The sequence below is a fragment of the Xanthomonas euvesicatoria pv. euvesicatoria genome (assembly GCF_020880415.1).
Lineage (GTDB): Bacteria > Pseudomonadota > Gammaproteobacteria > Xanthomonadales > Xanthomonadaceae > Xanthomonas > Xanthomonas euvesicatoria.
Genome location: NZ_JAJIUJ010000080.1, coordinates 1 through 56,375, shown reverse-complemented (window position 1 = coordinate 56,375; position 56,375 = coordinate 1). Strand labels below are relative to the sequence as shown.

At 65.4% G+C, this 56,375-nt stretch carries 56 protein-coding genes, 1 tRNA gene, 1 other RNA gene and 1 pseudogene; 31 read left to right on the top strand and 28 right to left on the bottom strand.

Going from position 1 to position 56,375, the window contains the following annotated elements:
* Positions 1-45: 45 nt before the first annotated feature.
* The 8 genes from sctT to LN450_RS13800 are packed head-to-tail and all read right to left on the bottom strand — an operon-like array spanning position 46 to position 5,660.
* Positions 46-876, bottom strand: coding sequence for a type III secretion system export apparatus subunit SctT (gene sctT / locus LN450_RS13835; RefSeq protein ID WP_011346106.1), 831 nt, complete (start codon positions 874-876; stop codon positions 46-48).
* Complete coding sequence (locus LN450_RS13830) at positions 873-1,382, bottom strand: type III secretion protein HrpB7 (protein ID WP_008575461.1); 510 nt, start codon at positions 1,380-1,382, stop codon at positions 873-875. Before LN450_RS13830 ends, sctT begins: the two co-directional genes overlap by 4 nt.
* The gene (sctN, locus tag LN450_RS13825; protein ID WP_008575459.1) at positions 1,375-2,703 is read right to left on the bottom strand and encodes a type III secretion system ATPase SctN; all 1,329 of its coding nucleotides are present in this window, start codon (positions 2,701-2,703) and stop codon (positions 1,375-1,377) included. The genes LN450_RS13830 and sctN overlap by 8 nt, the downstream gene beginning before the upstream one ends.
* On the bottom strand, positions 2,693-3,394 hold the full coding sequence (sctL, locus tag LN450_RS13820) for a type III secretion system stator protein SctL (RefSeq protein ID WP_008575457.1): 702 nt from the start codon (positions 3,392-3,394) through the stop codon (positions 2,693-2,695). The genes sctN and sctL overlap by 11 nt, the downstream gene beginning before the upstream one ends.
* Complete coding sequence (locus LN450_RS13815) at positions 3,379-4,008, bottom strand: type III secretion protein HrpB4 (protein ID WP_011346105.1); 630 nt, start codon at positions 4,006-4,008, stop codon at positions 3,379-3,381. The genes sctL and LN450_RS13815 overlap by 16 nt, the downstream gene beginning before the upstream one ends.
* Before the next feature lie 7 nt (positions 4,009-4,015).
* Positions 4,016-4,777, bottom strand: a complete 762-nt coding sequence (gene sctJ, locus LN450_RS13810; RefSeq protein ID WP_008575454.1) for a type III secretion system inner membrane ring lipoprotein SctJ — start codon at positions 4,775-4,777, stop codon at positions 4,016-4,018.
* Position 4,778: 1 nt separating this feature from the next.
* A complete protein-coding gene (locus LN450_RS13805) occupies positions 4,779-5,171 on the bottom strand; it encodes a type III secretion protein HrpB2 (RefSeq protein WP_008575450.1) in 393 nt (130 codons plus the stop codon).
* 33 nt (positions 5,172-5,204) lie between these two features.
* Positions 5,205-5,660, bottom strand: a complete 456-nt coding sequence (locus LN450_RS13800; protein WP_011346104.1) for an HrpB1 family type III secretion system apparatus protein — start codon at positions 5,658-5,660, stop codon at positions 5,205-5,207.
* A gap of 214 nt (positions 5,661-5,874) precedes the next feature.
* Here LN450_RS13800 and sctU point away from each other — a divergent pair, with 214 nt between their 5' ends.
* The 12 genes from sctU (at position 5,875) to LN450_RS13740 (ending at position 14,681) form a co-directional block, all read left to right on the top strand.
* Complete coding sequence (gene sctU, locus LN450_RS13795) at positions 5,875-6,948, top strand: type III secretion system export apparatus subunit SctU (RefSeq protein ID WP_228892815.1); 1,074 nt, start codon at positions 5,875-5,877, stop codon at positions 6,946-6,948.
* A complete protein-coding gene (locus LN450_RS13790; protein ID WP_046934829.1) occupies positions 6,942-8,879 on the top strand; it encodes an FHIPEP family type III secretion protein in 1,938 nt (645 codons plus the stop codon). The genes sctU and LN450_RS13790 overlap by 7 nt, the downstream gene beginning before the upstream one ends.
* Positions 8,879-9,517, top strand: a complete 639-nt coding sequence (gene sctP / locus LN450_RS13785) for a type III secretion system protein SctP (RefSeq protein ID WP_011346102.1) — start codon at positions 8,879-8,881, stop codon at positions 9,515-9,517. The genes LN450_RS13790 and sctP overlap by 1 nt, the downstream gene beginning before the upstream one ends.
* Positions 9,518-9,609: 92 nt before the next feature.
* Positions 9,610-10,563, top strand: a complete 954-nt coding sequence (gene sctQ, locus LN450_RS13780) for a type III secretion system cytoplasmic ring protein SctQ (protein WP_039417188.1) — start codon at positions 9,610-9,612, stop codon at positions 10,561-10,563.
* Positions 10,550-11,194, top strand: a complete 645-nt coding sequence (gene sctR / locus LN450_RS13775; RefSeq protein ID WP_003485742.1) for a type III secretion system export apparatus subunit SctR — start codon at positions 10,550-10,552, stop codon at positions 11,192-11,194. Before sctQ ends, sctR begins: the two co-directional genes overlap by 14 nt.
* 4 nt (positions 11,195-11,198) lie before the next feature.
* On the top strand, positions 11,199-11,459 hold the full coding sequence (gene sctS / locus LN450_RS13770; protein ID WP_008575435.1) for a type III secretion system export apparatus subunit SctS: 261 nt from the start codon (positions 11,199-11,201) through the stop codon (positions 11,457-11,459).
* Positions 11,456-12,283 carry a hypothetical protein gene (locus LN450_RS13765; RefSeq protein WP_011346100.1) on the top strand — a complete coding sequence of 276 codons (828 nt, stop codon included), beginning with the start codon at positions 11,456-11,458 and terminating at the stop codon, positions 12,281-12,283. Before sctS ends, LN450_RS13765 begins: the two co-directional genes overlap by 4 nt.
* The gene (gene hrpD5 / locus LN450_RS13760; RefSeq protein ID WP_011346099.1) at positions 12,280-13,218 is read left to right on the top strand and encodes an HrpD5 family protein; all 939 of its coding nucleotides are present in this window, start codon (positions 12,280-12,282) and stop codon (positions 13,216-13,218) included. The genes LN450_RS13765 and hrpD5 overlap by 4 nt, the downstream gene beginning before the upstream one ends.
* Positions 13,219-13,229: 11 nt before the next feature.
* Positions 13,230-13,472, top strand: coding sequence for an Hrp regulator HrpD6 (gene hrpD6 / locus LN450_RS13755; RefSeq protein WP_033478968.1), 243 nt, complete (start codon positions 13,230-13,232; stop codon positions 13,470-13,472).
* Between the two features lie 81 nt (positions 13,473-13,553).
* Positions 13,554-13,835: an HrpE family protein gene (gene hrpE / locus LN450_RS13750; RefSeq protein ID WP_011346098.1), complete on the top strand. Its 282-nt coding sequence runs from the start codon at positions 13,554-13,556 to the stop codon at positions 13,833-13,835.
* Between the two features lie 54 nt (positions 13,836-13,889).
* Positions 13,890-14,360 (top strand): CesT family type III secretion system chaperone, encoded by a 471-nt coding sequence (locus LN450_RS13745; protein ID WP_011346097.1) that lies wholly within the window; start codon positions 13,890-13,892, stop codon positions 14,358-14,360.
* 60 nt (positions 14,361-14,420) lie between these two features.
* Positions 14,421-14,681, top strand: coding sequence for a hypothetical protein (locus LN450_RS13740; protein WP_039417178.1), 261 nt, complete (start codon positions 14,421-14,423; stop codon positions 14,679-14,681).
* Positions 14,682-14,981: 300 nt separating this feature from the next.
* On the opposite strand, the gene xopF1 is transcribed toward LN450_RS13740, so the two are convergent.
* Genes xopF1 through LN450_RS13725 form a run of 3 tightly spaced genes read right to left on the bottom strand, consistent with a single transcriptional unit; the run spans position 14,982 to position 17,437 of the window.
* Positions 14,982-16,994, bottom strand: a complete 2,013-nt coding sequence (gene xopF1, locus LN450_RS13735; RefSeq protein ID WP_011346095.1) for a type III secretion system effector XopF1 — start codon at positions 16,992-16,994, stop codon at positions 14,982-14,984.
* A complete protein-coding gene (locus LN450_RS13730; RefSeq protein WP_046934830.1) occupies positions 16,991-17,263 on the bottom strand; it encodes a hypothetical protein in 273 nt (90 codons plus the stop codon). Before LN450_RS13730 ends, xopF1 begins: the two co-directional genes overlap by 4 nt.
* 12 nt (positions 17,264-17,275) lie before the next feature.
* Positions 17,276-17,437, bottom strand: a complete 162-nt coding sequence (locus tag LN450_RS13725) for a hypothetical protein (RefSeq protein ID WP_011346093.1) — start codon at positions 17,435-17,437, stop codon at positions 17,276-17,278.
* An 886-nt stretch (positions 17,438-18,323) separates the two neighbouring features.
* Between LN450_RS13725 and LN450_RS13720 the strand changes: the two genes are divergently transcribed.
* Positions 18,324-20,744, top strand: a complete 2,421-nt coding sequence (locus tag LN450_RS13720; RefSeq protein ID WP_011346092.1) for an HrpF/NolX family T3SS translocon protein — start codon at positions 18,324-18,326, stop codon at positions 20,742-20,744.
* Positions 20,745-21,601: 857 nt separating this feature from the next.
* Positions 21,602-23,238 (top strand): annotated as a pseudogene (gene xopAE / locus LN450_RS13710) (type III secretion system effector XopAE).
* Between the two features lie 399 nt (positions 23,239-23,637).
* Here xopAE and LN450_RS13705 read toward each other — a convergent pair.
* A tRNA-Arg gene (locus tag LN450_RS13705) sits at positions 23,638-23,714 on the bottom strand.
* 477 nt (positions 23,715-24,191) lie between these two features.
* Between LN450_RS13705 and ubiA the strand changes: the two genes are divergently transcribed.
* The gene (ubiA, locus tag LN450_RS13700; protein WP_011346086.1) at positions 24,192-25,097 is read left to right on the top strand and encodes a 4-hydroxybenzoate octaprenyltransferase; all 906 of its coding nucleotides are present in this window, start codon (positions 24,192-24,194) and stop codon (positions 25,095-25,097) included.
* Positions 25,098-25,428: 331 nt separating this feature from the next.
* On the opposite strand, the gene LN450_RS13695 is transcribed toward ubiA, so the two are convergent.
* The gene (locus LN450_RS13695; RefSeq protein ID WP_011346085.1) at positions 25,429-26,154 is read right to left on the bottom strand and encodes a ComF family protein; all 726 of its coding nucleotides are present in this window, start codon (positions 26,152-26,154) and stop codon (positions 25,429-25,431) included.
* A gap of 49 nt (positions 26,155-26,203) precedes the next feature.
* Here LN450_RS13695 and bioB point away from each other — a divergent pair, with 49 nt between their 5' ends.
* The 7 genes from bioB to lpxO all read left to right on the top strand — a co-directional run bounded on the left by bioB (position 26,204) and on the right by lpxO (position 32,894).
* Positions 26,204-27,238 carry a biotin synthase BioB gene (bioB, locus tag LN450_RS13690; protein ID WP_005912728.1) on the top strand — a complete coding sequence of 345 codons (1,035 nt, stop codon included), beginning with the start codon at positions 26,204-26,206 and terminating at the stop codon, positions 27,236-27,238.
* A complete protein-coding gene (gene bioF, locus LN450_RS13685) occupies positions 27,162-28,535 on the top strand; it encodes an 8-amino-7-oxononanoate synthase (RefSeq protein ID WP_170808619.1) in 1,374 nt (457 codons plus the stop codon). Before bioB ends, bioF begins: the two co-directional genes overlap by 77 nt.
* A gap of 191 nt (positions 28,536-28,726) precedes the next feature.
* Entirely contained in the window at positions 28,727-29,101 is a 375-nt protein-coding gene (locus tag LN450_RS13680; protein ID WP_008578119.1) for a DUF7079 family protein, read from the top strand.
* Between the two features lie 100 nt (positions 29,102-29,201).
* Positions 29,202-29,963, top strand: coding sequence for a pimeloyl-ACP methyl ester esterase BioH (bioH, locus tag LN450_RS13675; protein ID WP_041855102.1), 762 nt, complete (start codon positions 29,202-29,204; stop codon positions 29,961-29,963).
* 45 nt (positions 29,964-30,008) lie between these two features.
* A complete protein-coding gene (locus LN450_RS13670; RefSeq protein WP_005912735.1) occupies positions 30,009-30,791 on the top strand; it encodes an SDR family oxidoreductase in 783 nt (260 codons plus the stop codon).
* Positions 30,792-30,854: 63 nt separating this feature from the next.
* Entirely contained in the window at positions 30,855-31,739 is an 885-nt protein-coding gene (gene bioC, locus LN450_RS13665) for a malonyl-ACP O-methyltransferase BioC (protein WP_011346083.1), read from the top strand.
* Positions 31,740-31,988: 249 nt separating this feature from the next.
* On the top strand, positions 31,989-32,894 hold the full coding sequence (lpxO, locus tag LN450_RS13660; protein WP_008578114.1) for a lipid A hydroxylase LpxO: 906 nt from the start codon (positions 31,989-31,991) through the stop codon (positions 32,892-32,894).
* A gap of 101 nt (positions 32,895-32,995) precedes the next feature.
* Here lpxO and LN450_RS13655 read toward each other — a convergent pair whose 3' ends face one another.
* Genes LN450_RS13655 through LN450_RS13645 form a run of 3 tightly spaced genes read right to left on the bottom strand, consistent with a single transcriptional unit; the run spans position 32,996 to position 35,020 of the window.
* Entirely contained in the window at positions 32,996-33,415 is a 420-nt protein-coding gene (locus LN450_RS13655) for a ketosteroid isomerase-related protein (RefSeq protein WP_005912741.1), read from the bottom strand.
* 43 nt (positions 33,416-33,458) lie between these two features.
* Positions 33,459-34,076: a YdcF family protein gene (locus LN450_RS13650; protein ID WP_005912742.1), complete on the bottom strand. Its 618-nt coding sequence runs from the start codon at positions 34,074-34,076 to the stop codon at positions 33,459-33,461.
* Entirely contained in the window at positions 34,061-35,020 is a 960-nt protein-coding gene (locus LN450_RS13645; RefSeq protein ID WP_011346082.1) for a pyridoxal-phosphate dependent enzyme, read from the bottom strand. The genes LN450_RS13650 and LN450_RS13645 overlap by 16 nt, the downstream gene beginning before the upstream one ends.
* A gap of 157 nt (positions 35,021-35,177) precedes the next feature.
* On the opposite strand from LN450_RS13645, the gene LN450_RS13640 reads away from it, so the two are divergent.
* The 4 genes from LN450_RS13640 (at position 35,178) to LN450_RS13625 (ending at position 39,054) form a co-directional block, all read left to right on the top strand.
* Positions 35,178-35,660: a hypothetical protein gene (locus tag LN450_RS13640; RefSeq protein WP_011346081.1), complete on the top strand. Its 483-nt coding sequence runs from the start codon at positions 35,178-35,180 to the stop codon at positions 35,658-35,660.
* A 138-nt stretch (positions 35,661-35,798) separates the two neighbouring features.
* The gene (locus tag LN450_RS13635) at positions 35,799-35,969 is read left to right on the top strand and encodes a hypothetical protein (protein ID WP_014089120.1); all 171 of its coding nucleotides are present in this window, start codon (positions 35,799-35,801) and stop codon (positions 35,967-35,969) included.
* Positions 35,970-36,230: 261 nt separating this feature from the next.
* Positions 36,231-38,135, top strand: a complete 1,905-nt coding sequence (gene mnmG / locus LN450_RS13630) for a tRNA uridine-5-carboxymethylaminomethyl(34) synthesis enzyme MnmG (RefSeq protein WP_011346079.1) — start codon at positions 36,231-36,233, stop codon at positions 38,133-38,135.
* A 238-nt stretch (positions 38,136-38,373) separates the two neighbouring features.
* The gene (locus LN450_RS13625; protein ID WP_008578109.1) at positions 38,374-39,054 is read left to right on the top strand and encodes a DUF2490 domain-containing protein; all 681 of its coding nucleotides are present in this window, start codon (positions 38,374-38,376) and stop codon (positions 39,052-39,054) included.
* A gap of 298 nt (positions 39,055-39,352) precedes the next feature.
* Here the strand turns inward: LN450_RS13625 and LN450_RS13620 are convergent, their stop codons facing one another.
* Both LN450_RS13620 and LN450_RS13615 read right to left on the bottom strand, forming a co-directional pair.
* Positions 39,353-40,321: an alpha/beta hydrolase gene (locus LN450_RS13620; protein WP_011346078.1), complete on the bottom strand. Its 969-nt coding sequence runs from the start codon at positions 40,319-40,321 to the stop codon at positions 39,353-39,355.
* A 254-nt stretch (positions 40,322-40,575) separates the two neighbouring features.
* Positions 40,576-41,436: a PA4780 family RIO1-like protein kinase gene (locus LN450_RS13615; protein ID WP_008578107.1), complete on the bottom strand. Its 861-nt coding sequence runs from the start codon at positions 41,434-41,436 to the stop codon at positions 40,576-40,578.
* Between the two features lie 148 nt (positions 41,437-41,584).
* Between LN450_RS13615 and LN450_RS13610 the strand changes: the two genes are divergently transcribed.
* Positions 41,585-42,445: an IclR family transcriptional regulator domain-containing protein gene (locus LN450_RS13610; protein ID WP_014089115.1), complete on the top strand. Its 861-nt coding sequence runs from the start codon at positions 41,585-41,587 to the stop codon at positions 42,443-42,445.
* A gap of 225 nt (positions 42,446-42,670) precedes the next feature.
* On the opposite strand, the gene LN450_RS13605 is transcribed toward LN450_RS13610, so the two are convergent.
* From LN450_RS13605 to LN450_RS13560, 10 genes are all read right to left on the bottom strand, one after another.
* Positions 42,671-42,746: non-coding RNA, sX9 sRNA (locus LN450_RS13605), on the bottom strand.
* Between the two features lie 59 nt (positions 42,747-42,805).
* Positions 42,806-43,732, bottom strand: coding sequence for an alpha/beta hydrolase (locus tag LN450_RS13600; protein ID WP_011346076.1), 927 nt, complete (start codon positions 43,730-43,732; stop codon positions 42,806-42,808).
* A 180-nt stretch (positions 43,733-43,912) separates the two neighbouring features.
* Complete coding sequence (pcaC, locus tag LN450_RS13595) at positions 43,913-44,326, bottom strand: 4-carboxymuconolactone decarboxylase (RefSeq protein WP_011346075.1); 414 nt, start codon at positions 44,324-44,326, stop codon at positions 43,913-43,915.
* Positions 44,327-44,352: 26 nt separating this feature from the next.
* Complete coding sequence (pcaD, locus tag LN450_RS13590) at positions 44,353-45,135, bottom strand: 3-oxoadipate enol-lactonase (RefSeq protein WP_011346074.1); 783 nt, start codon at positions 45,133-45,135, stop codon at positions 44,353-44,355.
* Positions 45,136-45,145: 10 nt separating this feature from the next.
* Positions 45,146-46,498, bottom strand: a complete 1,353-nt coding sequence (locus tag LN450_RS13585; protein ID WP_041855015.1) for a 3-carboxy-cis,cis-muconate cycloisomerase — start codon at positions 46,496-46,498, stop codon at positions 45,146-45,148.
* A 357-nt stretch (positions 46,499-46,855) separates the two neighbouring features.
* On the bottom strand, positions 46,856-47,419 hold the full coding sequence (pcaG, locus tag LN450_RS13580; RefSeq protein ID WP_011346072.1) for a protocatechuate 3,4-dioxygenase subunit alpha: 564 nt from the start codon (positions 47,417-47,419) through the stop codon (positions 46,856-46,858).
* 4 nt (positions 47,420-47,423) lie between these two features.
* On the bottom strand, positions 47,424-48,158 hold the full coding sequence (pcaH, locus tag LN450_RS13575) for a protocatechuate 3,4-dioxygenase subunit beta (RefSeq protein ID WP_008577958.1): 735 nt from the start codon (positions 48,156-48,158) through the stop codon (positions 47,424-47,426).
* 78 nt (positions 48,159-48,236) lie between these two features.
* Entirely contained in the window at positions 48,237-49,445 is a 1,209-nt protein-coding gene (gene pcaF / locus LN450_RS13570; RefSeq protein ID WP_011346071.1) for a 3-oxoadipyl-CoA thiolase, read from the bottom strand.
* Positions 49,442-50,230 (bottom strand): CoA-transferase subunit beta, encoded by a 789-nt coding sequence (locus LN450_RS13565; RefSeq protein WP_011346070.1) that lies wholly within the window; start codon positions 50,228-50,230, stop codon positions 49,442-49,444. The genes pcaF and LN450_RS13565 overlap by 4 nt, the downstream gene beginning before the upstream one ends.
* Positions 50,227-51,090 (bottom strand): CoA transferase subunit A, encoded by an 864-nt coding sequence (locus LN450_RS13560; protein ID WP_011346069.1) that lies wholly within the window; start codon positions 51,088-51,090, stop codon positions 50,227-50,229. Before LN450_RS13560 ends, LN450_RS13565 begins: the two co-directional genes overlap by 4 nt.
* Positions 51,091-51,341: 251 nt before the next feature.
* On the opposite strand from LN450_RS13560, the gene LN450_RS13555 reads away from it, so the two are divergent.
* The 4 genes from LN450_RS13555 to glpD form a co-directional block, all read left to right on the top strand.
* A complete protein-coding gene (locus tag LN450_RS13555; RefSeq protein ID WP_011346068.1) occupies positions 51,342-52,418 on the top strand; it encodes an aromatic ring-hydroxylating dioxygenase subunit alpha in 1,077 nt (358 codons plus the stop codon).
* A gap of 100 nt (positions 52,419-52,518) precedes the next feature.
* Positions 52,519-53,502 (top strand): PDR/VanB family oxidoreductase, encoded by a 984-nt coding sequence (locus tag LN450_RS13550; RefSeq protein WP_011346067.1) that lies wholly within the window; start codon positions 52,519-52,521, stop codon positions 53,500-53,502.
* A 342-nt stretch (positions 53,503-53,844) separates the two neighbouring features.
* Complete coding sequence (locus LN450_RS13545; protein WP_008577964.1) at positions 53,845-54,672, top strand: DeoR/GlpR family DNA-binding transcription regulator; 828 nt, start codon at positions 53,845-53,847, stop codon at positions 54,670-54,672.
* A 223-nt stretch (positions 54,673-54,895) separates the two neighbouring features.
* Positions 54,896-56,375, top strand: a 1,480-nt coding sequence (gene glpD, locus LN450_RS13540; protein WP_228892810.1) for a glycerol-3-phosphate dehydrogenase, incomplete at its 3' end; no start/stop codon positions are given.

Sequence of the window (56,375 nt, the reverse complement as noted above, 5' to 3'; positions counted from 1 at the left end):
GCGACCAGTGTAGGAAGTGCAAAGCCGGGAATGTCTCAATAAAGATCAGTGCGTCGCGCCTCCCTTGCCAGACAGGTTGGCAGCATCGTGCAATTGCTGCTGGAAATGCAGGAAACCGAGTGCTTCGCCGAATTGCGCGATGAAGACGCTGGTCAGCAAGGCGAGCAGCAACAACGCCAGCACCCCACGGATTGGCTGACTCAAGTTCGACGGTTCGAGTTTATCGGCCGCTCGCGCCACCAGGCCGATCGCAAGATCCACCAGCACAAGCACCAGCATCACCGGTGCGGACAGTTTGACGACGGCGGCCATCATGCTGTCGGATTGCTGGATCACGAACGATTCGGCAACCGCCCCCATGTTCGGCCCAAGCTGGGTCAGCGGCCACCAGCGAAACGATTCGAACAACGCGCCGAGCAACATCAGCATGCCGCCCAATGCGTAGAACGAAACGATGGCCAGTTGCAGCAGCACCGTGGACACCGGCGTGCTTTGCTGGCCGCTGAGCGGGTTGGTCATCTGCACATTGTTGTAACCGGCAAGGTCGTCGATCAGCAGGCCAACGCTCTCGGCGATCCAGAACACCGTCGATGCGGCAAACCCGATCAGCAGACCGACGAACGCCTCCTTGAACACCACCCCGACCAGGCCGGCCGTCTGGATCTTCGCCAGCGCATCGGCCGGCTGCCCATAGGCGATGAACGAGCTCAGGACGTAGATGACGCCATTGCGCGCAATTCCGGGAAGACTGTCCTGCGCCGTTGCCGGTAGCACGATGAACATCACGAACACGCGCACCCCGCACAGTGCCAGCAGGGTCAACAACGACACGCCCTGCGAGGAAATGGCCAGCAAGGCTTCGGTGGCGTCGTTCATCGGGCGCCCCCATGTGCGGCGCGGTGCGAACGCAGCCCGACCAGTGCCTCGATCGCGTCTTCTTCCTCCGCTGCGTCGCGTTGCGCCTGTCTGGCGCGGCGCGCACTGGCGGCCTTGTCTGCGTATACCTGCGCCTGTGCCTGCAGCTTGCTCAGTGCCTGCTGCACGGACGCGAGCTCATCGCGGGCACTATGCAATGACTGATCCGCCGCTGCCCGCGCCTGCTCGGCAGCACGACAGGTCTCGACCAGCACGGTGCGGAAGCGTTCGTGCTGCAGGATCGTATCGATATCGATCGAACCCCCCACGCCGGTTTTGTCCATCAGTGCTGCATCGCAGTTGGCCAAGCGCGTGGTGCAGGCCTCTGCTTCCTGTCTGCACCTGGCAAGTTCGCGGTCGCAGTGTTCCAACGCACGCCTGCAGTCACTCAGGCGTTCCTGCATGCGCTCGCAGCGGCGTGCCTTGAGCTGGTGCAGCACCGACCAGGTGTAGGCAGGCTCACGCATCGTCGGTCACGCTGGTCAGCAGTTCCAGCGTATTTTCGTAGGCACTGAGCTGGTCGGTCGGTTGGCTGAGAAAGTCGCGGATCGCATCGATCCTGTCGATCGCTTCGTCGGCAACGGCATCGCTTCCCTGACGGTATTCGCCCACCTGCACCAGGGTTTCCACCTCGTTGTACTTGGCGAGCAGGCGCCGCAACCGGCCAGCGGCCTGGGAGTGGTCGTACGGGACGATCTGGCTCATCACCCGGCTCAGGCTGGCCAGCACGTCGATTGCCGGGTACTGGTTCTTGGCCGCGATCTCGCGAGAGAGAATCAGGTGCCCATCGAGGATGCCGCGCACTTCCTCGGCAATCGGATCGCTGCCGGTATCGTCCTCGGCCAGCACGGTGTAGAACGCGGTGATCGACCCGCTCTCGCCCATGCCCGCGCGTTCGAGCAGGCGCGGCAACTCGGCGAACACCGATGGCGGAAAGCCGCGGCGTGTGGGCGGCTCGCCGGCGGCCAGACCGATCTCGCGTTGCGCGCGGGCAAAGCGCGTCAGCGAGTCCATCATCAGCAGCACGCGCAGGCCCCGATCCCGGAAATACTCGGCGATGGCGGTGCCGACGTAGGCGGCCTTCGCGCGCTCGATCGATGAGCGATCGGAGGTTGCGCAGACCACGACGCTGCGTGCCAGACCATCGGCGCCGAGAATCAGCTCGATGAACTCCCGCACCTCGCGCCCTCGCTCGCCGATCAGCACGATCACATTGACATCGCACTGCGTACCGCGCGCGAACATTCCCATCAAGGTGCTCTTGCCGACGCCTGCTGCAGCGAAGATGCCCATGCGCTGGCCCTCGCCCAGCGTCATCAGGCCATCCACGATCCGCACGCCGGTCGGCATGGGGTGTTCGATCAGCCGCCGACGCATCGGGTCCGGTGCCTGCGCCTGGATCGGCACCCAGGTGTCACAGGCGATTGCGCCTTGCCCGTCCGATGGCTCGCCCAGGCCGTCGAGCACGCGGCCCAGCAAGGCCGGTCCAACGGGCACCGCCAACGGGCGCCCCAATCCGATCACGCGCGTCTCGCGCGACAACCCGATCAGCTCCCCGAACGGCGCCAGCAACGCCAGATCGCGACTGAAGCCCACCACTTCGGCCCGCTGCAACAAGGTGCCATCGCGTTGGCGCAACTCGCACACCTCGCCCAGGCTGACCTGCACGCCGGCCACCTTGAGCATGGTGCCGACGACTTCGACCACCTTGCCGTAACGACGACCGACCGCGAGCGTGGCCAGTTCGCGTTCGAGCGTTGTCTCCAGCAGGGGCGTCTCAGCCAGCATCCGCCGGCTCCTGGGGTGCGGCCAACACGCGGCGAATGACGCGCCGCAGACTGCTCAGCTGATCGCGCAGATCGGTCTCGAACACGCCCGTATCCCATTCGCACACGCAGGCGCCCACGGCCAGGTCGGCATCGCCGCATAGCTCGACCTGCAGGGTCCAGCCCGCCTCGGTGGCGGCCGCATCGAAGGCGCGCCGCGCAGCGTCCACCGCGTCGGGGTACACGCTCACCCGCAGGGCCTTGGCCTCGTCCAGGGCACCTTCCAGGGCCTGCGCCGCACGCGCATACAGCGCCGCGGGATCGTGTCCGAGGATGATGTGCTCGCAGGTGCGCGCCACAATCTCGGCCAGACGCTCGCGTGACCGCTGCGCGGCCGCTTCGGCGGCAAAGGCATGGCGCAGGCCCGATTCGTTCCACTCATCGAGCTGACGTCGCAGGCCGGCTGCATATCCCAGGCGTGCGCTGCGCTCGGCCTTCTGGCGCGCATCGTGCAGGATCGCCTCGGCCTGCTGCTGGGCCTCGTCGACCAGCGTCTGTGCACGTGTCTGCGCCTGGCTCAGGGCCTGTTCGCAGCGTGCGTGCACCTCGGCAGTGGCAGCGTCCAGCGCCAACACCGAGGCCAGCGCCTCGCGCGGAATGACATCGCAATCCAGGCCGATCGCATCGGGCGTTGACCTCAACCACAGACGCATGACGCCTCCGGTATCAGGGTGGGAAGCGCGGTCAGGAAGGCATCGCTCGCACCGTCTGCTGCGACGGTGGCCACCTGTGCGGCGCCCAACGGCAAGGACAGCGCCAGCAGCTTGGCAACAACCGGGTTGGACCAGACGCCATCGGCCTGCATCCGACGCCAACCGTCGCCGACCCACGCCGCCTGATCGGCATCGCGAGGCAACAGGGGCACGGGGAGGCCGGCGGACGCGTTCTGGCGCACATGCTCAAGCACGGCCGGCCCCACACACTGTTCGAGCCAGTCCAGACGTTCGCGCTCGATACAACGACGCACCGCCAACCCGCGCGAGAACAACGCCCGCGCGATCAGGACCTTGGCCAATCGCGCGGGCATCAGCAGGGCAAGTTGGTTCGCATGCAGGCCGAGTGCAGACGGCGACAATTCCGACCATCCAGACCACGCCTGGATTACCCGCATACGACGGTGGACGGGCGCCGCTGCCCAGCCCGACGCTGCCACCGGGCCAAGCCAATGCGCCACCCGTGCGGCGTCCAAGGATTCTGCCAGTTGCGCCAACGCGTCCGTCCAGCGCTGAACACAGCGTGCCGCATTGTCGATCCGCGTGTTGTCCATTCGGCGCTCACCCGGCTTTGCCTTTCTTCAACTCGCGCAGGCGCTGCCAGCCGCCCCAACGGCCCGCCTGCGGGTTTGGCCACCAATACAGCGCCGCCGCGCCCGCCAGGCACAACGCCAACGCACACCCGGCCAGCCACGGCCATGGCGAAGGTCTCGGCGGTGCCGATGCGGTGAACTGCGCATCGCTCTCCGCTCCGCCCGGCACCAGCGTGACACTGACGTTTTCGTAGGTGAGTCCCTCCACGCTGTGCATGACCAACGTCTTGATGTTGGGCACCAGGCTGGTCAGATCGCTACCGACGCGGAACTTGATGAACACCGCAGCGCTGGACGGCTTTACCGAGGTGGACAGCGGGTCGTTGTTGGGCAGCACGATTTCCACATCGGCCGAGATCACCCCATCGATATTCGACAAGGTCTGCGATAGCTGCTGCGACACACCATAGATGAAACGTACGCGCTCTTCGGTGGGTGTCGAGATCAGCCCGTCCTTCTTGAACATCTCGCCGAGATTGGCGTGCCGCTCATGCGGCAAACCATGCGCGCGCAGCACCTCCAGCGAATAGGACACCTGATCGTGCGGTGCGTTCACCGCCCAGGTCTTGCCGTCGTCTGGCGTGACCTTGGACGCATCCACGCCCGCATGCAGCAGCACCTCGAGCATGTCGTTGGCATCATTTTCGGTGAGCCCGGAGTACAGCTGCTGACTGCACGCAGACAGCAGCAGCGCCACCAGCAGCACCACCAGGCATCTCGGCGCGCGCATGCTACTGGTTCTTCACCAGCGTCTGCACGGCGTTCTTTCCCGATTGCGCCACGCCCACGCTGACATTGAGGTTGAAGCCGACCATGGTCAGCTCGTGCATCAACTTGATCTGCTGCGCTGCCATTTCCTGCAGCCCCATGGTCGGTGCCTGCATGCTGAAGGCATCGATATGCTCGGCGATGGTGCGCACGCCATCGTTCTGCACATCGACCACCCGGCTCATCATGCTCGGGTTGCCTACGCGCTGCATGGCGGGCGGCAAGGGGCTGGAGGATTGCATCAGCGCTTGAAAGCGATTCACCAGCGCTTGGTTGGGCGTTGCCACCGGCGACAGCGCTTGGGTCGCGGCAGCACTGGTGCCGGCAATCGCTTGGACAGGAGGAATGAGCGTCATCGCATACTCCTATGGGGTCGGGACTGGCGTCACTCAGGCGCGCAGGTACTGCGAATTCGGAACTTCCATCGGTGCTGAAGATTCGACCGGTACTTCCGCCGGCGCGGACGTTGGGGTGCTTCGCCCGGACAGCGCCTTGACCAGGGCCACCGCATCGGCATCGGCGTCTTCTTCGATCAGCCCGTCTGCAACGCCATGCCACGACGGGTCCCCCATCGCGAACAGGCAGCAGGCGTACAAGGCCCTGCACAGCGGCTTGGAGCCGGCGTCGCTCTCCAGTTCGCGCAACAGGCGCGCACCTTCCACGTAATTGCCGCGCTTGATCGAAATCCATGCATCGAAGGTGTCCAGCGCTTTCAGCTCTGGCCGCAGGACGCGGACTGCGGCCAGCACAGCGGCAGCGTCCTGAATCTTTTCATGGGTGAGTCCGACCGTGATCAGTTCGATGAGCCCACTCACGACCGACCCGGGACATTGAGTCTTCTCCACACTGCACCTCGTTTTTAATGGCATGCGGACCGTACACGTGGGGAACGCTACGCTCGCCACGCCGGCCGGATCCTTTCGGAAGCGAATATCGGAATTCGCTGGCGAACAAATCATTCCAGCTTCGCCAGGCCATCCACACATTCGCCTGGAAAACGGATCGCTCCACCACAGCTGCCCACAATCGGGGGCGCAGCGATCGCGGAAGGAGAAGGCAATGTCGGAAGAAAAAACCGAGAAGCCGACCGAGAAGAAACTGCGGGATGCGCGCAAGGACGGGGAAGTTCCGGTCAGCCCGGACGTCACTGCAGCGGCGGTGCTCTTCGGCGCGTTATTGGTGATGAAATCGGCCGGCGATTACTTCTCCGATCACATGCGCGCATTGATGACGATCGGCTTCGATTTTTCCGAACATACACGCGATGCAGCGGCCATCAACCGCGCACTCGGCCATATCGGCATCCAGGGATTGCTGTTGATGCTGCCGTTCCTGGCTGCCTGCCTGGTGGCCGGTATGGCGGGCGGTGCGTTCCAGACTGGCCTGAATGCCTCGCTCAAGCCGGTGGCGCCCAAGTTCGATTCCCTCAATCCCGCAACCGGGGTCAAGAAACTCTTTTCGTTGCGAAGCCTCATCAACTTGCTGAAGTTGATCATCAAGGCCATCTTGATTGGCGTGGTGCTGTGGGTCGGTATCCGCGCCCTCATGCCGATGATCATTGGGCTTGCCTACGAGACACCGCTTGACGTTGCGCAAATTGCCTGGCGCACCCTGGGCATGCTCTTCGCACTGGGCGTGCTGCTGTTCGTCCTGGTCGGCGCTGCAGACTGGAGCGTGCAGCGCTGGCTGTTCATCCGCGACAAGCGAATGAGCAAGGACGAGCAGAAGCGCGAAGTCAAGGAAAGCGGGGGCGACCCCGAAATCAAGGACAAGCGCAAGGAATTCGCCAAGGAGCTGGTCTTCGGCGACCCGCGCGAGCGCGTGGCCAAGGCCAAGGTGATGGTGGTCAACCCGACCCATTACGCAGTGGCGCTGGCCTACGAGCCCGACGACTTCGGCTTGCCGCAGGTCGTTGCCAAGGGCGTGGACGACGGCGCACTGGAACTGCGCGCCTTCGCGCATAACCAGGGCATTCCGATCGTTGCCAATCCGCCACTGGCGCGTGCGCTGTATCAGGTTGAATTGGGCGATGCAATCCCCGAGCCACTGTTCGAAACGGTTGCGGTGGTGTTGCGCTGGGTCGATGAACTCGGTCGCGACCACGGCGACGGCGATGGAGCCCTGCCATGCTAGGAGACCGCGTGCGAGCGACAAGGTATTTCGCTTATAGCGGCGAAGTAGCCATCGCCGCCCTGGTAGTGGCGGTCATCGGGCTGATGATCCTGCCGCTGCCAACGCCCATGATCGATACGTTGCTGGGCATCAACATCACCCTGAGCGTGGTGCTGTTGATGGTCACGATGTATGTGCCCGACTCGATCTCGCTCTCGTCGTTTCCTTCCCTGCTGCTGTTCACCACGCTACTGCGGTTGTCATTGAATATCGCCTCGACGAAGTCGATCCTGCTGCATGCCGAGGCGGGCCATATCATCGAGAGCTTCGGCGAGCTGGTGGTCGGTGGCAATCTGGTGGTGGGCCTGGTGGTTTTCTTGATCATCACCACCGTGCAGTTCATCGTGATCGCAAAGGGTTCCGAACGCGTTGCCGAGGTCGGTGCGCGCTTCACGTTGGACGCAATGCCCGGCAAGCAGATGAGTATCGATGCCGACCTGCGTGGCGGCAACCTGACCGCAGATGAGGCACGCCGCAAACGCGCGCGGCTGGCCATGGAAAGCCAACTGCACGGCGGCATGGATGGCGCCATGAAATTCGTCAAGGGTGATGCGATCGCCGGCCTGGTGATTACCATGGTCAACATCCTGGCCGGTATCGTGGTCGGCGTGACCTACCACGGCATGACGGCCGGCGATGCCGCCAACCGCTTTGCGATCCTGTCGGTGGGCGATGCGATGGTGTCGCAGATCGCCTCACTGCTGATATCGGTGGCCGCCGGCGTCATGATCACCCGCGTGGCCAACGAGAACGAGACCAGGCTCAGCTCGCTCGGGCTCGATATCGGCCGTCAGCTCACCAGCAATGCGCGGGCCCTGATGGCAGCGAGCGTGCTGCTGGCCTGCTTTGCGTTCGTCCCCGGCTTTCCCGCCGTGCTGTTCCTGCTGCTGGCAGCGGCCGTCGGCGCCGGTGGCTATACGATCTGGCGCAAGCAACGCGACATCAGCGGCACCGATCAGCGCAAGTTGCCTTCGGCGAGCCGTAAAGGTGCCAAAGGCGAGGCGCCACATATTCGCAAAAACGCCCCGGATTTCGCCTCACCCTTATCGATGCGGCTGTCGCCGCAGCTGGCCGCTCTGCTCGACCCCGCGCGGCTGGATCAGGCGATCGAAAGCGAGCGGCGGCAATTGGTCGAATTGCTGGGCTTGCCGTTTCCCGGGATCGCGATATGGCAGACCGAGTCGCTGCAAGGCATGCAATACGAAGTGTTGATTCATGATGTCCCCGAGACACGCGCCGAACTGGAGAACACCGACGACATGCAGGCCGCACTGGCCCGGCAGGCCATCTCACCCCTGCATGCACGAGCGCACTTGTTCGTCGGCATCCAGGAGACGCAGTGGATGCTGGAGCAGGTGGCCGTGGACTACCCCGGGCTGGTTGCGGAGGTCAACAAGGCGATGCCCGCCCAGCGCATAGCCGATGTGTTGCGGCGCCTTCTGGAAGAAAGGATTCCGGTGCGCAATATCAAGAGCATTCTGGAAAGTCTGGTGGTCTGGGGGCCGAAGGAAAAGGATCTTCTGATGTTGACCGAGTATGTGCGCTGCGATCTGGGCCGTTATCTGGCGCATACCGCAACCGCAGGCACCGGGCAGCTGCCCGCAGTGATGCTCGACCATGCTGTCGAACAACTGATCAGGCAATCGATTCGCGCGACCGCGGCCGGCAATTTCCTGGCACTTCCGCCCGAGCAGGCGAACCAGCTTGTCGAACAGGTGGAACGCATCGTCGGCGACCATGCGCAGCATCCGCTGGCGGTGGTCGCGTCGATGGACGTGCGCAGGTATGTGCGCCGCATGATCGAAGCACGGCTGACCTGGCTGCAGGTCTATTCGTTCCAGGAGCTGGGTTCGGAGGTGCAGCTGCAGCCGATCGGTAGAGTGGTGGTGTGATGCGCAAGCCGCCCCTCCGCCATGTGCGCATCCTGCCGGTCAGCGGCGCACTGCAGCGGCCGGCGGCTCCAGCCACGCCGGCCCGGTCGGCGCTGCGCTCCAGCTTCCTGCAACTGCGCCAGCGCTTGCGCAGCGCACAGCTCGCGCTTCCCTGCATGGTGTTGCCACCGCAGTGCGACGAGGATCGGCCGGGGCCTGATGCCGAGGAGGGCTTCACCGAGGCGCATGACAGCGTGCCCGTGCAAACCGACCCACCCTTACGTATCGAGGGGACGAAACACCAAGAGCCGTCCCAAGGCAACGACGATGGCGCAGTGGGGCGACAGATTGCGACCGAGTGGATACGCACGCAACGCGCCCACATGGCGATCGACCACATCGCGCTGCGGGTGGCCGAGTTCTGCAATGCCCAACCGGTGCGCAGCGCAGGGAGCTGGGAAGCGTGGCTGGCTATCGACCAAGAGGTCGTCGCACAGACGACGTTGTTTTTGCGGCTTTCGCCGGACCAGCTATCGCTTCGCTTCAATACCAGTTCGCCAGATGCGCGCGAGGTACTTTGGTGCGGAAAGCAGCGCCTGGAGGCTGCACTGACGTCCACGCTGAGTAGCACGCTCCAGATCAGCATCGAGGTTGTCTAACGCGGCACTGGCGACAGAAAGCCATTTGGAGGAACTCCATCTTGCTAACCGAGCAGAGCCAGACTCCGCCGGCATGTGCACTCTCTCAGGCGTTGACGCGCGTTGCGGCCGAGCGCGCCCAGCTTGGCAGAGTGTTCGGCGACCCACGCGCAGCACGCCAATGCGGCTTTGCCACGCATTGCCGTCGCATCTCGCCCAATGATGCGGCCCGCCTGCGCCTGCAGCTGGATGCCGGCCAGATGGAGTTGCGGATTGCCGCGCGCGACGGCTTGGCGCTGCTATTGAACGAGGACGATGACTCACTACGCGTTTCGATCGCGGGAATGCTACTGGCTGATCGCCTGGGCGCATTTGCGCCGCTCGGCCTGGGCGCTGCCGAGGTGATCGCCTTCGAGCGCGATGCAGAGCCAGACGACTGCCACGGCATCGGCATGACACTGGGCGATCTCGATGCCATTGCGCTGACGGCGAGCGCGCCGCTGCTGGCCACGTTGCAGGCCGCAGTCGGCGGACTTGCGCCGCCCGCGCAGCAGCCAGCCTGGCTGGCTGCACTGCGCGTCAACACGCGCCTGCGCATCGGCGGGCGCACCGCATCGGCGGCATTGCTGCAGTCGCTGCGGCCTGGCGATGTCTTGCTGCATTGCACGGCCTCGGCTGCGGTGACCAGCGGCGATGTGCTCTGGGGTATCGCCGGAGGCGTGGTATTGCGCGCGCCAGTGCGCTTGAACCTGCAACAGATGATCCTGGAGGCCAGCCCCACCATGCAGCACGATACGTTTGAGCCGGAAGTCGCGCCGTCCACCAGCAACGTGGCAGAACTGGAACTGCCGGTGCAGCTGGAAGTGGATCAACTTGCGCTGTCTCTATCGACCTTGTCGGGTTTACAGCCCGGGCAGATCCTGGAGTTGTCGGTGCCGGTCGATCAAGCCGACATCCGCCTGGTCGTTTACGGCCAGACCATCGGCACCGGCAGGCTGCTGGCAGTGGGCGAACATCTGGGTGTGCAGATCCTCAGCATGTCGGAGAGCACGCATGCAGATGCCTGACGTCGGCTCGCTGCTGCTGGTGGTCATCATGCTGGGCTTGCTGCCCTTCGCAGCGATGGTGGTCACCTCCTACACCAAGATCGTGGTCGTGCTCGGCCTGCTGCGCAATGCGATCGGGGTACAGCAGGTGCCGCCCAACATGGTCCTCAATGGCGTTGCATTGCTGGTGTCGTGCTTTGTGATGGCCCCGGTGGGCATGGAGGCGTTCAAGGCCGCACAGAACTACGGCGCCGGGTCGGATAACAGCCGCGTGGTGGTGCTGCTCGACGCCTGCCGGGAGCCGTTTCGGCAATTCCTCCTCAAACATACACGCGAGCGCGAAAAGGCGTTTTTCATGCGTTCTGCACAGCAGATCTGGCCCAAGGACAAGGCCGCCACGCTCAAGTCGGACGACTTGCTGGTCTTGGCACCGGCATTCACGCTCAGCGAATTGACCGAAGCCTTCCGTATCGGGTTTCTGTTGTATCTGGTGTTTATCGTCATCGATCTGGTGGTGGCCAACGCGCTGATGGCGATGGGCCTTTCACAGGTCACTCCGACCAATGTGGCGATCCCGTTCAAGCTGCTGTTGTTTGTCGCCATGGACGGCTGGTCGATGCTGATTCACGGCCTGGTTCTGAGCTATCGGTGACGCCATGGACCATGACGATCTAGTGCGATTCACTTCCGAAGCCTTGCTGCTCTGCCTCAAGGTGTCCTTGCCGGTGGTCGGTGTCGCTGCGTTGGCCGGGCTGCTGATCGCCTTCGTCCAGGCGGTGATGTCGCTGCAGGATGCATCGATCTCGTTCGCGCTCAAGCTGGTGGTGGTGGTGGCCGCCATTGCCGTGACGGCGCCGTGGGGCGCCTCGGCCATCATGCAGTTCGGCCAGGCATTGATGCAGGCGGCGTTCCCATGATCCGTCGCATCTCGCCCGGCACCTTGCGGCCCTCGGTTTCCATCGAGCATGGCGGCTCGCATCACCATGGCGATCATCATGCCGATGCGTCAGGCACCAGCGCGGGGTCGCCTACCGACATTGCGGCACGAGCACCGCGTCTGCGCCCTGCTCCACCGCGCAGGCGACGCCGCGGGATCCGGTCGCTGGACGGCCAGGAGGATGAATTCGACGCCAACGAGCAGGAAGAGATCGAAGCCAAACGCGAGTGCGCACTGCGCGGACGGGTGAGCGTGGCGATCACGCCGGCCCAGAGCCGGGAGCATGGCCAGGGCGACCAGCACGGCGGTGACCGCAGCACGCATACCGACGATCCGCAGGCCGGTCCATGGCACAGCGCCGCTCCAGCGCAATTGAGCGACAGCATCCGCACGTGCATCGACGCGATTGTCGATCGCTACGTGACCAGGCGCGACGCCGATCCAGTGGCCAAGCGCCACGCGCTGGCTGCTGCGCTTGTCGAGCTGCGCGCCGTCGGCGTTTCGCATCCAGCCGTCGCCCCCTTGACCGCAACGATCTGGAGATTGATGCGCGAGCATCTACGCGCGTACGACAAGGCCACTGCGGCGGAAAACCTGCTGGCCTTGCGGACCCGATTGCTGGAGTTGATGCCATCGGAGTTGGAGCCGGTGCCAGCGCTACGCAATTTTCATCTCCTGCTTCCACTGATCCTGCTGAATGCGGAAAAACCGCGCAGACGGGTCGACCGTACACATGCCATCACACGTCTGAACACACTGCTGATTGAGCAACCACAACAGGCGGCTCAGGAGGTTCGCCCATGACCATGCAGCTTCGCGTAATGACAGGAACCCACGCAGGCGCACGATTAGATTTGGCGCAAGGTCGCTACACCCTGGGGAGCGATCCACAAACCGATATCCGAATAGACGATTGGCCTGGTTGCTCACTCATTATCGAGGTAGACCAAGATGGTCAGATCCGCTATGGCAGCGACACGGTGCAAGAAACGTTCTTTGTTGCATTTCAGCCGGTCCGCTTCGGCCCGCTGGTGCTATGCGTTGGCGATGCTGCTGCCGATTGGCCGGACGATGTGGCGCTGCTGGAGCGGCTGCTTTCCCCAGCACCGCCGCCGGCGCCGCGCACGTCCAGGCGCAAAGTCTTGCGTACTGCGGTGGGCGCCGTGCTAGCGCTTGCCGCCGCAGCGTTGCTCCCCTCGTTGCAGCCGGCGTTTCTGTCCGATGCGGCCACCCGGCAACATCCGGAAAATACCCTCAATCAGGCCAAAGCCTTATTGAAGCAGCTGGGCTTCCGCGAAGCGCACGCAGAACAGGTCGGCACGCGCGTGCTGATCGAAGGCCTGGTCCCCAGCAGCGCCGATGCCGCACGCTTGCGTGCACAGGTGCATCGCTATCACCCAGGCGTTGCCGTCAACGTGGCGGTGGTGGACGAGGTCGTGGCGACGCTGCGCGACACCCTGGCCGACCCCGCCCTCACCGTCCGTTACGAGGGCAATGGCGTTTTCTCGGTTTCCGGCAGCAGCGACTACGCAGAACGCGCAAGCCGCCGGATTGCCGACGTCCGCAGCGACCTGGGCCCAGAGGTCCGCGCGCTGCACGTAGAGATCAGCCAGCAAGACCCGTCCATCAAACCACCGGACAATTACGACGCGGCATTGCTCGCCGATGGCCTGCACTATGTCGAAACGCCGGATGGCACCAAGCACATGACATCCCTGCCGCAGCAAGCGGCGCAATGAGAGATCACACCATGTTCGATGCAATGACCGATGCGGTCACTCAGGATATGAGCAAGATTCTGCAGGCCAAGGCGATGGATCTGTCCGGCGAGCGGCTGCGCAACGTGGAGACAGCGCTGGATGCCACTGCGCAACAGATTCGCGTGCACTGGTCTGCAGCGAGCGACCAGGTCGCGCGCAACGACTTCAACGTCTTGTATGACGGCATCACGGCCGCGCGCAACATCGTCGCGCACATCGCAAGCATGCCGTAAATCGATTTCTTGGTCGCTCGGACCAAGTAAAACGCGCCGATAGGCGCACCATTACATGCTCACTACGAAAGGAGTACTGGTATGCAAATTTTTCCTGAAGTAAGCTCGTGGAGGTCCCGTGTTGGCCAAGGCATGGATTGCTTCACCGGTGGTTTGTCCAATGGAATTTCCGGCGCTGCTGCACTCTCTGGTGCAAACGGCCAGATGGATTCGCTACTCGGCGACATGTCAGCCTCGGACGAGGCTCAGAAGTCCATGAACAACAAGATCACGATGCTCAAAAACGATCTGGACTTCAACGTGGCACTCAACAAGTTCATCGGCAAGGCGGGCGACAACGCTAAGCAGCTCGTTGGCCAGTAATGGGCTCGGGCATGCGCAGGGCTTGTAGGGGGTCCTGTGCATGTCTCACCACAGATGAGCAGCGCGCGATTCGAAACCATCGTTCGACAGATGTGCGAGGCACTGGACTTGCCGGATGTGGAGTCGGTGCTGGATCGGCGTGTGCTTTGGGTCGAGGGCTTTGAGGTCTATCTGCACCTGCCGACCCCACAGCCCGAAGACGACGTAAAGGAAGAAGCACTGTATCTGCGCATCGCCTACGGGTTACCACCTGCCGGGCGGACATTGACCGTTTTCAGGCTTCTGCTCGAAGCCAATCTCTCGGTGTATGCGCAGGACCAGGCCCAGCTTGGACTGAACGATGACGGCGTTATCGTGCTGATTGTGCGGGTACCGCTGGACGACGACGTGGATGGAGCGTGGATCTGCGATCTGCTTGCCCACTACGCCGAGCATGGCCGCTACTGGAACAACAATATCTTCGTGGCGCACGACGAGATGTTCGAAGGAATCGCGACGGGCAACTATCTGTGGTTACGCGCCTGATACAGGCTTGTTGGCAGCTTGCCGAAGTCTCAATCACGGCCGCAGCGGCGCCCATCCGCCATGGCACAGCAACTTGGCTTGCCGGCCAACTCCGCCGGCCTGGCACTCCTCTGCCCGATGGCGCCGGTGGCGCTGAGTGAAACCCACTTGGCGATGTCGAAGCCTGACACGCGTGCATCTGCGCTGGCTTGCTCCCCGATACAGGTTTGGCGGGAGATCGCAGGTCTGTCGTGCCGGCTCACCGCGATGGCCGACACTGCACAGAACAAGGGCAGGCGCAGACTCATGGTCTACACCGTGCACACCCGCGACGGCAGCTGATGCACCGGTGCTGTTGGCGCTGACGAGGGACACGACCGCCTTGCTGGCGAGTTCTTTCCCGGTGTTTGACGTGCGCGTCAAGGTCGACGCGTTCCGGAGCGACGGCGCCATCGAGTCGCGGATGCAATGCCTGCCTCGTGCAGTGAGCGACCTGCGCAGGTCGAGGCATGAGGCCGTGGTGTTCCATGATTGCTGGTAATGGCTAAGCTGCCAGACACCACCAAGCCACAGACGCGACGACAGCGACGTCTGTGGCGGCGGTGTACAACACTCCTGAGTATCAACGCGGCAGCTGAGCGCTCATGCTCGCCCGCTCTGCCACTGGCGAAGTGCTTCGCTGTCATGCAGTGCACGCTTGAGCGTTTGCAGCTGGCCATCCAATGCCTGCGTGGCCGCGTCGCGGGGGACGCCGCTAAAGGTTTGACTCCACCCCTCGCGTAGTGCAGTGCGTACCGCATCGATGGTCGCGATCGAAACGGACTGCGTGCCGATCTCCGTACGCAATGTCTGCAGCGCAGTACGCAGTGTCTGGCCAAGCGGCCCAGGGCCAGGCGCGGCGCGCATCCCCTCCTCCATGGCACGTTCTGCCTCGGCAGGTGTCGGCCCCGAGAGCCTGGCGATCGCCTGGTCCACAGGCTCGGCCAGGGCCTCGAGGGTTCGTTCGATGGTGCGTTGATGCTCGGCTGCAAGCGCGGCACGTTCGTTGTCCAGGCGCGCCGCCTGGGAGGTATTGGCGCCGTTTTTGGCCTTGAGCGCATTCCAGAACGTATCGTTGAACAGGGTTTGCACGGCCTGCTGCACGACCACAGCCGTGGAATTGACGGCTTCGCCAGCAACACGGATGTGGCTCCCCCGACGCAACGGCGCTGTGATGATGCGCCCGGCCCCCATCGGGCCGAAGCTGGCCATGACGTTGCTCAGCATGTGGCGGGTCAACAGGTCGCGTGCCGTGGTGGCGACGGCGTTTGCGCTGTTGAAGCCCTGCCTTGCCAACGCCAACGCTTCCTTTCCGGTGTCCAGCAAATAGGTAGGCGGGAAATGCACGGCGTCGGACCATTGTGCAGGCCGGCGCGCTTTGTCGGGCAACGCCAACGCAAACAGGTTCAGCCGTTGCTCTCCGCCAACCAGATCCGGGACACGCATTTGGCCGGTCCGTGCCACGGCTTTGCCTGTTTCCAGCAGTGCCTTTTGCACGACCCCGGCACCGCCAATGGCCAGCGCGCTCAACCCCCACTGGCCGACAGGCGTCAGTAAGCCCGGTTCACCACCAGTCCGGCGCGCGGCGTTGAACCCTGCGTTGATCACTGGCTTGAGCAACAAGGTATCCAGTGACTTGTCGTCCAGGGTCGATTGGCGCTGCGTGATGCCCAGGCGGCGGTCGTAGGTCTGCGCCTTGAGGTCGGCAAGCGTCGGCGCATTGTTCTCGCCCGGACGCGTGAAGCGCTTGCCCTCGGCAGTGATTTCCAGAATGACCGGTGGTGGATCGGGCACCAGGATCTTGGGGTCGATGGCCTGAAACCTCGGCAGGTTGGAAACGGGCGCGCGCCGGTCCATTGCCGGGATCAACAACGTATCGCTGGTATAGGACGCAGACCCCGCCGCGACACCTGCAACCATCGCCGTACTCAGCTCCTCCGCGTCGGCCGGGCGCCGGGACGCATAGGCCGCACCCGTGGCAAGACCGACCGGAATACGCATCGCACCGATAATGAACGACCGTAGGCATTCGTAGGCAATCGGCAATGCCGCTTTCGTGCCCGCTGTCTTCATGTCACCGACAGCCTGGTACCCGGCATCCGGCCCAAAGGCATTGATGCGTTCCTGCACGCGCGCGTCAGCCCATTCCAGATAGCTGGCCTGCAGGGCCGTCTGCTCTTCCGAGGGCGCAGCAAATGGCAGAGCGTCCAGACGGGCACGTAGCTGCGCTTTCACCTCGGCGGCCGCCGCCGTGCTGCGTTCGGCATAGGTCGCCGCGGCGGCAGGCACATCCGGTGTGTCGATTTCCCGGGCAGGGGACACGACCTGCGCGGTGTAAAACGTTGCGTCCGACGCTTGCGACGACTGCGACGAGTCGGACCGATGCGAGCCGCCGAGCATGGCCCCTTCTTCATCTGCATGAGGACTGGCGCGACCGGCCAATGATGCGCGGCGACCACGCAGCGCCGCGCTGGAAGAGGCCAGGCCCGCAAGCGGGCCAGTGGGTGCGCGTTCTTCCCGCGGGGCAGCAACGTCTTCGGCCTGCGTTGGTTGGACGGGAGGATGCGAGGCTGCGCCGCGACTGGCAGCGGTGCCGATATCGCTGGAGAGTTTCACGAGGCCACCTCCTTGGCCGTATCGACCTGCGTCGCCAGCGCGTCCAGCACGACGCGGGCAACCACCTGCCCACGGTCCAGTGCAGCGGCCACCTCTTCAGGCGTGCGCACCAGCAACAGCGGGCAAACGCAGAGCAAGCCGAGATCCGACAGCGTGAGCCGCCAGCCATACTCGGTCAGCAGTTGCTCCTGCAGCGACAGCAGCATCACCACCTCCTCGCCTCCAAGCTCGCGTGCCGCCAGGGGCAAGATCACTTCCGGGAAGGCCATCAATGCGTCTGGCTACCCCTGCGTGTGGACGCGGCACAGCATGCCGGCAGGGCCCAGAATGGTCTCGCCTTCGCCGAGCCGCTGCGCAAGCTCACCAGGTAGCCCAAGGCATGCGCTCAGGCCGATAAAAAAAGCGGTATTCGCTGTTTGTTGATTGTGCGATTCCAACGTCATCTGAAGTACTCCGTGAGGAAATTCGATGGGTTGCTACGCGCCAGCAGCGCGCGGCACATTGTCTTGCCCACAAATGCGCGCCCAAGCGAAGTGGGGCGAACCACCTGCGCCATACACGAAGTGGGGTGCCGGTAAATTGCCCAACCAAAACCTGCGCCACACCTTAATAAAACGGACACAATCGGATGACAGCGCCCCTGACCTGGCGAAGGAACCAAGACTGATAAGTGCGCCTGCAGGCACCGCCGGCAATTTCGCGTCCAGGCGGGTCTACTGACGCAAGCGAATTACCGAGATATTAACTAACTGCGCACTTCATCCTGCGCACTTCATCCGTGTCAGCTCCAGCGTTGGCCAGCGCGTTGATTCGGTGCAAGCCCCATCTGGCGACCCAGATGATCCCAACACGTTTCATGGCCGTGATTCATGGCTCCGGCCGGGCAATAAAAGAAATGTCATGCAACCAGGCTCCATGAAATCCCCTGGTTTCTCAGCAAATCCAGGGCTGCAGTCAGAACAGCCCTCACAATTCCAATACTGAGGGGTTCGGCCGCCGCGTGACGGAACGCTGGTGATCGCTGCACACGCCGCCGGAACACCGCGATGATCTGCATCTCCAAGCACGTATCGTATCGATGTACATGAGTGCGCCGGCCCACAGCAGGAACAATCGCCGCTCAACTATCGGCGCCAAGCAGCACCGGCAGGCAACGCATCGACGGGCCGATTTTTGCGCTTTTTTCGCCAAAATAGTTCGTCGGCCAGGGTGCACCTTGCGCAGATTGGCAACATACGTCTACACCGCATGGGCGCATCCGTGCGGCCGTATAAGAATCAACTTATACGAAGGTGCTCTGCCAATTCTGTCATTCGCGAGGCCGCCTCTATGTCGCTCAACACGCTTTCTACCGGGAGCAACCCCAGCCAACTGCTGGGCACCTCTTTCAACGAGTCGTCTTCATCGGAGCTGCTCGGGTCGGATTCGTCCAAGGATGGCTCCGACTTGCCATCGACGATGGATAACATCTTTCAGCGAATCTACCTGCTGCTGGAGGCCCTCCAGGCCAACACGCCAAACAGCGCGTCGGGTAATGCGCCGGCCAATACGGCAAGCGGCGATGCCGATACCCAGCTGTCCGCATCGGACTGGCAGGCCACCCAGCCGATCGAAAAGCGCACCTCCTGGCCATCGCTGGGCTACGACTTCGATCCCAAGCACATCAAGGGGAAGGATGCGCCGCCGGCGCTGGAAGGTTCGACGGTGACTTGGAACGATGGCACGCTGACCAAGTCGGAGCTTCAGATCGTTTCGACGCTGAATGCGCACAAGGACCAGATGCCGCTCGAGTACAAGAATCTCGACGACAAGATCAACGACCCTTCCACGCCCGCCGACCTGAAGGCTGCATTGCAGGGGCTGAAACAGGACCCGCGCTTGTTCTTTGCGATCGGTTCCCAGGGAGACGGCAAGTGCGGCGGCAAGATCAGCGCGCAGGATCTTTGGGATTTCTCTGATTCACATCCGCAGGTCAAGGAACTGGGCGGGAAGAACGACGAGTTCAACCCCAAGAACATCAAGGGGTCCAACCCGCCGCCGGCGGCGGAGGGCTCGACGGTCACCTGGAACGAGGGCCAGCTCAATCAATCCGAACTGGAGATTGTTTCGGTTCTGGATCGGCACAAGGACCAGGTCGACTCGCTGTCCTTCGATCAGCTGGACGCCAAGATCAACGACCCGTCGACGCAGCCTGACTTGAAGAAAGCGCTGCAAGGATTGCAGAAGGATCCGCGGTTGTTCTTTGCCATCGGCTCGCAGAAGGACGGCAAGTGCGGCGGCAAGATCAAGGCGCAGGACCTCACAGACTTCTCGTACTACCATCCGCAGATTGCCGAATACAACGACAAGCAGGCAAAGAGCTACACGCAGAACTACATCGCATCCGATAGCCCCGACAAAACCAAGGCGTCGGTCATGACCAAAAGCGATGCCCTGCGCGAGCTGTATCGCTATTCCGACTATCTGCCCGGCAACCTGAGCGAGGACGAATTCGCCAAGATCGTCGATGGCGACAGCAAGACCGGCAAGTGCCCGCCGCAGGTGATCGCGGCTGCTCAATATTTTCGCGATCATCCGGACGAGTGGAAGGAATTTGCAGGGGACTCGGGCTCGATGAGCACGCCGGACTTCCTGCAGAAATCCACCTCCGAGATGCACCTGACCGCGGACGAGCAGAAGACGCTGGACACCATCAACAGTCATCAGGACGCGTTCTACGGCGACGGCAAGGAAATCACGCGCGACAAGCTCGACGCGATCTCCAAGGACGACAAGGCCGACCCGGCCGTCAAGCAGGCCGCGACGCAGTTGTTGGCCGACCCGCTGCTGTTCGGCTTGTTGAACAACTCCATCACCGGCTACAAGAAGCCCCATCACTTCTTCGGCGGCGGCCATGTCGTCGATTCGGGCAAGATCAGCCAGGACGATTTCCGGCAGTTCTATGACCACATGAGTGCAGCCAACAAGACCGTGGACACGCCGGCCACGCACGAGGCGAGCTCGCCCGATCAGCAAAAGGCTGTCGCGGACATGCTGGTGGGCAAGGACGATCCGCCGGCGATTAAGAAGCCCAAAAAGGATGTCGGCACGTTCCAACAGGGCCTGCACGAGTTCCTCAAGTGGGACAGCAAGATCCTGGACTGGATGTCCGTGGGGCTCAGCGCATTGAACGGGATCCCCATCATCGGCGAAATTGCCGATGCGGCGTCGATTGCATTGGAGAGCGAGGCGCAGGCGGCGCAGGTGGTCGACACCGCGATTCAAGGTGGCGACATGTCGCTGGCCTTGAAGCTGGCCGGCATCAATATGGCCGGGGCGGTGGTTGGAGCGGTCGGCGGCCCTACGGCCAGAATCGGGGCCAAGGGCGTGGCCAAGGGCGTGGCCGAAGCCGCGGCCAAGGAAGCAGCCGAGGGCGCGGCCAAGGGAGCTGCAAAGGGAACTGCCAAGAGCGTGGCCAAAGGTGGCGGTAAAACCGCGGCCGAACGGCCGAGCGCCGCTGAGTTCGCAAAAGGCTACGTGGGTGGCACCGCCATCAGTAAATCGACTGAAATTCTCAAGACGCCCGTCTTGGCGGGCTTGCATTACGAAGAATATCAACTGGACAAGCAGAAGGACGGAGAAATCCACCAGAAGATGGAAAATGCCGGCGGCGTCCCAGTGGGCAAGCAGATTATCCCCAAAGGCATCGCCGACAACTTCGAGGGCGACCTGCGGCAGAATCTGCGCAATGTCCGGATCCGTCGCAGATAACGCGCATGCCACAGCGAAGTTTCGTTTCGGCGCCTTGCCGCTGGCGTTGGTGCTCGAAGGCAGGCGTTGAGGCAACGCCGGTCGATGGGCCACGACGTGCGGCAGCATCGCGCTGATGCGTTGCGGTATCGCTCGGCGACCTTCGTATGAACGTGCCTCCAGATGCTTGGAGGCACGTTCCGGCGCCGCTGCAGCCATGTGCCTTGGCGAACAGGCGACGGGATACCGGAAGCTCTCCCGCGAGCATCGACATCCTGACAATGAAGACCGGCGATACGCGTGGAGACTGCGTCGCGAACGATGCGGCGCGTCACCTGATCGATCGCCCGTTGCCATCTTGTACATCGCGCCGACAGCCGATGACATCGAACGCCGAACAATCACCGCTGTCGGTGAGCAGGGATGCTGCACAGGCGCGCGCTTCTACAAAAAACTGATTCGCCAGGCGATGCAGCCTCTTCGCGTTGATGCGGCGATGGCAGTCGCACCGCAGTAGCCTGCACGCTTGAACGCTGCAGCCAGCCGACCAAGCAGGGTGTATCTCCATGTTCAATGTCAATCGCCTACTCCGCTCTCGCCCGCGAACGGACAACGCCGATCAAGCGCCCGCGCAAGACAGTCCTTCACGGCAACCTTCGAACGCAGAGGGCTTGTTGAGCCCCCTGCTCGCGCGGCCGCGACGGCGCGAAGCCACGTCATCGGCACACACGTCGACGCCCAGAAATGCGGCGCAAGGGCGCCTTTTCCGATCGCCTTTGCATCCGTCGAGTCAGCCGGCGGAACTCGCGGGCGCCTCTTCTGCACCACCGCGCAGCATCGAGCACGACATCGACGATTGGCTTGCGCAAAGCCTACCGATGGCAGAGCGGGTCCAAACCGGCTACAACCTGCACGACGGGCAGAGAGATACGTCGCGGGAGGTGCTGCAAAGCGTCGCAGACGCAATCCGCCGTGCAGCGACCCACCACGGCACCGCGCTTGTTTTCGACTACGGCCTGCCTGCCACGACGCTACCTGACGCGATCGGCCGGCTCGAGGAGCTACAGAAATTGACGCTGATTCATACCAGTCGCTGCCAGACAGCCTGGGGCAGCTGCGCCAGCTCCGCCATTTACAGATCACTGGTGCACCGGGCCTGAAAACGCTGCCGCCCTCGTTGACGCGCCTATCCAATCTGACAACCCTTCAATTGACGATGGTCCCGTTGGACGAATTGCCCGCAGACTTGGGGCGCATGCAGGGTCTTCGCAACCTCTCGCTGGGTGGTGGGCACTATGCGCGTCTGCCGGCCCGCATCGTTGAGCTGAGCAGGTTGAGCGAGTTGCGCATGTCGCACTCGTCGCATTTTCGCCAGTTGCCTGAAAACATCGGCCTCATGCAGGGGCTCAGGTCACTGGAGGTGGCATCGAATTCCAAGCTGGAGCAGCTTCCAGGCAGCCTCACGCAGCTGCATCGGCTGGAAAAACTCGACCTCTCATCCAACCGCCGGCTGGCACACTTGCCTGAGGACATCGGGCAACTGCGCGGCTTGACGGAACTGTCGCTGAGAAGTTGCACTGCGCTGCAGCAGCTGCCCGACAGCGTGGGGGATCTGGCCCAGCTGCAACTGCTGGACCTGCGCGACACGGGCCTGCAGACTCTTCCACAGTCGCTGGCACGACTGCCCGCTCAATGCGATATCAAGGTGCCGGATCATCTGGCAGACCGATTGCTGCAGATCCGCGACCCGGAGCGGGCGCAGCGCCAGGCACAGCGCGCGGCACAGCGGCTGGCCGAGCGGAGACGACGCGCGCCCGTGCCGGCGGCGCAACAGGCCGGGTCGTCGTGGAACCGCGTCCCCGAGTTCACGCGCGTGTTGCGCAGTGTCGATGCCGACCTGGGCGAGCGTTTTGAGAAATGGACGCAAGGCCTGATGCAAAATGCCAGGATGTTTGGCGCATCCATCACATCGGCCGACATGCCCCTGCTGGACCAGGTGGTAGCCGAGGCCATTCGGTCACCCGAATTCCGCAGCAGCTTCGGCCAATTCTTGAGCGACCACACCATCAAGACGCTCAACCTGGATGGCATGACGCAAGTGGGTGGGCGCGGGCCCGCCGTGCGAGGAGACGCCAAAACCGCGTTTGCCGAGATGCTCAAGCACAAGCTCATGCACACGCAGGACCACGAGACCGCACTGGGCCTGCTGCTGGAAGCCCTGAGGAATTCCGACCTGGGGCTGTCCAGGCAGACGCTGCTGCGCAGCAGGAATGAACTCACCGGGCGTGTGGAAATGTGGCCGCCACTGAAGGCCTACATCTCCATGCACGATGTGGAAGGAAAAGCGGCGCAGGATGCGGCGATCACGTGGGCGATGGCCCAGCTTGACGAAGCGCATGAGGGTGTCATCGGGGAAGCGGAGGCCAAGCAGGAGTCCGAGCAGGCGCAGGCCAACGCGAACCGCTTCATCGAGCGGCGGGCGCCTGTACTGCTCCAGGAATGGGGCATCCATTAGACCCTGGCGCCCGGCGATGCCACTCCCGCAGTTGAATGGACAGGCATGCTGATGATGTTGATCGCAGAACCCGGCGGGTGTTTGCCCGCCGCGTCCATGCAGTCGTTATCGGCTGTGTGCAACCAGCCAAGCGGCAGCGGTCTGTTTGCTCGCGTCGCTCAAACTGCGGAAGCCACGCATATCCAGGACGCCGCGTTGGTCGCTGCCGTTGCAGCGTTCCATGAAGCCGCTTGACTGCATGGGGCATCCATCTTCTGCGTTGAGGGCAGGTGCGCCCATCTATGCCCGATCAGTGTGGATGCCAATGGCTCCGGGTGGACCGTTCGCTGTACAGGCAACAAAAAACCCCCGATCTCTCGAGGGTTTTTTTAAATCCCAGCACAAGCTCTGGAACTGAACTGGTGCGCCCGGAGGGATTCGAACCCCCGACCAATGGCTTCGGAAGCCACTACTCTATCCGGCTGAGCTACGAGCGCCTGGCCGCGCATTATGCCAGAACAGCCGGCGTGCGCGTGATGGGGCCGGGCGACACGCGACCTGGCCAGCCACGGCGTCACTCCAGATGCAACGACACCGGCCTCTCGGCCCGGGCAGTCGTCGGGCGACACCGGACGCCCAGGTTCAAGCGCACAGGGTCCAGACGTGCAGCGGTGTGGCCATCTCAAGCGGCCGTCGCCAGAGGCAGCCTGCTCAACGTCCCCACCTGACCGTCAGCTTGGGCACGCGCCTGAGCGCGGTCACTGCCGAGCCTGCGTGGCAACCGCACCACCTGCCGCAGCCCACCCGCGCCAACGCCCGGCCCTGGCCGCTCGCAACCTTGATCGCTGCGGCCAGCCGCACCCCATGACAGCCGGCCATCATGGATGGCAGGGCATTGCCAGGATTGCCGCCCGCACAGCGCCCACCCCGCGCCCACATGACCACGGCCGAGCCGCGCTGCTACCCTTTGCCGCATGAGCAAGCATGGTGTCGAACAACTGCCCGCAGCGCGCGCGCTGACGTGGCCGCAGCGATTGGGCCAGTACTGGAAGCTGGTCCGTGGCGACCGCCCGATCGGGAGCCTGCTGCTGCTCTGGCCCACCTGGTGGGCGTTGTGGCTGGCTGCCGATGGCCTGCCGCCGCTGTGGACGCTGTTGGTGTTCACCGCCGGGGTGTGGCTGACCCGCTCGGCCGGCTGCGTGATCAACGATTACGCAGACCGCTGGCTAGATCCGCACGTGGAGCGCACCAAATCGCGTCCGCTGGCCACCGGCGCGGTCTCCGGGCGCGAGGCGCTGTGGGTCTTCGTGGTGCTGATGCTGGTGGCCTTCGCGCTGGTGCTCACGCTCAACTGGCTCACCGTGGCGCTGAGCGTGCCCGGCGTGTTCCTGGCCGCCAGCTACCCCTATCTCAAGCGCCATACCCACCTGCCGCAGGTCTATCTGGGCATGGCGTTCGGCTGGGGCATCCCGATGGCCTTCGCCGCCGTGCAAGGCCGCGTGCCGTTGCTGGGCTGGCTGCTGTATGCCGCCAACATCCTGTGGGCCACCGCCTACGACACCTGGTACGCCATGGTCGACCGCGACGACGATATCCGCATGGGCAGCAAATCCACCGCCATCCTGTTCGGCAGATTCGATCTGATCGCACAAGGCATCTTGTATGCGCTGATGGCCGCGACGCTGGTGCTGGTCGGCCTGCGCGCCGATCTCGGTGTGGCGTACTGGGCCGGTCTGGCCGTTGCGGCGCTGCTGGTCGCCTACGAATTCCGCATCGCCCGCCACCGCGAGCGTGGCCCCTGCTTCCGCGCCTTCCTGCACAACAACTGGGTCGGCCTGGCGATCTTCGTCGGCATCGCCGTGGCGGTGGCGGGGCGTTAGATTCGGGAATCGGGAATCGGGAATCGGGAATCCGTCGATTACAGACCAGATGTTGGGATGACGGGTGAGGGTTCGAAGCATGCGCGCATCTTTGACGGCTCTACTCCTCGTCTCGTCCTCCGCCGTCCACCCACCGAAGCCGCATCGCCATCCACCGCGCTGTCCTGTCAGGCAGCGAGCCCCTCTCCTGCGGGGCGAAAAGACACGGCTTGCGCGCCACTGGCGCGCGTGTCTTGGAGCGCCCGCGCCGCAAGCGTGGGCCGGGGCGCAGAGCGGGGGTTGGGGTGAGGGTAAGGGCGAAGCCTCGCGCACCTGACGCCGGCAGGCCAGATCACGGCACCCGCGCGCAGACCCACGCATCCACCCGTTGAACACCCGCCTTGCGCAAGGCCTTCGCCGCGGCGTGGAGTGTCGCGCCGGTCGTCATCACGTCGTCCACCAAGGCCACATGCGCCGGCAAGGCGCCGCGGGCCTCGAAGGCATCGCGCAGATTGCGCTGCCGCTCGACCGCGTCCAGTTCGGATTGCGGTGCGGTTGCGCGAACGCGTCGCAGCAACGGCAGGCACGGCAGCTGCAGCGCGCGGCCCAGCGGTCGGGCCAGCTCCAGCGCCTGGTCGTAACCGCGCTGGCGCAGACGCTGCCGGTGCAGGCTTACCGGCACCAACGCCTGCGGGCGCGGCAGCCCCACGCAGCGCCGGGCCATCAGTTCGCTGAGCAGGCGGCCTGCCGCCAGGTCCTGATGAAACTTGAACCGCCGCAGCAGCCCATCCACCGGCCAGCGATAGGTAAAACAGGCATGCACCCGCTGCAGCGGTGATGGGTGCTGCAGGCACTGCCCGCATAGCGCCACCGCGTCGGAGACGAACAGTTGCGTGGCGCAGCACAGGCAGGCATGGCCGTGATCGGGCAAGGCGGCGCGGCATGCGGGGCATAGATCGCCATCGGGCGTGCCGGCCTCCGCGCAGACCAGGCACAGGCTCGGCAGCAACAGCCGCAGCACCCGCTGCGGCCATCTGTAAACCGATCGAACCTGATTGAAGTTGACAGCCTCTTCCATGCTCACCAGACTGCCTGGCTTCCAAGCCGCTGACTGTCAGGAAACTCCGATGTCTGTTGTCGTCCGCCATGACTGGGATCGCAAAGAGCTGCAGGCGCTGTTCGATTTGCCGTTCCCGGAGCTGCTGCACCGCGCGGCCAGCGTGCATCGCGCGCACTTCGACCCGGCGCAAGTGCAGGTGTCCACCCTGCTCTCGGTCAAGACCGGCGGTTGCCCGGAAGACTGTGCGTACTGCCCGCAGGCGCAGCGTTACGACACCGGCGTGAGCGCGCAGAAGCTCATGGAGACCGAAGAGGTCGTGGCCAAGGCGCGCCAGGCCAAGGCCGCCGGCGCCTCGCGCTTCTGCATGGGCGCGGCCTGGCGCTCGCCCAAGGAGCGCGACATCCCCAAGGTCGCGGCGATGATCCGCGAGGTCAAGGCCATGGGCCTGGAAACCTGCGCCACGCTCGGCATGCTCGACGCCGGCCAGGCGCGTGCGCTCAAGGATGCCGGGCTGGACTACTACAACCACAATCTGGACACCGCGCCGGATTATTACGACTCGATCATCCACACCCGCCAGTACCAGGACCGCCTGAACACGCTGGAGCATGTGCGCGATGTCGGCCTGAAGACCTGCTGCGGCGGCATCGTCGGCATGGGCGAAACCCGCGAACACCGCGTCGGCCTGCTGCTGGCGCTGGCCACGCTGCCGGCGCATCCGGATTCGGTGCCGATCAACCAACTGGTGCAGGTACCCGGTACGCCGCTGCACGGCACCCAGCAGCTGGATCCGTTCGAGTTCGTGCGCATGATCGCCGTCGCCCGGATCGCCATGCCGAAATCGATGGTGCGCCTGTCCGCCGGCCGCGAGGCGATGAGCGACGAACTGCAGGCACTGTGCTTCCTGGCCGGTGCCAACTCGATTTTCTACGGCGAAAAACTGCTCACCACCGGCAACCCGGACACCGAGCGCGACCAGGCACTGTTCCAGCGCCTGGGCCTGCGCCCGATGCAGATCACCGTGGATGCGGCCGAGCACGATCATCCCGGCACCGTCCATGCGGAGATCACCCGCAGCGCGGCCTGCGAGCACGCCGCCTGACCCGGCGCCGGGCACCGGTCGTCGGTGGCGGCTGGGCGCCCCGAGCCCGGCACGCTACGCTAGCGGGCCTTCCCTGCCGTTGAACGCCCCCATGGCTCGCCCCGATCTGCACGAACGGATTTCGTCGCTGCGTAAATTGCGTGTGGCCCAGGAACGGGTGCGGGTGCGGCGACAGGTGGGGCGGCGCGATGGCGTGCGGCTGGAGATCGATGGCCGTTGGCTGACCGGTTTCTGTTCCAACGACTACCTGGGTCTGTCGCAACAGTTCGAAGTGGTCGCCGCGCTGCAGGATGCCGCTGCCCGCGATGGTGCCGGCGCCACTGCCTCGCATCTGATCTGCGGCCACCACACCGCGCACGAAACGCTCGAACGCGAAATCGCCGACTGGTTGGGCTATCCGTCGGCGTTGCTGTTCGGCAGCGGCTTCATCGCCAATCTTGCCGTGCAGCAAGCGTTACTCAGCGAAGAAGACGACGTCTGCGTGCAGGACCGGCTCAATCACGCCAGCCTGCTCGATGCCACGCGGCTGGCCGGTTGCCGGCTGCGGCGCTATCCGCACCTGGACGTGGAAGGCGCGATGCGCCAGCTCAAGGGCGCGCCCGAAGGCGCGGCGATGCTGGCCACCGACGGCGTTTTCAGCATGGATGGCGATGTCGCGCCGCTGCGCGCCTTGAGCCTGGTGGCACGCATGCAGCACGCGCTGTTCTATGTAGACGACGCGCACGGTGTCGGCGTGCTCGGTCCGCAGGGGCGCGGTTGCGTGGCCGATGCCGGGTTGGGCGTGGCCGAAGTGCCGTTGCAGTTGGTCACGCTGGGCAAGGCGCTCGGTGGTTACGGCGCGGTGGTGGTGGGCGAAGAGGCGTTGGTGCGCCATCTGGCCGAAACTGCGCGCCCCTACATCTACACCACTGCACTGCCGCCGGCGCAAGTCGCGGCCACCCTGGCGGCCGTGCGCCTGGCGCGTCGCGACGATTGGCGGCGTACGCGCCTGGTCGAATTGATCGGTGCCTTCCGCGATGGCGCGCGCAAGCACGGCTTCGAACTGATGGCCTCCGACACGCCGATCCAGCCGCTGCTATGCGGCGAGGAAGCAACCGTGATGGCGATGTCGGCTGCGCTCGAACACGCAGGTTTCATGGTTGGCGCCATTCGTCCGCCCACCGTGCCCGAAGGCAAGGCGCGCTTGCGCGTCACCTTGTCTGCGCTGCATACGCCGCAGCAGGTGCAGGCATTGATCGAGGCCATCGTGCAGGCGCGCGACGTGGTCAGTCGGCAGCCGCTGCGTGCCTCTGCCTGAGACACGCGGCAGTGCGTGGCTGGCCTGCATGCGAGCACGCGTGGGCCACTCAGCCAATGCAGCGATTGCACGACGCAGCTGCATGGCAGGCGACAACGGCGCGCTGACCGTGCATTGCGGGATGGATCGCCTGCATTGGACCCGCCGTGCAACCGGTGCGCGCCTGCATCCAATCGCACCCGGCCACTGACATGCCACTGGCGACACCTGGCACGGATACGGTGGCGCAACGTCGCGTGTGGGAAGCGTTGTCGCGGCTGTACCTGGACAGCGACAGTTGCGACGACGACGGCATCGCGCGCGTCCTGGCTGCCTCGCCCTTCACCCTGGACCAGTTGCGCACGATGTTGTTGTACGAAGTGCACCCGGTGCTGATCGGCAATCTGCGCAGCGTGGCCGGCGTCTGGGACGGCTTCGATCCCGACTGGCTGGCTGCAGCGATCCAGGCGCGGCGCGCACGGCGCCGACACTGGCCGGCGCGCTGGCACTGGTGCGGCCATGCGCGCGCGCAATGGGCACTGCTGGCTCCAAAGATCGTCGCACTGCGTGCAGCCGCCACGCATTGACTCCCAGGCGCTGCACCCAACATCGGATCTGCGTGCCTCCAATGACCAGCGCGCATCCCACGATGCGTGCCGGCACGCCACAATCGGCGACAATGCGCGCATGCATATCGATGTCATCGGCCACGGGCCTGCGCTGGTTCTCCTGCACGGTTGGGCACTGCACGGCGGCGTGTTCGCACCGCTGGTGGATCGCCTGGCGCCGCACTATCAATTGCATCTGGTCGACCTGCCCGGGCACGGCTTCAGTCGCGACGACAGCACGCCGCTGGCATTGCCCTATGTGGTTGCAGAAATTGCGGCCGCCACACCGCCGGCGGTCTGGCTCGGCTGGTCGCTGGGCGGGCTGTTTGCGCTGCATGCGGCCGCCACCCTGCGGCAGGTGCGTGGGTTGGCGATGATTGCCGCCACGCCGCGTTTCGTGCGTGGCAACGATTGGCCGAGTGCCGTCCAGCGCGAGGTGTTCGTGCAATTCGGGATCGAGTTGTCGCGCGACTACCGCGGCACGCTGGAGCGTTTTCTTGCGCTGGACACACTGGGCTCGGCGCATGCACGCAGCGAACTGCGCAGCCTGCGCGAGACGCTCACCGCGCGTGGCGAACCGGCACCGGAGGCGTTGCAGCAAGGGCTCGCCCTGCTCGAACGCACCGATCTGCGCCGCGCCGTGCCGCAACTCGCACGCCCCAGCCTGTGGATCGCCGGGCAACGCGATCGCCTGGTGCCTGCCGCCGGCATGCATGCCACCGCCGCGCTCAGCCCACACGCGCAGGCGCTCACCATTGCCGGCGGTGGTCACGCGCCGTTTCTGGGTCATGCAGATCAGGTGAGCGAGGCGCTGCAACGCTTCGTTGCGTCCGTGCCATGAGCCGATCGTCGATCATGCGACATCGCTGATCGAGGGACATCTCGCATGGATCTGGGAATCGCTGGCCGCTGGGCGTTGGTCTGCGCCGCAAGCAAAGGGCTGGGTTTGGGCTGCGCACGTGCATTGGCCGGCGAAGGCGCCAATGTGGTGATCGCCGCGCGCGGCCGTGAGGCACTGGAGCACGCCGCCGACGCCTTGCGCGCACTGCCCGGCGCTGGCCAGGTGCGCAGCGTGGTTGCCGATATCGCCACGCCGGAAGGACGCAGCGCCGCACTTGCGGCCTGTCCGCAGGTCGACATCCTGATCAACAACGCGGGCGGCCCGCCGCCGGGCGATTTCCGCCAGTGGGAACGCGCCGACTGGTTGCGCGCGCTGGACGCCAACATGCTGGCGCCGATCGAACTGATCCGCGCCACCGTCGATGGCATGCGCGCCCGCCGCTTCGGCCGCATCGTCAACATCACCTCCAGCGCGGTGAAGGCGCCGATCGACATCCTCGGCCTGTCCAATGGCGCGCGCGCCGGCCTGACCGGTTTCGTCGCCGGGCTCGCGCGCAGCACCGTGGCCGACAACGTCACCATCAACAACCTGCTGCCTGGGCAGTTCGTCACCGACCGCTTGCGCGGCAACTTCGCCGCCATCGCGCAGCAACAGGGCAGCAGCGCCGACGAGGTCGCCGAACGCAAGCGCGCGGGCATTCCGGCGGCGCGTTTTGGCGAGCCGGACGAGTTCGGCGCGGCCTGCGCCTTTCTGTGCAGCGCGCAGGCCGGCTATATCACCGGACAGAATCTGTTGATCGATGGCGGCAGCTATCCCGGCACGTTCTAGCGCGGCGCCTTGCACGCCCGATCGATTCCCTCCGCCCCTGCCAGGGGCGACAATAGCCTTGCCATGACCAGTACTTTCGATCCCCGCCACGTCCGGCGCGCGTTTGCGCGTGCCGCCAGCACCTATACCGCCGCCGCCGCGCTTCAACGCGAAGCGGAAGCCCGCCTGCTCGAATCGCTCGACTACCTGGGCGAGCATGTGCCCAAGGTGGTGCTGGATGTCGGCGCCGGCCCCGGCCATGCCAGCGCTGCAATCAAGAAGCGCTGGCCCAAGGCACAGGTGATCGCGCTGGATCAGGCCATGCCGATGCTTCGCCAGGCGCGCAAGGCCGCAGGCTGGTGGAAGCCGTTCACGCAGGTGTGTGCCGATGCGCGCGCGCTACCGGTCGCCGACGGCAGCGTGGATGTGATCTTCAGCAATCTGTGCCTGCAGTGGGTGGAAGACCTGCCGGCCGTGTTCGCCGGTTTCCGTCGCGCGCTGCGCCCGGGCGGGTTGCTGCTGTGCTCCACCTTCGGCCCGGAAACGCTGATCGAATTGCGCGAGGCCTTTGCGCAGACCGACCCGGCCCCGCACGTCAGCCGCTTTCCGCCGATCGCCCAATTCGGCGATGCCCTGCTGATGTCCGGGTTCCGCGACCCGGTGCTGGACCGCGACCTGTTCACCCTGACCTACAACGACCTGCCCGCACTGATGCGCGAGCTGCGTGCGATGGGGGCAACCAATGCGCTCAGCAACCGCCGGGCCACCCTGACCGGACGCGGTCGCTTCGCGGCCGCCAGCGCGGCCTACGAACCGCTGCGGCGACCGGACGGCACCCTGCCCAGCTCCTGGGAAGTGATCTACGCCCATGCCTGGGCACCGGCGCCGGGCGCGCCCATCCGCGAACACGGGCATGAGGTCGCCAGCGTGCCGGTCAGCGCCATCCCGATCCGCCGCCGCATCGACTGAACGGCGGTACAGAACGCCGGTCCGCGCGCATCCACTGCCGGTGAGACACAGCGTATTGCGCCCATGCCACTGCTCAGCGGTCAGGCTCGGCGGTGACAGTTGCTAGAATTCTGAAGTGACCGGCCGCACTTCCTTCGTTGCGGCTTACCTTGTTCGATGGTGGCTACCGACACGACGCAGCAGTGCTGCGTGCGTTTATTGGCAGCCACTCTCACGTTTGCGGCCCCCCGCCCCCAATCGGCCTCCCTCATGTTGAAGTGGCTCCTCATCGCGCTGTTCATCGCATCGGCGCTCTACATCCATTATCGCGGTCGCGTGCGGCACCGGCTCAGCCGGCAGTTGCTGGACCATTCCACCTTCATGGCCCCCATCAACACACTGATGTACCTGTGTTCGCGGGTGCCGACCACCCCGTTCATCGACCCGGGCAAGGAATTTCCCGAGCTGGCGCCGCTGCGCGCGAGCTGGCCACTGATCCGCGACGAAGCGGTGGCGTTGCAACAAATGCAGAAGATCCGCGCTGCCGAAGGCTATACCGACATCGGCTTCAATTCGTTCTTCCGGCGTGGCTGGAAGCGCTTCTATCTGAAGTGGTACGGCACCGCGCATCCGTCTGCCGCCGAATTGTGTCCGCAGACCACCGCCCTGCTGAAATCCATTCCCACGGTCAAGGCCGCGATGTTCGCCGAGCTGCCGCCGGGCAGCGAACTTCGCCCGCACCGCGACCCGTTCGCCGGCTCCATGCGCCTGCACCTGGGCCTGGCCACACCGAACGACGACCGTTGCTTCATCGACGTCGACGGCCAGCGCCACAGCTGGCGCGATGGCGAGTGGACCATGTTCGACGAGACCTATATCCATTACGCGCGCAACGACACCGACCAGGACCGCATCATCCTGTTCTGCGATATCGAACGCCCGATGCGTTGGCGCTGGGCGGCGGCGGTGAACCGCTTCGTCGGCCGCAGCCTGCTCTCGGCCGGCGCCTCGCCCAATCAGGAAGGCGACAAGACCGGCGGCATCAATCGCGTGTTCCGCTATTTCTACGCCGCCCGCCTCAAGGCCAAGGCGCTGAAGGAACGCAACAACCCGCTGTACCAGGTGCTCAAGTGGAGCATCTTCATCCTGGTGGTGGTCGGGATCGTGTTGCTGTAATCCCCGCCTACCCGCGTAGAAGCGCACCCGGGCGCGAGCGTCGTCGTCGATAACGCCTCATCGCGCCCAGGTGCGCTGCTACGCAGCGTTGGTCGATGCGCTCAGCGCGATACCTGCGCAATCCATTCCTGCAGGTTGTAGTAGTTGGTCACGCGGGTGATCGTGTCGCCGCGCACGTCGAAGAACGCACCGCCCACCAGCACATAGGTCTGCCCGTTGGCCTCCGGCAGGCCTTCGTCGGTGGTGTGATAGACGCCATGCACCACGTACTCGGCACCGACCCGGGTGCCATCGTCGTTGGCGATGACGACCACATCGCGCAATTGCTCGCGGTAGCTGTCGTTCATGCGCTGCAGGAACGCGGCAAATGCGTTGCGGCCGATTTCGCGCGGACCTTGATTGAGGTCGTGGGCGACGTCCTCGGCCAGAAACGCCAACATGCCGTCCCAATCGCCACGGTTGAAGGCTGCGTAGTAGGCCTGCACCAGGCCAATGGCGTGTTGCCGATGGGTCTCGCTCATGCTCGAACCTGCCCGCTGGGAAAGCCGCATCATAGGCCTGCGGTCACGGCCCTTGCACCACCAGATCGCGGTGGAAGTAATACACCTCCTGCAACAGGAAGCGCCAGCTGGTGTGGAAGCTGCGAAACCGCGTGCTCGGCGTGGACGAAGCCAGCGCGTCGATACCCAGTTCCTGGCTCAGCCGCAGCGCGCGCGCCATGTGCAGTGGGTCGCTGACGATGATCGCCCGATGCAGGCCGTGCCGCTCCATCAGCGTGCGCGCCTGTTCCAGGTTCTGCCGGGTGGTGCGCGAGGTGGTTTCGATCACGATGGCTTCCGGCGGAATGCCGTGGCGCAGCGCGTAGCGTCGGGCCACCTGCGATTCGGCAAAGCGTGCGCCGTTGCCGAAGCCGCCGGTGAACAGCAGCCGCGGCGCATAGCCCTGCGCGTACAGGTCCAATGCGTGCCGGATGCGTTCTTCGAACACCGGCGAAGGGCGCGCATCGTAGGCGGCCGCACCCAGCACGATGATCACATCGGCCGGTGCGGCCTGATCGCGGTCGCCGATCCACACGATCCAGCCTGCCACGGCCACCAGCCAGATCAGCGCCAGCATGCACAACCGCCAGCCCCAGCCCCACAGGCCGAGCCCGCGTGAGCGCCTGCTCACGCCGCGGCCCAAGGCAAGGCATCCAGATCGACATTGCCGCCGGACAGGATCAGCCCCACCCGCCGCCCGGCAAACCGTGCCGGCTGGGCCAGGACCGCGGCCAGGGCGATCGCCGAAGACGGCTCGACCACTTGCTTGAGCAACTGCCAGACCAGCCGCATCGCCTGGACGACCGCCGCATCGTCCACCGTGATCACCTGTGCCCCGGCGCGCTGCAGCACTGCAAAGTTGGGCGCGCCCAAGGTGCCGCGCAGGCCATCGCAAATGGTGTCCGGCACGAAATCGACCAGCCGCTGCCCGGCCGCCAGCGAACGCGCGGTGTCGGCTGCGCCGGCCGGCTCGGCCAGTACCAGCTCGCAGTCCGGCGAGGATTGCAGCGCCAGTGCGGCGCCGGCCGCCAGCCCACCACCGCCGACCGGCGCCACCAGCACATCCAGCCCGCCGCTTTGGTGCAACAGCTCCAGCGTGGCGGTGCCCTGCCCGGCGATCACTGCACGATCGGTATACGGGTGCACCAGTTTGGCGCCGCTGCCGGCCTGCACCTCGGCGCACATCTGTTCCCGCGCCGCGATGGTCGGCGCGCAACGCCACAACGTGGCGCCGTTCCGGGAGATATTGGCCAGCTTGGCCGCCACCGCGCCCTCGGGCACCACCACATGGCAGCCGATGCCGCGCGTGCGTGCGGCAAGCGCCAGCGCCGCGCCGTGGTTGCCGGAGGAATGCGTGACCACACCATGCGCAGCCAGCTCATCCGGCAGCGACCACACGGCATTGCAGGCACCGCGGAACTTGAATGCGCCGCTGCGCTGCAAATGCTCGGCCTTGAAGAACAACTGCGCACTGCTGAGCGCGTCCAGACTGTGCGATGTCAGCAACGGTGTCGGCGCGCAGTGCGGCGCAATCCGCGCAGCGGCCTGCAGGACGTCGGAATGGGCAAGGGGGACCGTCTCGATCATGCCTGCAAGATTAACGTATCGCCTCCTCTTCACGGGTCGCACGCAGTGCCGCCGCGCATGCTGGATCGATGACAAAGCGTCGCAATGCCGCACAATTAAGGACCGATTCAATGCATCGGTTCGACAGTGGCACCATGGTTGCAGGAGGGCACCATCCATGAAATTCCGTCTGATCTTCGCCGCCGGGCTCTTGGCCCTGGGCGGCTGCGCAACCTACGACTACACCGGCGGGGGGTCGGGCGGCTATTACCGTGGTGCGCCTGCCGTGCAGTATCGCTATCCGCCCGGCTACTCCCCGTACTTCTACGGCAATCCGTATGGTTTGCCATATGGATATGGCGCCGGGTCGATCGGCCTGTACGACTACCCGGTGTATCCGGTGTATCCGGTCTATCGCGGTGGTGGCGGCTACTACTACCGGCAGTACGATCGCCGTCCGCAGTACCGTCCGCCGCGGCCGAACGGCTCGTTCAACAACGGGCAGCGCCCCGGCGGTTCGCGGCCGCAGCAACCCAATCGCCCGCCGGCAAACGGCGCGCCGCCGTCGCGGCCGCCACCGCGTATCGGCGCGCCGCCGCGCGTCATTCGCGAGATCCAGCGGCAAACCGCGCCGCGCAACACACGCGAACAGATTCCGTAAGAGGCTGACTGCGACCTGGCCCACACTTGGCGATATTGGGGGCTTGCGTTCAGCTGACGATTGGCCGCAAGCTAGGTGCTCTGTGTGACCCGCCACGTCATTTTTTGACCGGGCCAGCCCCACTGACGACTTATGTCGATGTCCGACAGGGAAATCTGGATCCCCCCTGTTCCGGCCCTGTCGGATATCGGCGCCTACAACACAGAAAGCCCCGGCATGCCGGGGCTTTCTGTTTTTGTTTCGATGGTTGCCAAGCAGGCTGCAGCGGAACGGGCGCGTGCGCCATTTCGCAGAAACCTTAAAAAATAAGGGTCGGCAGTCCCCCGACTACCGACCCTTACGCTACCCCATCGCACGCGCGGCTGGCCCCTGTTCCAATTCCAGCCTTTGCGCCCATGTCGCAATGCCACGACGGGTGCAGTAGGGATATCCGCACGAAACATGCCAACTTGAGGGTCACTTACGTAAATTGTGATTTTCATCACAATTTATAGCGAACGAGTGACCTCGCCCGCCCTTCAGCCGATACTTTCGCGGCCGTTTTCCTTTTCCCGCTCCTGGTCCACGCCCATGTCCGACTCCTTCTATCGCTACGACGTCATCGTGATCGGTGGCGGTCATGCCGGCACCGAGGCCGCCCTGGCGTCTGCACGCACAGGGGCGCGCACCTTGTTGCTCACCCACAACATCGAGACAGTGGGCGCGATGAGCTGTAACCCGGCCATCGGCGGAATCGGCAAGGGCCACCTGGTCAAGGAGATCGACGGACTCGGCGGGGCGATGGCACGCGCCGCGGATCTGGCCGGCATCCAGTGGCGCACGCTCAACGCCTCCAAGGGGCCGGCAGTGCGTGCCACGCGCTGCCAGGCCGATCGCAACCTGTACCGCACTGCGATCCGCTGCATCGTCGAGGCCCAGCCCAACCTGACCGTCTTCCAGGCGGCAGTGGACGACCTGATCATCCACAACGGCACGTCCGAAGCCGACAGCGTGCGCGGCGTCATCACCCAGACCGGGCTGCGTTTCCAAGCGCCTTCGGTGGTGCTGACCGCCGGGACGTTCCTGGCCGGCAAGATCCATGTCGGCGAAACCCAGTACGCGGCCGGGCGCATGGGCGACCCGCCGGCCACCACGCTGGCCGCGCGCCTGCGCGAGCGCCCGTTCGCGATCGACCGGCTCAAGACCGGCACCCCGCCGCGGATCGACGGGCGCACCCTCGATTACGGCGTGATGGCCGAACAACCCGGCGACGACCCATTGCCGGTGATGTCGTTCATGGGCCAGGTCAGCGACCATCCGCGCCAGGTCAGCTGCTGGATCACCCAGACCACCGAACAGACCCACGAGATCATTCGCAACGCGCTGCACCGCTCGCCGCTGTATTCGGGGCAGATCGAAGGCATCGGCCCGCGCTACTGCCCGTCGATCGAAGACAAGGTGGTGCGTTTTGCCGAGAAGACCAGCCACCAGATCTTCGTCGAACCCGAAGGGCTGGAGGTGGCCGAGATCTATCCCAACGGTATTTCCACCTCGCTGCCGTTCGATGTGCAGCTGGCGCTGGTGCGCTCGATCCACGGCTTTGCGAACGCGCACATCACCCGCCCCGGCTACGCCATCGAATACGACTTCTTCGACCCGCGCGGGCTCAAGGCCTCGCTGGAGACCAAGGCGGTGGGCGGGCTGTTCTTCGCCGGGCAGATCAACGGCACCACCGGTTACGAAGAGGCCGCCGCCCAGGGTCTGCTGGCCGGACTCAACGCAGCGCGCCACGTGCAGGGGCTGCCGGCGTGGTCGCCGCGCCGCGACGAGGCCTACCTGGGCGTGCTGGTGGACGATCTCATTACCCACGGCACCACCGAGCCGTATCGCATGTTCACCAGCCGCGCCGAATACCGCTTGCAGCTGCGCGAGGACAATGCCGATGCGCGGCTGACCGGCGTCGGGCGTGCGATGGGCCTGGTGGACGACGCGCGCTGGGCGCGCTTTGCGGCCAAGCAGGAGGCCGTGCAACGCGAAACGACGCGGTTGTCTGCACTGTGGGCCACACCGGGCAATGCGCTGGGCCGCGAGGTGGCCGGCGCGCTGGGCGTGACGGTCAGCCGCGAAACCAACGTGCTGGATCTGATCAAGCGCCCGGAGCTCACCTACGCCACCTTGATGCGGGTGCCGACCCTGGGCCCGGGCGTGGACGATGCGCAGGTAGCCGAGCAGGTCGAGATCAGCGTCAAGTACGCCGGTTATCTGGATCGCCAGCGCGACGATATCGCGCGTCAGCAACGCCACGAAACCACGCCGATCCCGGAAGGGTTCGACTACGCCAGCGTGCGTGGTCTGTCGATCGAAGTGCAACAGAAACTCGAGCGCGTGCGTCCCCAGCACATCGGCCAGGCACAACGGATTCCCGGCATGACGCCGGCAGCGATCTCGCTGCTGCTGGTGCATCTGGAGCGCGCGCGGCGCAGCCAGGTGGCGTGATCGACGCGACGATCGCTGCCCGTCGGCAGCGATCGCCGGGCCATCCATCCCTCTGAAGGCAGCAGTGAGCGCGCCAGTCATCGCGAAACGATGACGTGTGCCGATTAGCGAACATGCGGGCGAGCAAAGGCGACCTGAGCCGACCGAACGGTCGAAGCGGACTCAAGCGTTATTGCTATGATTTGCCAACGACGACACATTTCGACACATGAACGCATCTCGCACGTTACTGCCGGCGATGTTTCGCAGCGCCTGCGCCCTCCTGCTGTTGACCCTGGCATGCAGTTGGCCGGCGCATGCCAGGACCGAAGAAGACGGGCGTTACTGGCTGAGCGTCTACGCGCAAGGCAAGCTGCCGGTCGAAAACCTGTACTGGAGCATGGATGTGCATCCGCGCTGGCGCGAGGAAGGCGAACAGTTCGATCAACTGATCTTGCGCCCTGCCGTGTTCTATCGGCTCAATCCCAAGGCCAGTGTCTGGATGGGTTACGACACCATCATCAGCCATCCGGCCGGGCAGCCATCCAACCGCGAGAATCGCTGGTGGGGGCAATTTCAATATCAATTCGATCCGATCGCCGAGATCACCGTTACCAGCCGCACGCGCCTGGAACAGCGTCACCGCGAAGGCTTCAGCGATGAAGGGTATCGCGTGCGGCAGATGATCCGCGCGGTGCGCCCCAGCGGGTTCAGTCCGCAATTGTCGTGGGTGGCGTTCAACGAAGTGTTCGTCAATCTGGATCAGACCCGATGGGGCGCACAACGCGGTCTCGATCAGAACCGGGTGTTTGTCGGCATCAACTGGAAATTCAATGCCATTGCCAACGCCGATGTCGGTTACCTGAATCAGTTCGTCAACACGCGTACGGTGGATCGGGAAAACCACGTCCTGATGACCACGTTCCGCTTCAATTTTTGAGCATCACGTGCGCGTGGGCCAATGCAGGGCGAAGTTGAAAGCGCTGCGTTCAATCGACCCCGGCGCCATGCTGACTGGTTTCGATAGGACCTGCGGGTTGCCGACGAGCCACCGATGACGACCGTGACGGTTCGCGTGGTGCACAGCGCCCTTGGCGCCCACACAGCTGCCGGCGCACGGCTGCACCCAGGTGTTCTTTTTGCGAGGCGAGCCCGCACGCGGTGACACACGCCCCGACGCTGCAGTGACACCGCCACAGGTGCGGCAGCGCGTGCCTCGGCACGGCTGCCGCAGGCTGTCAGGCGGCCCTGCGTTCGATCGCGGGCAGCAGGCGCTGGCGTAGCGTCAACGCCGCCAGGTCCAGCGTTTCACCGGCGGCACGCAAGACGCTGCCCATGTTGATGAAGCCGTGGATCATGCCCGGGAAACTATGCAGGGTGACCTCCATTCCCGCCGCACGCAGGCGCTCGGCATAGGCGCGGCCTTCGTCGTACAGCATGTCGCGGTCGCAGACCACGACCAGCGCAGGCGCAACGCCGGCGACATCCGGCGCCAGCATCGGCGAGACACGCCAGTCGTTGGCCACCGCCATATCCGGCAGCAGATGGCGGTTGAAGAATTCCACCGCTGCCGCAGTCAACGGTGGCAGGCCGGCATTGAGCGAGCGCGATGGATACACGCCGCTGTCCTGGCGCGCGTCGGTCAGCGGATAGACCAGCAGCTGGCAACGCAAAGCGATGCCGGCATCGCGCGCGGCCAATGCGGCAACCGCGGCCATGGCGCCGCCGATACTGTCGCCGCAGACGGCAAGGCGCTGCACATCGGCGCCGACCGTGTCCGGGTGCGCAACCAGCCAATGCAACGTCGCGATGACATCTTCCACGCCGGCCGGCGCCGGATGCTCGGGGGCCAGACGGTAATGGATCGCCAACACCTGACAGCCAGCACGCGCCGCCAGTTGCCGGCACACATCGTCATGCGATTCCAGATCGCCCACCAGACCGCCGCCGCCGTGCACGAACAGGCAGGTCGGGGCCGGGCCGGCCGCGAGCCCCGTGGGGCGATACAAGCGCAAAGGCACTGCACCGGTGGCGGCCTCGGCCTGCAGATCGCGTACCTCGGCCATCTCGATGCGCGGGAAACCGAACTGCGCGCCCACCGCGCGCATCATCGCGCGCGCGCCTTCGATCGGCAGGGTTTCCATGGGCGGCTGCGCCGCCTCTTGAAGCTGGGCGAACAGACGCACGACATCAGGATCAAACGACATGACGAACTCTCCGATAAGCGATGGTCGAGCTTGCCAGATTGTTATGAACCATCACTATTCAAATCGTTAATCAGTACCGACAAAAAGGCCGGTGGTCCGGGCACGTACGCAAAAAAGCCCAAAATTGCTGAAAAAAGTGGCCGCACACGCGCAGATTGGCCGCTCGGCGATGTCGCAATGACTGCAGCGTGCGCGCTGAATTTGCTGCGCTGCATCGCAACCAATGCGCTGCTGCTGCGGCCTGTTGGCGCTTCCTAGTCGTTGTCTTCGGCAGCCGCTTCGCGGCCTTGCTGGCGAATGAGGTTTTCCTGGCGCGCATCTTCGATCGAGGCACGGACGGCGCGTACATCGGCGCGGCGGGTGTCGAATTTGAACCGCCCGGTGAGCACGCTGTCCGGGCGCAGTTCGCCCTTTTCGAACAGCGCCCACATCTCTTCGCCGTAATGGGTGTCCAGCAGCTCGGGCGCGAAACGGCCCAGGCAGTCGCGCAGGTTGTGCACATCGCGCAGCAGCATGTCGCGCGCGGCATTGTTGCCAGCGGCACTGACCACCTGCGGAAAGTCGATCACCACCGGGCCATCGGGCGAGACCAGCACGTTGTATTCGGACAGATCGCCGTGCACCAGGCCCAGCGACAGCATCTTGACCACATCGCCGATCAGGCTGGTGTGAAAGGCGCGCGCCTGCTCGGGTTCCAGGTCCACCTCGCCCAGCCGCGGTGCGCTGTGACCGGCGTCATCGGTGACCAGATCCATCAGCAGCACGCCGTGGAAGTAACCGCGCGGTTTGGGCACATGCACCCCGGCATCCACCAGTTGATAGAGCGCGTCGGCTTCGGTGTTCTTCCAGGCGGTTTCAGCTTCCTTGCGGCCGAACTTGGTGGCCTTGCCCATCGCGCGGGCCTGACGGCTGCCACGCACCTTGCGGCCTTCCTGGTACTGCACGCGCGCCTGGAAACTGCGTTGCGCCATGTCCTTGTAGACCTTGGCGCACAGGATCTCGGCGCCTGCGCTCACGACGTAGACGGATGCTTCCTTGCCGCTCTTCAGTGGTCGCAACACTTCGTCGATGACGCCGTCGTCGATCAGCGGCTGCAGGCCGTTGGGGGTTTTCATGGACTAAGAGCACCGATCCGTCACAAACCAGCGGCGATTATGCGGCAAGCAGGGTGAAGCGCTTACATGCCCACGCACAGAGTGTGAGCCGGGGCATGCCATGGCGCGAGCGCTTACCATGCACGGACCTGTCCGCTGCCGCACTCCTATGCCCGAGCCCGCCTCCAGCCGCCGCAAACGTCCCGCCACCGTGGTAGCGGCCGGCAGCGATCGCGGCCTGCCGCATGAGCTGATGCAGCAGATCGCCGCCGCCCAGGGCGATCCGGACTTCATGACCTCGCTGGGGCGCGGGCTGGTGGTGCTGAGCGTGTTCGCGCAGCACGCGCGCGAAGTGACGATGTCGCAGATCAGCCTGGAAACCGGTATCTCGCGCGCAGCCGTCCGGCGCGTGCTGCATACGCTGGCCAAGCTGGGCTATGTGGGCGAGCAAGGACGTGGCTACGTGTTGCTGCCGCGCGTGCTGGGCATCGGCGGCGCGTACGCGGCGTCTTCATCGATGACCGCGGCCGCACAGCCGGTCCTGGACGGGCTGCGCGACCAACTGCACGAATCGTGTTCGCTGGGCGTGCTGGATGGCGACGATCTGCTGTACGTGGCGCGGTCGGAAACGGTGCGCATCATGTCGATCGGGCTGCGCCCGGGGACGCGGCTGCCGGCCTACTGCACCTCGATGGGGCGGGTGTTGCTGGCCGCCCTGCCCGGCGACACCTTGCAGGCGTATCTGGAACGCACCACCTTGCGTCCGCGGACCGACCGCACGGTGACCCAGGCCTCGGCGCTGCTGGAGGTGCTGGCGCGCACGCGCCGCGAAGGCATGTGCCTGACCGATCAGGAACTGGAAATCGGCCTGCGCTCGATCGCCGTGCCGGTGCGCAACCTGCGCGGCGAGGTGATCGCCGCGCTCAACATCGGCGCCCAGGCCGGGCGGGTGAGCCTGCAGACGATGCAAACGCAGTTGCTGGAACCGCTGAAGCAGGCGGCGCAGCGGCTGGGAACCTTGCTGAGTTAGTGCAGCACCTTGCGTTGGCGCGGGCGTCGCCCGCGGGGCATCTGACCTGCCCCTGTGCTGCATAAGCGCTAGTGGCGCAGCGGTGGCTGGCAGAGGTCAAAAGCAATCGCGTCCACACATTGCGCGTGTGCCCGACGTGCATGCGAGGCTGCACATCGCAAAGTGCCAGGCTAGACCTGTTCGGATTGATCGCCACTTGCTGTTGCACGCGTCCCGACTCAGAGCGGCAAACACGACATAGCGAGCAGTCGGCAGATGGGTGCGGATGACGCATAGGAACCGCAATGCACGAGGTTGTCATGCCGCACCGGGCACCGGCCGCACCCGCCTCGCGGTTGCGCAGTCATCCGACCGCTGCGCTTAGCGCGGCCGGCGCAGAAAGCTCACCACCGCGTCCACCCACGCTGCGTGGCTGTCTTCGACCTGGGCCACGTGGTCGGCGTGCGGCAGGGTCACCCAGCTGCGATCTTCGCTGCGCAGGCGTGCGTAGAGATGCGCGTTGTCTGCCTGGGTGGCGATCGGGTCGTCGACGCCGCGCAACAGCAAGACCGGCACCGTCGCGACTTGCTCGGGGTGGAAGGCGAACTGCTCCATGGCGCGCCAGTCGGTGCGCACCGGATCCGCTGCAAGCGCCTGGGCGACGTAAGCCGCACGCACGCCCGGTGGTGCCGCATTGGCGGTGATGAAGTCCTCACCGGCCGCAGCGGCCGTGGTGGGTGCGCGCAAGGGCCGATCTGCCGGAACCGCCGGCGCGGGCGCTGCATCCACGTCATCGGGGAAGCCAAACAACACCAGGGCAGACATCGCCTGCGGTTGCTGCTGCGCGAGCAGCAACGCCACCCGCGCGCCGTTGGAATAGCCCAGCAATGCCGGCGGCGGCAGGCCGGGATGGGTCTGCGCGACCCAGGCCAGCACATTGCGGACATCGGCCACTGCACGGGCGGGCGTATTCCAGCCCGTGCGGTCGCGTGGGCTGCCGCCGTAGCCGCGCAGATCCACCGCATACGCGGCAAACCCGGCTTGCGCGAGCGCTGCAAGGACAGAGCGCGCATCACGCGGCTCGCCAGGCACCTGCAAATCGAAGTTGGGCAATGCGCTCCAGGTGCGGCCGTGCACCAGCACGATCGTGCCACGTGGCTGCGCGGGCACGCGCGACCACACGGCCAGCGTCTGGCCATCGTCGGTACGCACCCGCGCCGACACGGTGCCGGGGCCGGGCTGCGGTTGTGCGTGCAGCGCCGCGGTTGCCAATGACACCACCAGCAGGCAGACCAATCGATGCAGCATGCAATGTCTCCGGTTGCGGTGGGTTAAGCGCGACCAACACGCGTGTGCGCGCAATCGGCAGGCGATTTTGGACGGCGCACCAGGCGCCGCAGTGTACGAGTGGTCCCCGCCGCACCGGGTACCGAACACGCGCGCCGGACGCTGAGCGCAGTCGGTTTGCCCGCCGCCCGGAGACCACTCTTACCGCGGTTGCGCCGCCGAGGCTGCGCCGGCGTCGGCCGCTTGTTCTTCCAGGATCGGCCTGGCCAGCGCGAACGCGTGGTTGGCGGCCGGCACGCCGCAGTAGATCGCCGCCTGCAGCAGCACTTCCTTGATCTGCGCAGGCGTGACGCCGTTGTTGCGCGCCGCACGCACGTGCAGCTTGAATTCTTCGTCGTGGCCTAGCGCGATCATCATCGACAGGGTGATCAGCGAACGGGTATGGGCCGGCAGGCCGTCGCGGGTCCAGATGCTGCCCCAGGCGTAGCGGGTGATCAGGTCCTGAAATTCTTCGGTGAATTCGCTACTCCCGGCCAGCGCACGGTCGACGTGCGCATCGCCAAGGACGCGTCGGCGTTCGCGCATGCCGGCTTGATAACGTTCGTCTTCGTGCATGGGGTGTCCTTGCAAGGTGGGAAAGCTCACTGGCCCTGAAGAAAGCCGAGCACCGCCTGGTTGAACGCGGCCGGCGATTCCAGGTTGCAGATGTGGCGGCCGGGCACCTGGGCGTAATGCCCGTCCGGCGCGGCATAGGCGATCTCGCGCAGGTCAGGCGGCGGGCACACCGGGTCGTCGTCGCCGGCCAGCGCCAGCAGCGGCAGGCTCAGCCCGTCCAGCGCGCCGCGGAAGTCCGCATCGGCCACCGCCTGGCAGCAGGCGATGTAGCCGGCAGGCGAAGTGGACACGAAGGCGGCGGCGATCATGTCCAGCCGCTGCGCATGGCTGATGGCAAATTCGGGGGTAAACCAGCGCTGCAGCGTGGCATCGATCAGCGTCGGAAGGCCTTCGCTGCGCACCTGTTCGATGCGGGTTTCCCAGGTGGCGGCACTGCCGATCTTCTGCGCGGTGGCGCACACCACCAGCCGGCGCAAGCGCTGCGGTGCATGCAGGCCCAGCCACTGGCCGGTGAGCCCGCCGATCGACAGGCCGCAGAAATCGCTTTGCGCGATCTCCAGGGCGTCCCACAGTGCCAGCACGTCCTGACCCAGGTCGGCGACGCTGTACGGGCCGGGCGGCGTCTCCGAATACCCATGGCCGCGGCGGTCGTAGCGCAGGATGCGGTAGTGCGCAGCGAAGGCTTCGAGCTGCACGTCCCACATGTGCAGATCGGTGCCCAGCGAATTGCAGAAAGTCAGCCAGGGGCGTCCTTCGGTGCCGTCCAGGCGGTAGTGCAGGCGATGCGTGGGCAACTGGAGATAAGCCATCGAGGCACCGTCAACAGGAAGAAGATCCAGCCAGCACGCGGTCGATCCACACCGAGGACATGCCGCGCCAACTTGCGCTATCGAACACTGCCTGCAGTTGCGCGTGCGTGAGCACCGCGCTCACCTGCGCGTGCTCGCCAAGCACCTCGCGCAGATGCCGTTGCTGCGCCTGCGCGCGCAGCGCGGCCTGTTCCACCAGGGCGTGCGCCTGCGGCTTGCCCAGGTGTGGCGCAAGCGCGAACACGGCCGCCTCGGCGTAGAGCAGCCCGCCGTGGCTGTCCAGATGCGCCTGCATGCGTGGGCGATCCAGTTCCAGACCCGACAGGCACAGCTGCATCTGCGCCAGGCTGCCGGCGGTGAGGCAGACGATCTGCGGCAAGGTGTCCCACTCGGCATGCCATTGCCCGGCTGCGCGCTCGTGCGGCTGCGCCATGGCGCTGAACAAGGTGGCGACCAGGCCCGGTACGCGGGTGGCCGCAGCCACGGCTGCCACGCTGGAGACCGGATTGCGCTTGTGCGGCATCGCCGAGGAGCCACCTTTGCCGGCGGCGGCCGGCTCGAACGCTTCGCCCACCTCCGTTTGCATCAGCAACACCACATCGCCGCCGATCTTGCCCAGCGTGCCGGCAAGTAGACCGAAGGCGCAGCCGACCTCGACGATGCGGTCGCGCGCGGTATGCCAGGGCAGCGCGGGCAGCGGCAACGCCAGGGCGCTCGCCAGCGCCTGCGCCACTTCCAGGCCACGGCCCTGCAACGAGGCCAGGGTGCCGGCCGCGCCGCCGAACTGCAGCACCAAGGCATCGTGCCGCAAGGCGTGCAGGCGCCGCTGCGCACGCTGCAGGGCGTCCAGCCAACCGACGACCTTGAGCCCGAAGGTGACCGGCACGGCCTGCTGCAGCAGGGTGCGACCGGGCAGGCCGGTGTGGCGCTCGCGTTCGGCCAGCACCGCCAGATCGGCGCACAGGGCGTGCAGACGCGGCAGCAGCAGATCCAGTGCGGCGCGCAGCTGCAGCACCGTGCCCGTATCGATGACGTCCTGGCTGGTGGCGCCCCAGTGCACCCAGCGCGCGGCAGCATTGTCGTGCGCGGCCACCTGCGCGGTCAGCGCCTTGACCAGCGGAATGGCGGGATTGCCGGCCAGCGCCGTGGCCTGCGCCAACGCGGCCAGATCGTAGTGCTGCACATCGCAGGCAGCGGCAATGGCCTGCGCGGCCTGCGCGGGAATCACCCCGCACTGCGCCTGGGCGCGCGCCAGCGCCGATTCGAACTGCAGCATCGCCTGCACGCGCGCGGCATCGTCGAACAAGGCCTCGCACGCAGGCTCGCCGAACAAGGATCCCAACAACGAAGATGTCGCACTCATGCATTGCATCTCTAGGCGAGCCGGCAGCATCGCACCGATGTACCAAGGTGCCAACTAGACCAAAGGGCAATGCATCGGGCGCGCCTGGCACTGCCGGGATGAGGTGGATGAGGCCATGCGTGCTTGCGCTGCGTGCACGCGAGTGCACGTGTGCACCTGCCTGCCACGATGCGCGCTGCCCCGGATGCATGTGCGTGAGGCGTCACGGCGCATTGCTTGTCGCCGGAGATACCCTGGCGATGTTTCGGCAGCAGGCGCTCGTGCAGCGGCGCCTGTGGCCCTGTGGACGTGGCCGCGTGCCGGCAGGATGCAGCGCTGTCCCTGTACGCATACGGCGTTTCAACATCGGCATGCGGATCAATAGCGGAAGAACACCGTTTCCGCGTCGCCCTGCATGTGGATGTCCCACGTGTACGCACTGCCTGGATGCGGCTGGGCCAGCAAGGTGGCGCGCCGCTCGGCCGGCACCAGCGCCAGGATCGGGTCGCTGCCCAGCTGTGGGTCGTCGGCGAAATACAGCCGCGTCGACACCCCGCGCAAGAGGCCGCGCATGAAGACCAGCACCGTCAGATGCGCCGCCTGCTGCTTGCCGTCCGGGCCCGCCACCCTGCCCGGCTTGATGGTGCTGAAGGTAAAACGCCCGTTGGCATCGGTGGGCACGCGGCCCCAGCCGTCGAAGCTGGGGTCGTGGGCCTCGCAGCGACCGTCGGCCACATGCGCATAGATGCCCGCAGCATCGGCTTGCCACACTTCCAGCACCGCATCGGCCACTGGCGCGCCGGCGCCATCGAAGATGCAACCGCTGATCTGCACATGCGTGCCCGCAGCCTGCGCAGGTGCGATCTGTTGGCGATACAGCGGCTCCAATCCCAGTCGGTAATACGGGCCGACGGTCTGCGACGGCGTTGCATGCAGGCTCATCGTGTCACTCCCAGACCGTTTGCTTGCGACCGCGCAAGACGATGTCGAAGCGGTAGGCCAACGCGTACTCGCTAACCGCGTTTTCCCAGTCGAAACTGGACACCATGCGTTCGCGCGCCAGCGCATCGTCGACACAGTTGAAGATGGGGTCGTGCGCCAGCAGCGGGTCGCCGGGGAAATACATCTGGGTGACCAGCCGCTGCCCGATGCCATCGCCGTGCAACGAAAAATGGATGTGCGCCGGCCGCCAGGCGTTGTAGTGATTGCGCCACGGATACGCGCCCGGCTTGATGGTCTTGAAACTGTAGCGGCCGTGCTCATCGGTCAGCACCTGGCCGGTACCGCGGAAGTTGGGGTCCAGCGGTGCATCGTGCCGATCGCCAGCGTGCTGGTAGCGACCAGCCGCGTTGCATTGCCACACTTCCACCACGCTGTTGCGGACCGGCCTGCCGTTTTCGTCGAGCACGCGGCCGGAGACGATGATGCGCTCGCCCAGCGGCGCGCCACTGAACCCTGCAGTGAGATCGGCCGCGTGCGCGCCCAGCGTGAGCCGATCCAGCCGCGGGCCGGTGACTTCCGACAGCGTGACCGGCAGGTCGATCGGATCACGCGTAGGCCCTCGCAACGTGGTGGAAGCGTATGCCGGATGCAGGTAGGCCGGCTGTGTCCCGGGCCGGCTGCGGCGGTAGCCGAGCAGCGGGTCAGCGATGGCAGGTTGGTCAGCGGTGGGATCGCGCATCTTGAATCTCCGTCGGCAACAAGACGACCAGAACAACATGGGTGCAAGGGAAGGAGGAGGGAGGTTGCAACAGCCGGTTCACAGGCGCTCGATCGCCAACGCCACGCCCTGCCCCACTCCGATGCACATGCTGGCCAGCCCGAGTCGCCCGTTGCCCGCCTCCAGCTGCCGCAGCAAGGTCAGCGCCAGCCGCGCGCCGCTCATGCCGAGCGGATGCCCGAGCGCAATGGCGCCACCGTTGGCATTGACGTGTGCGGCATCGTCGGCCAGGCCCAATGCACGCGTGCAGGCCAGCGCCTGCGCAGCGAAGGCTTCATTGAGTTCGATCGCATCGAACTGCGCGATGCGCAGGTGCAAGCGCGCCAGCAGGCGCTGGGTGGCCGGCACCGGGCCGATGCCCATGTACGCCGGCTCCACGCCCGCCGAGGCGAACCCCAGCACGCGCGCGCGCGGCGTCAGCCGGTGGGTCTGCACGGCCTGCGCCGAGGCCAGCAGCAAGGCAGCGGCGCCATCGTTGAGACCGGAGGCATTGCCGGCCGTGACGGTGCCGGGCTGGCGGAACACCGGTTTGAGCTTGGCCAGCATGTCGGCGGTGGTGTTGGGCCGCGGCGCTTCATCGTGTTTGACCGTGGAGGCATCGCCGCCCTTGCGTGCTGCCACGGCCACCGGGGTGATTTCCGCATCGAAGAAACCGGCTGCCTGCGCCGCCGCCACGCGTTGCTGGCTGCGCAGTGCGAACGCATCCTGGTCTTCGCGCGCGATGGCGTACCGCTGCGCCACGTTTTCCGCCGTTTCACCCATCAGTTCGGTGCCATAGACCGCCTGCAGGCGCGGATTGATGAAGCGCCAGCCCATGGTGGTGTCTTCCAGCTGCTGGGTGCGGGCGAAGGCGCTGTCGGCCTTGCCCATCACCCACGGCGCGCGCGACATCGATTCGACGCCGCCGGCAATGGCAAGATCCAGTTCGCCGGCACGGATGCCGCGCGCTACCGTGCCGATCGCGTCCAAGCCCGAGCCGCACAGGCGATTGAGCGTGCTGCCCGGCACCGAAGACGGCAGCCCGGCCAGCAACAGGCTCATACGCGCGACATTGCGATTGTCTTCGCCGGCCTGGTTGGCGCAGCCCAGGTACACATCGTCGATTGAGGCCGGCTCCAGCTGCGACTGCCGCGCCAGCAATGCGGCGATGGGCACTGCGCCCAGATCGTCGGCGCGCACGCTGGACAAGGCGCCACCGTAACGGCCGATCGGCGTGCGGATGCCATCGATCAGGTACACCTCACTCATGCCTGGGCTCCCATTGCCTGCACACCATGCGCTGCATCGGTGCGTGCCTGCAGCGCGCGCAAGGCATCCAGCTCGGCGGTACTGGGCGGCGTGGTTTGTGCAAGGTCGGCGGCGAACCGGATCGGCCACCCGGTCGCCGCGCTGACCTGCTCGCGCGTGGCGCCGGGATGCAGCGAGGTCACGGTGAGTTCGCGGGTCACGGGGTCGGGTTCCATCACGCACAGGTCGGTGACGACCACGGTCGGGCCGGCGCCGGGGAGGCCGGCGCGCGCGCGCGCATCGCCACCGTCCAGATGCCCGACCGTGGTGATGAAGTCCAACCGCGACACGAAGCTGCGTTCGGATTGGCGCATGATGATGAACACCCGCTTGGCGCTGGCGGCAATTTCCGGCGCGCCACCGGCGCCGGGCAAGCGCGTTTTCGGCGCAGCGTAGGAGCCAATCACGGTGGTGTTGAGGTTGGCGTACCGATCGATCTGCGCCGCCCCCAGAAAGCCCACATCCACGCGCCCGCCCTGCAGCCAGTAGCGGAAGATCTCTGGCGTGGAGACCACGGTGGCGGCGGTTTCGGCCAGCTCGCCGTCGCCGATCGAGAGTGGCAACACCTGCGGGCGCGCACCGATCGGGCCGGATTCGTAAATCAAGGTGACGTCCGGTGCATGCGTCAGCCGAGCCAGGTTGGCGGCAGTGGACGGCAAGCCGATGCCGACAAAACACACTGCGCCATCGGGCAGGCGACGCGCGGCAGCCACCGTCATCATCTCGTTGGTGCTGTAGGCGCTCATGCGGCCACCTGTTGCTGGGACTGTGCATACACGCGCTGAAAACCGGCGAAATCGTCGGTGTCGAGAATATGCGTCTGGATCCAGGCCTGGAACGTCGCACGGTTGCGCGCGATCGCATCCCAGGCCAGATAGAACCGATTGTCGCGCGCGTAGTAGCCATGCGCATACGAGGGCGCCGCGCCACTAGGGACAACGCAGACCGCATCGACAACCCAACGCGGCAGGATGCAGGCATTGGGCGGCGCGTCCAGGCTGTCGACGATCTCTTCCACCGTCACGATCACCTTGCGCGCTGCCAATGCGGCTTCCTTCTGCACGCCCAGAATGCCCCAGAGCAATACGTTGCCGCGGCGGTCGGCCCGCTGGGCGTGGATCACGGCGACATCGGGATTGACTGCCGGCGTGGTGGCCAGCGTTTGGCCGGTATACGGGCATTGCAGGAACTTGATGCTGTCGTTGACGCGCGGCAGATCCGAGCCGACATACCCACGCAGCACTGCAAACGGCAGCCCCGACGCACCGGCCACATAGGCATTGGCCATATCGGCGTGGCTGTGTTCGCGAATCTGCAGCGGCTGCGGCCAGGCGTGTTCCACCGCATCGCGCAGCCGGTGCAACGAACCGACGCCGGGATTGCCGCCCCAGGAGAACCGCAGCGCCGCAGCGCAACCGGCGCCGATCAACTGGTCGTAGATCAGGTCGGGAGTCATGCGCACCAGACGTAGCGCGCGCTTGCGCTGGCGGATCACTTCGTGCCCGGCGGCATGTGGAATCAGGTGGGTGAAGCCTTCCATCGCTACACAATCGCCATCGGCGATCAGCTGCGACACCGCATCCGCGAGAGCGACGATTTCGGCCATTGCGTTCCCTTCCAGCACAGCGAGCGTGGGGTCACGGTAGGCGCGGCCAGCGAAGCGGTCAATCCGATAATCGGTAATTCAAATCGATATTCGCACAGTTTTGGCAGGTGCGTAACGCGCCCACATTGTCTCCGGTGTATACATAACTTCGCTCGCAAGCAGACGCCAGCATTGCGATGCGCGCCAACTAGCTGCGGGCCGGCACACGCCGCGTCGCATCCAGGTTGCCTACATACCCAGGAGTCACGGTCATGTCGCAGTCCAAGCCGCTGTTTCCCCTCAACGCGTGGTACGCCGTTGCCTGGGACCATGAGATCAAGCACGTGCTCAGCCCGCGCAAGCTCTGCAACCTGGACGTGGTGGTCTACCGCACCACCGCCGGTGCGGTGGTCGCGCTCGAAGACGCGTGCTGGCATAGGCTGGTGCCCTTATCCATGGGCAAGCTGCGCGGCGACGATGTGGTGTGCGGCTATCACGGGCTGGTCTACAACACGCAGGGGCGCTGCGTGCACATGCCCTCGCAGGACACCATCAACCCCTCGGCCTGCGTGCGCAGCTTCCCGGTTGCCGAAAAGCACCGCTACGTGTGGATCTGGCCGGGCGACCCGGCCAAGGCCGATACGCGCCTGATTCCCGATCTGCACTGGTCGCACGACCCGGCCTGGGCCGGCGATGGCCGCACCATCCATGCCAAGTGCGACTATCGGCTGGTGCTGGACAACCTGATGGACCTGACCCACGAGACCTTCGTGCACGGCTCCAGCATCGGCCAGGACGAAGTGGCCGAAGCGCCCTTCGATGTGGTGCATGGCGATCGCGGCGTCATCGTGTCGCGCTGGATGCGCAACATCGACCCGCCGCCGTTCTGGGCCAGCCAGATCGCCCGCCATCTGGACTATCGCGGCAAGGTCGATCGTTGGCAGATCATCCGTTTCGAGGCACCCTCCACCATCGCCATCGATGTGGGCGTGGCCATTGCCGGCACCGGTGCGCCAGAGGGCGATCGCAGCCAGGGCGTCAACGGCTACGTGCTCAACACCATCACGCCCGAAACCGACACCACCTGCCATTACTTCTGGGCATTCATGCGCAACTACGCGCTGCACGACCAGTCGCTGACCACGCTCACCCGCGACGGCGTGACAGGCGTGTTCGGCGAAGACGAAGCAGTGCTGGAAGCGCAGCAACGCGCCATCGATGCGCATCCGGATCACACTTTCTACAACCTCAACGTCGATGCCGGCGGGATGTGGGCGCGACGCGTGATCGACCGCCTGATCGCACAGGAACAACGCGCGCAGGATCTGTCGCTGCGCATGGTGGGCTAAGCACTTCGCATGCGGCCAGCCATCTCATCGCTCACAGCGCCGCATTGCGGCGCCGTCACAGCCGGCGCCGGCCGGCAGACCTCATTGCCCGGAGCCCTCCATGCGTAAAGACACCCAGTGGCATCGTGCCCGCGTCGTCAGCATTGCCGACGCCTGCCCGGGCGTGCGCGAAATCGTGCTCGATCCCGGCGCCGCTGCACGCAGCTTCGAGGTGGGCAGCCATGTGGATTTTCGTGTGCAGCTGCATGGTCGCGACGATGTGCGCTCGTATTCGCTGGTGGGCGAACCGCGTGCCGACGGGTACTACCAGATCGCAGTGCGGCAAATGCCCGACAGCCGCGGCGGCTCGCTGCATATGTGGACGCTTGCGCCGGGCGATGTGGTGGAGATGTCGCCGCCCAGCAACAACTTCGCGCTGGATGAAAGCGGCGAGGAAATCCTGCTGATTGCCGGCGGCATCGGCATCACCCCGATCGTCGGCATGGCGCAGCGGCTGGCGCGTGGCCACCGCGCGTTCCGTCTGCTGTACGCCGGCCGCTCGCGCAGCGCAATGGCGTATGTCGACACGCTGGAAGCACTGCTAGGCGAACGTTTGCAACTGCAATGCGACGACAGCGCCGGCCCGCCGGATCTGGCTGCCGAACTGGCGCGCCTGTCGCCCAATGCCGAGGTGTATGTGTGCGGGCCGCTGGGCATGCTCGAGGCGGTACGCCAGCACTGGCACGCCGCCGGCCGGCCGCGTGCGCGCCTGCACTTCGAAACCTTCGGCAATAGCGGGCGGGTGCCGGCGCAGGCGTTCGTGGTGAAATTGCCGGGGCTGGGCCTGGAAGTGCCGGTCGCTGAAAACGAATCGATGCTGGACGCACTGGCCGACGCCGGGGTGGAGCTGATCGCCGAGTGCCGCCGTGGCGAATGCGGGCTGTGCGCGGTGGACGTGCTGGACAGCTCCGCCGATATCGATCACCGCGACGTGTTCTTCAGCGACGAGCAGCGCCGGGAGAATCGCAAGCTCTGTGCCTGCGTGTCGCGTGCGGTAGGCGGCAGCATCAGCATCGACACCGGCTATCGCAGCAAGCTGGGCTGAGCCGGCATCCGGCCGGCTGCGCATCGTCCGGCGGTTGCGGTCGATACTGGGCTTCAGCGAGCAACGCGTTTGCGGCGCCCGCGTTTCATCGGCACGACCCACTGCGTGTCCGCGCGTTGCTGGCCACCTGCTCGTTGGCGCTTCAGCACGCACACACCGAAGGCGGCGATCTTTACCGAGCCCTGGCCGAGCCTGCCGGGTAATCGTATGCCTCCAGAACCGTGCAGCCTCAGCGCAGCGCGTCCGGCATGTCGCCACGCGTGCACCGCTTCAGGCCGATGTTCGCCGGCAAGCCCCTGTCGCGCTCAGCGTGCACCCCGCCGTGTTTGCATCCTCACGCGTATGCGCGATCATCTGCGCATGGAGTCGACTCACTACAGGACGGTCCCGGCGCCGGCGTTGAACCCGCGCCAGGAGCAATTGGTGGCGCTGGTGCGGCAGCAGGGCTTTGCCGAGGTCGAAGGTTTGGCCACACGCTTCGAGGTGACGCCGCAGACCATCCGCCGCGATCTGACCTTGCTCTGCGATGCAGGCGTGCTGCGCCGCTATCACGGCGGCGTCAGCATGCCCTCCAGCGTGGAGAATCTGGCCTACACCGCACGCAAAGCGCTGCAGGCCCGCGAAAAGCAGCACATCGCCGCACGTGTGGCGCGTTTCATTCCCGACGATGCCTCGCTGTTCATCAACCTGGGGACCACCAACGAAGAAGTCGCACGCGCGTTGCTGCAGCACCGCGGGCTGCGCGTGATCACCAATAACCTCAACGTGGCGGTGATGCTCAGCGCCAACCCCAGTTTCGAGGTGATCGTGGCCGGCGGTGTGGTGCGCGGGCGCGACCAAGGCGTGACCGGCGAGGCGACGGTGGAGCTGATCCGCCAGTTCAAGGTGGACTTCGGGGTGATCGGCATTTCCGGTATCGATCTGGACGGCACCCTGCTGGATTTCGATTACCAGGAAGTGCGCGTGGCGCAGGCCATCATCGAGCACTCGCGGCACGTGCTGCTGGCCGCCGATCACAGCAAGTTCGGTCGCAACGCCATGGTGCGGCTGGGCGCCCTCGCCCAGGTGCACGACTGGTTCACCGACCGGCCGCCGCCGCAGGAGTTGGCGAGCGTCCTGGCCGAGGCCGGTACCCGGGTGCACCTGGCGGACGCGGACGGAACCGCCTGAGTTCGATGTTCGTTTTTGAGCGTTTTTACGTGATAGCCGCCGAAAACCATTGGGCCTGATAGGTACGCCATCTCTTAATCCGCTCTTTCATAGCCGATTCGCGCGTACGTCACTGCTGATACTAAAGCTGTCCATCTTCACGCCCCCGCAAGGTTCGATGTTCGAGTATGTTCGAACATGACAACTTGGGTTCGCTCATCAGCGCGCCCGGACGGAGGCACCGATGGGCGAGATGTACGATCTTCTGGTAATCGGCGGCGGCATCAACGGGGTCGGCATTGCCCGTGATGCGGCCGGGCGCGGTCTGTCGGTGTGCCTGTGCGAGCAGGACGACCTGGCCGCGCATACCAGCAGCGCCAGTACCAAACTCATTCACGGCGGCCTGCGCTATCTGGAGCAGTACGAATTCGCGCTGGTCGGCAAGGCACTGGCCGAGCGCGAAGTGTTGCTGCGGCTGGCCCCGCACATCATCTGGCCGTTGCGCTTCCTGCTGCCCCACCAACCGCACCTGCGCCCGGCATGGATGATCCGCGCCGGGCTGTTCCTGTACGACCATCTGGGCGGCAGCAAGCGCAGCCTGCCGCGCTCGCGGCGGCTGTCGCTGCGGACGCACCCGGTCGGTGCGCCGCTGCAGGAATCGCTGCGCACCGGCTTCGTGTATTCGGACGCCTGGGTGCAGGACGCGCGGCTGGTGGTGCTCAACGCGATGGACGCCGCCAGGCGCGGCGCCAAGATCCACACGCGCACGCGCTGTGTCGGCGCCTGGCACGATGCCGGCTTCTGGTATGCCGAGCTCGAAGACCGCGAGGGCCGCCGCCGCACGGTGCAGGCGCGCGCGCTCGCCAATGCGGCCGGCCCCTGGGCAGTGGCGTTCCTGGACACCGTGGCCTCGGTGCCGCACGAACACGCATTGCGGCTGGTCAAGGGCAGCCATATCGTGGTGCCCAAGCTGTTCGATCACGACCATGCGTACATCTTCCAGCAACCGGACCGGCGCATCGTGTTCGCCATCCCCTACGAGCACGACTTCACCTTGATCGGCACCACCGACGTGGACTACGAAGCCGACCCCGCCGCGCCGAAGATCGATGCTGCCGAGGTGCAGTACCTGTGCGATGCGGTGAACCTGTATTTCCAGCAGCAGATCTCCCCCGCCGATGTGGTGTGGAACTACAGCGGCGTGCGCCCGTTGCTGGACGACGCCGAAGACAACGCAGCCGAAGTGACCCGCGATTACCAGCTGGAAGTGGTCACCGAGGGTGCGCCGTTGCTCAACGTGTTCGGCGGCAAGCTGACCACCTATCGCAAGCTCGCCGAAGAGGCAGTGGACCGGCTCACCCACGCGCTGGGCGCACGCAAGCCGGCGTGGACCGCACGTGGGGAGGCATTACCAGGCGGCGAGCAGCGCGATATCGCCAGCCTGCTGGAACGCGTCGGCCGCGGTCGCCCCTGGCTGCCGGCGGCGACCGCGCAGCGGCTGGTGCGCAACTACGGCACCTGCGCCGAACAACTGCTTGGCGATGCGCAGAGCCTGGCCGATCTGGGCACGCACTTCGGTGCGGACCTGTACCAGGCCGAGGTGGATTACCTGCGTCAACATGAATGGGCGGTGGCTGCCGACGATATCCTGTGGCGGCGCAGCAAGCTCGGCCTGCGGATCGATGCGGCCGGGCGGCAGCGCCTGGAAGACTATCTGCAGACGC

Coding starts and splice junctions, on each gene's coding strand:
- LN450_RS13550 (WP_011346067.1), top strand. CDS start 52,519: ATGCGTAAAGACACCCAGTGGCATCGTGCCCGCGTCGTCAGCATTGCC.
- sctL (WP_008575457.1), bottom strand. CDS start 3,394: ATGCGTCTGTGGTTGAGGTCAACGCCCGATGCGATCGGCCTGGATTGC.
- LN450_RS13815 (WP_011346105.1), bottom strand. CDS start 4,008: ATGGACAACACGCGGATCGACAATGCGGCACGCTGTGTTCAGCGCTGG.
- LN450_RS13790 (WP_046934829.1), top strand. CDS start 6,942: ATGCTAGGAGACCGCGTGCGAGCGACAAGGTATTTCGCTTATAGCGGC.
- LN450_RS13695 (WP_011346085.1), bottom strand. CDS start 26,154: ATGGAAGAGGCTGTCAACTTCAATCAGGTTCGATCGGTTTACAGATGG.
- hrpE (WP_011346098.1), top strand. CDS start 13,554: ATGCAAATTTTTCCTGAAGTAAGCTCGTGGAGGTCCCGTGTTGGCCAA.
- pcaF (WP_011346071.1), bottom strand. CDS start 49,445: ATGAGTGAGGTGTACCTGATCGATGGCATCCGCACGCCGATCGGCCGT.
- sctP (WP_011346102.1), top strand. CDS start 8,879: ATGCGCAAGCCGCCCCTCCGCCATGTGCGCATCCTGCCGGTCAGCGGC.
- hrpD5 (WP_011346099.1), top strand. CDS start 12,280: ATGACCATGCAGCTTCGCGTAATGACAGGAACCCACGCAGGCGCACGA.
- LN450_RS13730 (WP_046934830.1), bottom strand. CDS start 17,263: ATGGCCTTCCCGGAAGTGATCTTGCCCCTGGCGGCACGCGAGCTTGGA.
- LN450_RS13565 (WP_011346070.1), bottom strand. CDS start 50,230: ATGAGCGCCTACAGCACCAACGAGATGATGACGGTGGCTGCCGCGCGT.
- pcaG (WP_011346072.1), bottom strand. CDS start 47,419: ATGAGCCTGCATGCAACGCCGTCGCAGACCGTCGGCCCGTATTACCGA.
- LN450_RS13625 (WP_008578109.1), top strand. CDS start 38,374: ATGTTTCGCAGCGCCTGCGCCCTCCTGCTGTTGACCCTGGCATGCAGT.
- LN450_RS13610 (WP_014089115.1), top strand. CDS start 41,585: ATGCCCGAGCCCGCCTCCAGCCGCCGCAAACGTCCCGCCACCGTGGTA.
- hrpD6 (WP_033478968.1), top strand. CDS start 13,230: ATGTTCGATGCAATGACCGATGCGGTCACTCAGGATATGAGCAAGATT.
- LN450_RS13765 (WP_011346100.1), top strand. CDS start 11,456: ATGATCCGTCGCATCTCGCCCGGCACCTTGCGGCCCTCGGTTTCCATC.
- LN450_RS13720 (WP_011346092.1), top strand. CDS start 18,324: ATGTCGCTCAACACGCTTTCTACCGGGAGCAACCCCAGCCAACTGCTG.
- sctT (WP_011346106.1), bottom strand. CDS start 876: ATGAACGACGCCACCGAAGCCTTGCTGGCCATTTCCTCGCAGGGCGTG.
- mnmG (WP_011346079.1), top strand. CDS start 36,231: ATGTCCGACTCCTTCTATCGCTACGACGTCATCGTGATCGGTGGCGGT.
- LN450_RS13555 (WP_011346068.1), top strand. CDS start 51,342: ATGTCGCAGTCCAAGCCGCTGTTTCCCCTCAACGCGTGGTACGCCGTT.
- sctU (WP_228892815.1), top strand. CDS start 5,875: ATGTCGGAAGAAAAAACCGAGAAGCCGACCGAGAAGAAACTGCGGGAT.
- LN450_RS13545 (WP_008577964.1), top strand. CDS start 53,845: ATGCGCGATCATCTGCGCATGGAGTCGACTCACTACAGGACGGTCCCG.
- bioC (WP_011346083.1), top strand. CDS start 30,855: ATGACCAGTACTTTCGATCCCCGCCACGTCCGGCGCGCGTTTGCGCGT.
- LN450_RS13680 (WP_008578119.1), top strand. CDS start 28,727: ATGCCACTGGCGACACCTGGCACGGATACGGTGGCGCAACGTCGCGTG.
- LN450_RS13620 (WP_011346078.1), bottom strand. CDS start 40,321: ATGTCGTTTGATCCTGATGTCGTGCGTCTGTTCGCCCAGCTTCAAGAG.
- LN450_RS13725 (WP_011346093.1), bottom strand. CDS start 17,437: ATGACGTTGGAATCGCACAATCAACAAACAGCGAATACCGCTTTTTTT.
- LN450_RS13655 (WP_005912741.1), bottom strand. CDS start 33,415: ATGAGCGAGACCCATCGGCAACACGCCATTGGCCTGGTGCAGGCCTAC.
- LN450_RS13670 (WP_005912735.1), top strand. CDS start 30,009: ATGGATCTGGGAATCGCTGGCCGCTGGGCGTTGGTCTGCGCCGCAAGC.
- pcaH (WP_008577958.1), bottom strand. CDS start 48,158: ATGCGCGATCCCACCGCTGACCAACCTGCCATCGCTGACCCGCTGCTC.
- LN450_RS13585 (WP_041855015.1), bottom strand. CDS start 46,498: ATGAGTGCGACATCTTCGTTGTTGGGATCCTTGTTCGGCGAGCCTGCG.
- LN450_RS13600 (WP_011346076.1), bottom strand. CDS start 43,732: ATGCTGCATCGATTGGTCTGCCTGCTGGTGGTGTCATTGGCAACCGCG.
- LN450_RS13740 (WP_039417178.1), top strand. CDS start 14,421: ATGGCACAGCAACTTGGCTTGCCGGCCAACTCCGCCGGCCTGGCACTC.
- pcaD (WP_011346074.1), bottom strand. CDS start 45,135: ATGGCTTATCTCCAGTTGCCCACGCATCGCCTGCACTACCGCCTGGAC.
- LN450_RS13615 (WP_008578107.1), bottom strand. CDS start 41,436: ATGAAAACCCCCAACGGCCTGCAGCCGCTGATCGACGACGGCGTCATC.
- LN450_RS13830 (WP_008575461.1), bottom strand. CDS start 1,382: ATGCGTGAGCCTGCCTACACCTGGTCGGTGCTGCACCAGCTCAAGGCA.
- LN450_RS13640 (WP_011346081.1), top strand. CDS start 35,178: ATGAAATTCCGTCTGATCTTCGCCGCCGGGCTCTTGGCCCTGGGCGGC.
- lpxO (WP_008578114.1), top strand. CDS start 31,989: ATGTTGAAGTGGCTCCTCATCGCGCTGTTCATCGCATCGGCGCTCTAC.
- LN450_RS13745 (WP_011346097.1), top strand. CDS start 13,890: ATGAGCAGCGCGCGATTCGAAACCATCGTTCGACAGATGTGCGAGGCA.
- LN450_RS13645 (WP_011346082.1), bottom strand. CDS start 35,020: ATGATCGAGACGGTCCCCCTTGCCCATTCCGACGTCCTGCAGGCCGCT.
- LN450_RS13805 (WP_008575450.1), bottom strand. CDS start 5,171: ATGACGCTCATTCCTCCTGTCCAAGCGATTGCCGGCACCAGTGCTGCC.
- sctS (WP_008575435.1), top strand. CDS start 11,199: ATGGACCATGACGATCTAGTGCGATTCACTTCCGAAGCCTTGCTGCTC.
- sctR (WP_003485742.1), top strand. CDS start 10,550: ATGCAGATGCCTGACGTCGGCTCGCTGCTGCTGGTGGTCATCATGCTG.
- bioB (WP_005912728.1), top strand. CDS start 26,204: ATGTCTGTTGTCGTCCGCCATGACTGGGATCGCAAAGAGCTGCAGGCG.
- sctJ (WP_008575454.1), bottom strand. CDS start 4,777: ATGCGCGCGCCGAGATGCCTGGTGGTGCTGCTGGTGGCGCTGCTGCTG.
- LN450_RS13635 (WP_014089120.1), top strand. CDS start 35,799: ATGTCCGACAGGGAAATCTGGATCCCCCCTGTTCCGGCCCTGTCGGAT.
- pcaC (WP_011346075.1), bottom strand. CDS start 44,326: ATGCACGAAGACGAACGTTATCAAGCCGGCATGCGCGAACGCCGACGC.
- bioF (WP_170808619.1), top strand. CDS start 27,162: ATGCGGCCGAGCACGATCATCCCGGCACCGTCCATGCGGAGATCACCC.
- bioH (WP_041855102.1), top strand. CDS start 29,202: ATGCATATCGATGTCATCGGCCACGGGCCTGCGCTGGTTCTCCTGCAC.
- sctN (WP_008575459.1), bottom strand. CDS start 2,703: ATGCTGGCTGAGACGCCCCTGCTGGAGACAACGCTCGAACGCGAACTG.
- ubiA (WP_011346086.1), top strand. CDS start 24,192: ATGAGCAAGCATGGTGTCGAACAACTGCCCGCAGCGCGCGCGCTGACG.
- LN450_RS13560 (WP_011346069.1), bottom strand. CDS start 51,090: ATGGCCGAAATCGTCGCTCTCGCGGATGCGGTGTCGCAGCTGATCGCC.